The 57671-nt window shown below is 68.9% G+C and carries 47 protein-coding genes and 1 pseudogene (2 of these 48 cut by a window edge); 25 read left to right on the forward strand and 23 right to left on the reverse strand.

Features of this window, described 5'->3' with window-relative positions; genetic code table 11:
• Positions 1–213, forward strand: partial view of a hypothetical protein gene (locus tag K8625_RS27085; protein ID WP_223751062.1) — the 3' portion only. It extends 105 nt beyond the left edge of the window; only the last 213 of its 318 coding nucleotides appear in the window; its start codon lies beyond the left edge, outside the window; it ends in the stop codon at positions 211–213.
• An 83-nt stretch (positions 214–296) separates the two neighbouring features.
• Positions 297–1037 (forward strand): peptidoglycan-binding protein, encoded by a 741-nt coding sequence (locus K8625_RS27090; protein ID WP_223751063.1) that lies wholly within the window; start codon positions 297–299, stop codon positions 1035–1037.
• A 6-nt stretch (positions 1038–1043) separates the two neighbouring features.
• Here K8625_RS27090 and K8625_RS27095 read toward each other — a convergent pair whose 3' ends face one another.
• Complete coding sequence (locus tag K8625_RS27095) at positions 1044–1688, reverse strand: biotin transporter BioY (protein WP_223784323.1); 645 nt, start codon at positions 1686–1688, stop codon at positions 1044–1046.
• Positions 1689–2555: 867 nt separating this feature from the next.
• Here K8625_RS27095 and K8625_RS27100 point away from each other — a divergent pair.
• The 4 genes from K8625_RS27100 to K8625_RS27115 all read left to right on the forward strand — a co-directional run bounded on the left by K8625_RS27100 (position 2556) and on the right by K8625_RS27115 (position 6354).
• Positions 2556–4007 (forward strand): hypothetical protein, encoded by a 1452-nt coding sequence (locus K8625_RS27100; RefSeq protein ID WP_223784324.1) that lies wholly within the window; start codon positions 2556–2558, stop codon positions 4005–4007.
• Complete coding sequence (locus K8625_RS27105; RefSeq protein WP_223784325.1) at positions 4004–4384, forward strand: hypothetical protein; 381 nt, start codon at positions 4004–4006, stop codon at positions 4382–4384. The genes K8625_RS27100 and K8625_RS27105 overlap by 4 nt, the downstream gene beginning before the upstream one ends.
• A gap of 63 nt (positions 4385–4447) precedes the next feature.
• Positions 4448–5197 carry an RNA methyltransferase gene (locus K8625_RS27110; protein ID WP_223784326.1) on the forward strand — a complete coding sequence of 250 codons (750 nt, stop codon included), beginning with the start codon at positions 4448–4450 and terminating at the stop codon, positions 5195–5197.
• A gap of 119 nt (positions 5198–5316) precedes the next feature.
• Positions 5317–6354 (forward strand): hypothetical protein, encoded by a 1038-nt coding sequence (locus tag K8625_RS27115; protein WP_223784327.1) that lies wholly within the window; start codon positions 5317–5319, stop codon positions 6352–6354.
• Positions 6355–6410: 56 nt separating this feature from the next.
• On the opposite strand, the gene K8625_RS27120 is transcribed toward K8625_RS27115, so the two are convergent.
• Positions 6411–7307, reverse strand: coding sequence for an RluA family pseudouridine synthase (locus K8625_RS27120; RefSeq protein WP_223784328.1), 897 nt, complete (start codon positions 7305–7307; stop codon positions 6411–6413).
• Between the two features lie 175 nt (positions 7308–7482).
• Here K8625_RS27120 and K8625_RS27125 point away from each other — a divergent pair, with 175 nt between their 5' ends.
• The gene (locus tag K8625_RS27125; RefSeq protein ID WP_223784329.1) at positions 7483–8100 is read left to right on the forward strand and encodes a hypothetical protein; all 618 of its coding nucleotides are present in this window, start codon (positions 7483–7485) and stop codon (positions 8098–8100) included.
• A 73-nt stretch (positions 8101–8173) separates the two neighbouring features.
• On the forward strand, positions 8174–9070 hold the full coding sequence (locus tag K8625_RS27130; protein WP_223784330.1) for a type VI secretion system accessory protein TagJ: 897 nt from the start codon (positions 8174–8176) through the stop codon (positions 9068–9070).
• Positions 9071–9083: 13 nt separating this feature from the next.
• On the opposite strand, the gene K8625_RS27135 is transcribed toward K8625_RS27130, so the two are convergent.
• The 6 genes from K8625_RS27135 to K8625_RS27160 form a co-directional block, all read right to left on the reverse strand.
• Positions 9084–12047, reverse strand: coding sequence for a Vps62-related protein (locus K8625_RS27135; protein ID WP_223751072.1), 2964 nt, complete (start codon positions 12045–12047; stop codon positions 9084–9086).
• A 127-nt stretch (positions 12048–12174) separates the two neighbouring features.
• The gene (locus K8625_RS27140; protein ID WP_223784331.1) at positions 12175–15153 is read right to left on the reverse strand and encodes a Vps62-related protein; all 2979 of its coding nucleotides are present in this window, start codon (positions 15151–15153) and stop codon (positions 12175–12177) included.
• A gap of 169 nt (positions 15154–15322) precedes the next feature.
• On the reverse strand, positions 15323–16597 hold the full coding sequence (locus K8625_RS27145; protein WP_223751074.1) for an endonuclease/exonuclease/phosphatase family protein: 1275 nt from the start codon (positions 16595–16597) through the stop codon (positions 15323–15325).
• A gap of 230 nt (positions 16598–16827) precedes the next feature.
• Entirely contained in the window at positions 16828–17064 is a 237-nt protein-coding gene (locus K8625_RS27150; protein ID WP_223784332.1) for a hypothetical protein, read from the reverse strand.
• A gap of 141 nt (positions 17065–17205) precedes the next feature.
• Positions 17206–17994, reverse strand: coding sequence for a DUF4336 domain-containing protein (locus K8625_RS27155; RefSeq protein WP_223784333.1), 789 nt, complete (start codon positions 17992–17994; stop codon positions 17206–17208).
• Positions 17995–18037: 43 nt separating this feature from the next.
• Entirely contained in the window at positions 18038–18412 is a 375-nt protein-coding gene (locus K8625_RS27160) for a hypothetical protein (protein ID WP_223751077.1), read from the reverse strand.
• Positions 18413–18548: 136 nt separating this feature from the next.
• Between K8625_RS27160 and K8625_RS27165 the strand changes: the two genes are divergently transcribed.
• Positions 18549–19367: a hypothetical protein gene (locus K8625_RS27165; protein WP_223784334.1), complete on the forward strand. Its 819-nt coding sequence runs from the start codon at positions 18549–18551 to the stop codon at positions 19365–19367.
• Positions 19368–19369: 2 nt separating this feature from the next.
• On the opposite strand, the gene K8625_RS27170 is transcribed toward K8625_RS27165, so the two are convergent.
• The gene (locus K8625_RS27170) at positions 19370–20170 is read right to left on the reverse strand and encodes a hypothetical protein (protein ID WP_223784335.1); all 801 of its coding nucleotides are present in this window, start codon (positions 20168–20170) and stop codon (positions 19370–19372) included.
• 118 nt (positions 20171–20288) lie between these two features.
• On the opposite strand from K8625_RS27170, the gene K8625_RS27175 reads away from it, so the two are divergent.
• The 4 genes from K8625_RS27175 (at position 20289) to K8625_RS27190 (ending at position 25261) form a co-directional block, all read left to right on the forward strand.
• Positions 20289–21305: an AraC family transcriptional regulator gene (locus tag K8625_RS27175; RefSeq protein WP_223751080.1), complete on the forward strand. Its 1017-nt coding sequence runs from the start codon at positions 20289–20291 to the stop codon at positions 21303–21305.
• Positions 21306–21459: 154 nt separating this feature from the next.
• Complete coding sequence (locus K8625_RS27180; protein ID WP_223784336.1) at positions 21460–22281, forward strand: serine aminopeptidase domain-containing protein; 822 nt, start codon at positions 21460–21462, stop codon at positions 22279–22281.
• The gene (locus K8625_RS27185; protein ID WP_223751081.1) at positions 22278–23249 is read left to right on the forward strand and encodes a hypothetical protein; all 972 of its coding nucleotides are present in this window, start codon (positions 22278–22280) and stop codon (positions 23247–23249) included. Before K8625_RS27180 ends, K8625_RS27185 begins: the two co-directional genes overlap by 4 nt.
• A gap of 347 nt (positions 23250–23596) precedes the next feature.
• Positions 23597–25261, forward strand: a complete 1665-nt coding sequence (locus K8625_RS27190; protein ID WP_223784337.1) for a hypothetical protein — start codon at positions 23597–23599, stop codon at positions 25259–25261.
• Positions 25262–25324: 63 nt separating this feature from the next.
• Here K8625_RS27190 and xdhB read toward each other — a convergent pair whose 3' ends face one another.
• The 3 genes from xdhB to K8625_RS27205 form a co-directional block, all read right to left on the reverse strand.
• Positions 25325–29137, reverse strand: coding sequence for a xanthine dehydrogenase molybdopterin binding subunit (gene xdhB, locus K8625_RS27195; RefSeq protein WP_223784338.1), 3813 nt, complete (start codon positions 29135–29137; stop codon positions 25325–25327).
• 5 nt (positions 29138–29142) lie between these two features.
• Complete coding sequence (xdhC, locus tag K8625_RS27200; RefSeq protein ID WP_223784339.1) at positions 29143–29976, reverse strand: xanthine dehydrogenase accessory protein XdhC; 834 nt, start codon at positions 29974–29976, stop codon at positions 29143–29145.
• A 102-nt stretch (positions 29977–30078) separates the two neighbouring features.
• Positions 30079–30963, reverse strand: coding sequence for a LysR family transcriptional regulator (locus tag K8625_RS27205; protein WP_223784340.1), 885 nt, complete (start codon positions 30961–30963; stop codon positions 30079–30081).
• 256 nt (positions 30964–31219) lie between these two features.
• On the opposite strand from K8625_RS27205, the gene K8625_RS27210 reads away from it, so the two are divergent.
• Positions 31220–32341, forward strand: coding sequence for an MFS transporter (locus K8625_RS27210; RefSeq protein ID WP_223784341.1), 1122 nt, complete (start codon positions 31220–31222; stop codon positions 32339–32341).
• 15 nt (positions 32342–32356) lie between these two features.
• Here K8625_RS27210 and K8625_RS27215 read toward each other — a convergent pair whose 3' ends face one another.
• On the reverse strand, positions 32357–33676 hold the full coding sequence (locus K8625_RS27215; RefSeq protein WP_223751087.1) for a DUF418 domain-containing protein: 1320 nt from the start codon (positions 33674–33676) through the stop codon (positions 32357–32359).
• Positions 33677–33766: 90 nt separating this feature from the next.
• Positions 33767–34399: an endonuclease III gene (nth, locus tag K8625_RS27220; protein WP_223784342.1), complete on the reverse strand. Its 633-nt coding sequence runs from the start codon at positions 34397–34399 to the stop codon at positions 33767–33769.
• Positions 34400–34559: 160 nt separating this feature from the next.
• Here nth and K8625_RS27225 point away from each other — a divergent pair, with 160 nt between their 5' ends.
• On the forward strand, positions 34560–35378 hold the full coding sequence (locus K8625_RS27225) for a TIGR02269 family lipoprotein (protein WP_223784343.1): 819 nt from the start codon (positions 34560–34562) through the stop codon (positions 35376–35378).
• A gap of 2 nt (positions 35379–35380) precedes the next feature.
• Positions 35381–36133 carry a double-CXXCG motif protein gene (locus tag K8625_RS27230; protein WP_223784344.1) on the forward strand — a complete coding sequence of 251 codons (753 nt, stop codon included), beginning with the start codon at positions 35381–35383 and terminating at the stop codon, positions 36131–36133.
• Positions 36134–36161: 28 nt separating this feature from the next.
• On the opposite strand, the gene K8625_RS27235 is transcribed toward K8625_RS27230, so the two are convergent.
• Positions 36162–37037 carry a DUF1003 domain-containing protein gene (locus K8625_RS27235; RefSeq protein ID WP_223784345.1) on the reverse strand — a complete coding sequence of 292 codons (876 nt, stop codon included), beginning with the start codon at positions 37035–37037 and terminating at the stop codon, positions 36162–36164.
• A gap of 247 nt (positions 37038–37284) precedes the next feature.
• Here K8625_RS27235 and K8625_RS27240 point away from each other — a divergent pair, with 247 nt between their 5' ends.
• The gene (locus tag K8625_RS27240; RefSeq protein ID WP_223784346.1) at positions 37285–38577 is read left to right on the forward strand and encodes a serpin family protein; all 1293 of its coding nucleotides are present in this window, start codon (positions 37285–37287) and stop codon (positions 38575–38577) included.
• 178 nt (positions 38578–38755) lie between these two features.
• Here the strand turns inward: K8625_RS27240 and K8625_RS27245 are convergent, their stop codons facing one another.
• Positions 38756–40810, reverse strand: a complete 2055-nt coding sequence (locus tag K8625_RS27245; RefSeq protein WP_223784347.1) for a LamG domain-containing protein — start codon at positions 40808–40810, stop codon at positions 38756–38758.
• Positions 40811–41162: 352 nt separating this feature from the next.
• On the opposite strand from K8625_RS27245, the gene K8625_RS27250 reads away from it, so the two are divergent.
• Positions 41163–42068 (forward strand): type 1 glutamine amidotransferase domain-containing protein, encoded by a 906-nt coding sequence (locus K8625_RS27250; RefSeq protein ID WP_223784348.1) that lies wholly within the window; start codon positions 41163–41165, stop codon positions 42066–42068.
• A 34-nt stretch (positions 42069–42102) separates the two neighbouring features.
• The gene (locus K8625_RS27255) at positions 42103–42984 is read left to right on the forward strand and encodes a helix-turn-helix transcriptional regulator (RefSeq protein ID WP_223751092.1); all 882 of its coding nucleotides are present in this window, start codon (positions 42103–42105) and stop codon (positions 42982–42984) included.
• A gap of 16 nt (positions 42985–43000) precedes the next feature.
• On the opposite strand, the pseudogene K8625_RS27260 reads toward K8625_RS27255, so the two are convergent.
• From K8625_RS27260 to K8625_RS27280, 5 genes and pseudogenes are all read right to left on the reverse strand, one after another.
• Positions 43001–43393: pseudogene (locus K8625_RS27260) on the reverse strand (lectin ESA-2); the annotation flags it as partial.
• Between the two features lie 282 nt (positions 43394–43675).
• Entirely contained in the window at positions 43676–44308 is a 633-nt protein-coding gene (locus K8625_RS27265) for a hypothetical protein (RefSeq protein WP_223784349.1), read from the reverse strand.
• A 101-nt stretch (positions 44309–44409) separates the two neighbouring features.
• On the reverse strand, positions 44410–44805 hold the full coding sequence (locus tag K8625_RS27270) for a hypothetical protein (protein ID WP_223784350.1): 396 nt from the start codon (positions 44803–44805) through the stop codon (positions 44410–44412).
• A gap of 338 nt (positions 44806–45143) precedes the next feature.
• A complete protein-coding gene (locus K8625_RS27275) occupies positions 45144–46727 on the reverse strand; it encodes a DUF1570 domain-containing protein (protein ID WP_223784351.1) in 1584 nt (527 codons plus the stop codon).
• Positions 46728–46835: 108 nt separating this feature from the next.
• Positions 46836–47063, reverse strand: a complete 228-nt coding sequence (locus K8625_RS27280) for a hypothetical protein (protein WP_223784352.1) — start codon at positions 47061–47063, stop codon at positions 46836–46838.
• Positions 47064–47263: 200 nt separating this feature from the next.
• Here K8625_RS27280 and K8625_RS27285 point away from each other — a divergent pair, with 200 nt between their 5' ends.
• Positions 47264–48157 (forward strand): 1,4-dihydroxy-2-naphthoyl-CoA synthase, encoded by an 894-nt coding sequence (locus tag K8625_RS27285; RefSeq protein ID WP_046713424.1) that lies wholly within the window; start codon positions 47264–47266, stop codon positions 48155–48157.
• A 58-nt stretch (positions 48158–48215) separates the two neighbouring features.
• On the opposite strand, the gene K8625_RS27290 is transcribed toward K8625_RS27285, so the two are convergent.
• Positions 48216–48626, reverse strand: coding sequence for a VOC family protein (locus K8625_RS27290; protein ID WP_223784353.1), 411 nt, complete (start codon positions 48624–48626; stop codon positions 48216–48218).
• Between the two features lie 64 nt (positions 48627–48690).
• Here K8625_RS27290 and K8625_RS27295 point away from each other — a divergent pair, with 64 nt between their 5' ends.
• From K8625_RS27295 to K8625_RS27315, 5 genes are all read left to right on the forward strand, one after another.
• Positions 48691–49641 carry a hypothetical protein gene (locus K8625_RS27295; RefSeq protein ID WP_141330775.1) on the forward strand — a complete coding sequence of 317 codons (951 nt, stop codon included), beginning with the start codon at positions 48691–48693 and terminating at the stop codon, positions 49639–49641.
• Positions 49642–49795: 154 nt separating this feature from the next.
• Positions 49796–53113 (forward strand): C45 family autoproteolytic acyltransferase/hydolase, encoded by a 3318-nt coding sequence (locus tag K8625_RS27300; RefSeq protein WP_223784354.1) that lies wholly within the window; start codon positions 49796–49798, stop codon positions 53111–53113.
• A 535-nt stretch (positions 53114–53648) separates the two neighbouring features.
• Positions 53649–55853, forward strand: a complete 2205-nt coding sequence (locus tag K8625_RS27305; RefSeq protein ID WP_223751097.1) for a M13 family metallopeptidase — start codon at positions 53649–53651, stop codon at positions 55851–55853.
• A 148-nt stretch (positions 55854–56001) separates the two neighbouring features.
• Positions 56002–56214, forward strand: a complete 213-nt coding sequence (locus K8625_RS27310; protein ID WP_074956834.1) for a hypothetical protein — start codon at positions 56002–56004, stop codon at positions 56212–56214.
• Positions 56215–56280: 66 nt separating this feature from the next.
• The gene (locus tag K8625_RS27315; protein WP_223784355.1) at positions 56281–56670 is read left to right on the forward strand and encodes a hypothetical protein; all 390 of its coding nucleotides are present in this window, start codon (positions 56281–56283) and stop codon (positions 56668–56670) included.
• Positions 56671–56713: 43 nt separating this feature from the next.
• On the opposite strand, the gene K8625_RS27320 is transcribed toward K8625_RS27315, so the two are convergent.
• Positions 56714–57671, reverse strand: partial view of a fumarate hydratase gene (locus tag K8625_RS27320; RefSeq protein ID WP_141331257.1) — the 3' portion only. Its footprint extends 677 nt past the window's final position; the window shows 958 of its 1635 coding nt (coding positions 678–1635); its start codon lies beyond the right edge, outside the window — the gene reads right to left on this strand; the stop codon is at positions 56714–56716.

A 57671-nucleotide genomic window follows, 5' to 3' on the forward strand; every position in this document is an offset into this window, starting at 1 on the left:
GTGGGGCGTGAGGTGGGCAAGGCCGCGAAGGACGTGCGCGAGGGCACGCGCGAGGCGGCGAAGGACATGAAGACGGCCGCCGAGGAGGCCTCGCAGGGCTTCAAGGAAGGCATGGGCGGCGCCGGCGAGGCGGGTGAGGTGGAAGAGACTCCGGACGCGCGGGAACGTTCGCTGGAAGACCACGAGCTGCCCGCCGAAACGCCTGCTCGCTGACGTTGCGGGAGGCTCGGTGGCGTCATGGCTTCGCGGGGTGACAGGATGTGCCCCGCGGCCACGAGCTGGCGCGCGGGTGTCCCATGAGCGAAGTCGAGTTGGGCAAGGTGTTGCGCCGGGGTGAGGAGTCCTCCGGTGTGCGGCGCATCCAGGAATGGCTGACGTTGAGCGGGTTCGCGGTCGCCATCGACGGGGACTTCGGTCCGGCGACGGAGGCCGCGCTCAAGCGCTTCCAGGCGAAGGTGGGGCTGCCCGTCTCGGGCGTCGCGGATGCGGCGACGTTCGAGCGGCTGACGGGGCCGCTGCGCGCGGCGCTGGCCACGATTCCGCCGGCGGGGCGCACGTTGGGGGCGCTGACGGTGGCGTACGCGGCGCAGCACCTGCGGCAACTGCCGCGCGAGGTGGGCGGACGCAACCGGGGGCCGTGGGTGCGGCTGTACCTGGATGGGAACGAGGGTGCGTCCTTCTGCTGGTCCGCGGGGTTCGCGACCTTCTGTCTGAACCAGGCCGCGAGGACGCTGGGGACGCCGATGCCGCTGGAGCGCACGTTCTCCAGTGACCTGCTGGCGGCGCAGGGCAGGGCGCGCGAGCGCTTCGTGTCGAGCCTGAGCGCTCCGCCGGACCGCGCGCGAATCCGCCCGGGGAGTCTGTTCCTGCGAAGGCGCACGCCGGGAGACTGGTCCCACTCGGGCATCGTCACCGAGGTGGATGAGGAGACCTTCCAGACCATCGAGGCGAACACCAACGACGAAGGCGCGCACGAGGGCTACGAGGTCTGCGCGCGTACCCGGGGCTTCAAGAACGTGGACTTCGTCGTGGTGTGACGGATGTCAGACTTCGCGAGCGCGGGCGAACCGCCAGGCGAAGTGCGTGAGCACCCCGGCGATGAGCGCCTTGAGCAGCCCGCCGGGGAGGAAGGGCACGAAGCCCTTCTGGAAGGCCGTCGCGAGGTCGAGCGACTTCGCCACGCTCAGCCAGCACATCCCGATGACCAGGACGAGCAGCTGTCCCGCGAGGAACAGGGGCACCGCCGTCCACAGTCGCCGGTCGTAACCACGCCGGGCCGCGAGTCCCACGAGGAAGGCCGTGGGGATGAAGCCCACCAGATAGCCGCCCGTTGGCCCGAGCAGGGCGCCCCATCCGCTCGCGGCCTTGGCGAAGAAGGGCAGTCCCACCGCCCCCAGCAGGAGATAGGCGAGCTGTCCCAGCATCCCGCGTCGAGGCCCGAGCGCGGCGGCGGTGACGACGACGGCGAGCGTCTGCCCCGTGACGGGCACCGGTGAACCCGGCACCGAGATGGCGACCTGCGCGAACAACGCCGTGCAGAGCGCCGCGCCGAGGATGACCGCGACCTCGTGGGTTCGTGTCCGGACGAACATGTCCGTCAGGACGTGACGAGTCGGGACGTTGGCGCTCACCGTGGACCTGTCCACGAACTGCGCGCGGTGCGATGACCTGGAGGAGCGCGAAGACACGAACGGATGCTCGGCGAGGAGGCATCTCCACGCAAGGTGCCGATTCAGGCCCACGAAGGGCTCCGAGCGCTGTTCGCGAGCTTCGTGCTCCTCCGTTTCGACTGGAACGCTCAGGAGTTCATCCGTCCCTGCTACGCACAGCAGTCCGCGGGGCAGGTGACGCGTTCATTCCCGTCGCAGCTCCCGTCGCCGCACTGGTAGTAGAACGCCCCATCCGGAGGGACCTCGCGCGTCGGCGATGAGGACATGCGACACGAGCCACAATCTTGGGGACACATGTTGCTGTTCTCGCCCGCGTCGCAGATGCCATCTCCGCAAGAGGTCGGTGACAGCCAGCAATCGAACGAGCAGTTGCCGGGGTGCTCTCCCGACTCGCAGACGCCGTTGCCACAGATAGGACCAGACCAGCAGTCGCTCGGACATGTCGACGTATTCTCGTAGGGTGCGCAGTAGCCGTCTCCGCACAGTCCTGCGCAGTCCGCGGGACAGGTGGTGGGTTCGTTCCCATCACAGCTCCCGTCGCCGCACTGGTAGTAGAAGTCCGCCTTCGTAGAGCCAGGTCCGTCGGCCGTCGACGCGTCTGACTCCGGTGCCACTCCACCGCACGCCAGCAGGACCAGGGCGGCCACGACAGTGGCCGTCACTCCACTCCAATGCTTGCTCATAAAGCCTCCTGGGAAAGGAGCCGGACAGTATAGTCTTTGGAGTTCGTGGGAGGCGTACGGTCGCTCGGGCGCGGGCCTGGCGTATGGGTATCGACCCGACGAATGTCGCTTGGGCGACGCTCCCGAGGCGATGACCCCTTTGGCTCCAGGGGGCCTGCCTGACAGGCTCCGGATGGATTCAACCACGCGGAGGACATGCCCCATGGGGATGCAAGTCCGGCCCCTGCCGGAGGTGGACCCGTCGACGCCCGCTCCGAAGGGCTCGACGCCCGAGGTCGAGCAGACGCCCTCCGCCTCGATGTCGGCCGGCAGCCCCCTGCTCGCGGTGCTCGGGAGCTGGCGCGCGCGGCTGGCGCTGATGAGCGTCTGGGGCGTATTGCTCTTCGTGGCCTTCCAGCCCGGGCTGCTCTCCAGCGACTCGCTCGACATGCTGGCGCAGGGGCGTGCGGGTCGCTACTCGGATTGGCACTCTCCCTTCTTCTCGTTCGTGTTGGGGAAGTCCTTCGCGCTGACGGGGTCGACCTGGCCGGTGCTGGCCCTCCAGCTCCTGGTGCTGTCGCTGGGCCCTGTCCTCCTGCTCGGGCGTGTCTCCGGAAGACGCGGGCTGGGGGCGCTCGCGCTGCTCGTCGTGTACTGCCTGCTGCCGAGCACCTGGGCCGTCGGGGTGACGCTCTGGAAGGACGTGTTCAACGCGGTAATGCTGCTGGGGACGGTGGTGCTGCTCACCCGAGGGCGTCCGGGTTGGGCCTTCGCCTGCCTGGTCTTCGCGACCCTGACGCGGCACAACGCCATCGTCGCCAGTGTGTTGCTGGTGCCCATGGTGGTGGCGCGCGTCCCCGCGCTGATGAAGGAGCGGGCTCGCCCGTTCATCGCCGGTGGCATCCTGCTCGGAATCCTGGCGTGCGCCCCGGGCTTCGTCGAGCGAGCCATGGGCGCGCAGAAGTCGTGGATCGCCGGCGCGCTGCTGGTGTTCGACGTGGTGGGCGTCTACGTGCGCGAGCCCTCGGCGATGGATGGCTCGCCGCTCGTGGAGCGGTGGCAATGGACTCCGGAGCAGCTGGGCGGACTGTATGACCCCCGGTCCATCACTCCGCTTCTATGGGGAGAACCGGCGCGTGGCTCCATCTCCACGACGCAGGTGCTCGAAGCAAGGGATGCCCTGACACGCGAGTGGCTCCGGGTCGTGCGCACGCATCCAGGCGCGTATCTGCGGCATCGCTTGTCGACGTACTCCGCGAGCCTCGGCCTGGGAGACTCCTCCGACAGCTACTATCGGGACATCGGGAGCTTCCACCGCGTCATCGATCCCAACGACCTGGGCTTGACGCTGCGAACCCACACCGCGGTCCATCGGGCCCTGTCGGCGATGCGCGAGGAGTTCCCGTGGGGCGCGGCCAGTGGCGCACCGTGGCTGGCGTTGACGCTGGCGCTGGCGGTCGTGGGCTGGCGTCGTCGCGCGTTGGATGGTGGGTTGATGTTCTGCGTGGCCGCCTCGGGCGCCTGCTATGCGTTGGCGTATCTCCCCGTCAGCGTGAGCGCCGAGTACCGCTTCTATTACTGGACAGCCATCTCCGCGTTCGTCGCGAGCGCGCTGTGGCTGGCCCGGTCTTCCTCGGACAGCGTAAAGGCACCTGCGCTAGGGTCTCGCTCATGACATCGTCCTCTCTTCTCCAGAAGGCTGCACTCACCGCGGTCGTCGCCTGCGGTGTGGCCTGTGGCGAGTTCGACCCCGAATCGGCCCGGACCATCTCCCAGGGTGTCTACGGGCTCACCGAGTATGTCGACGACGTGTGCTCCTCTTCCTGCGACCCCGAGCCGCGGTCGATGGAGTTGAGCATTCGCACGCAGCCGGACCGTGAGCTGGTGACCTCGGTGAAGTCGGACGGCGACGGGTTCTACGAGGCCGAGCTGGCCTCGGGGGACTACGTCATCTGCACGAGCTTCGAGCGCTGCACGGACTTCAGCGTCGAGTCCGGGCAAGCCGTTCGTCTCGACTACGAGATGTCCGTGGGACCAGGCTGGAAGAAATAGACCTGGGAACGCGCCCGTGCGGATGTCCGCGACGGGTCCACACGTGGCGGGTAAGGTGGCCGCATGGCTCTCACCTCCCACCTGCGCGTCGTGCTGCACCAGACCCAGGGCCCGGACAACCTCGGCGCCGTGGCGCGCCTGGCCGCGAACTTCGGTGTGGCGGAGCTGGTACTCTCCGACCCCCAGCTCCAGGAGATGGACGGCGCGCGCCGCATGGCCGTGCACGCCGGCCACATCCTCGAGTCCGCGCGCATCTACCCCACGCTCCCCGAGGCCCTCGAGGACGTGGTCTTCGCCATGGGCACCACCTCGCGCCAGAACCTGCGCGGCATGTCGACCCTCTCCCCCGAGGACGCCGTGGCGCTGCTGTCGCTGCACGCGCAGCGGGGCAAGGTGGCCCTGGTGCTCGGCGGCGAGAAGCGCGGCATGTCCGACGAGGACCTGAGCCACTGCCAGCAGGCCCTGGTCATCCCCACCCGGCCCGAGCAGCCCTCCATGAACCTGGCCCAGGCGGCCGCCGTCCTGCTCTACCTCTGCGCGCGGGAGCAGGTGGAGCAGACCACGCCCGGCGCCGTGGAAGGTGCCCCGCTGCGGCTGGTGCAGGCCCTCCAGGCCTGGATGCGACAGGTCCTCCTGAAGGTGGGCTTCCTCAACATGCAGGCCCCGGACGCGCTGCTCGCGGAGATGATGCACTCGCTCACCCGCGCGGCGCTGTCCCGGCGCGAGGTGGAGATGTGGCTCACCGCCTTCAAGCACCTCTCCCGCAGCGTCGGGCTCCCGAAGCTCGATTCAGATTCCAAGAAGGAGAGTTGAGCCCACGTCTGTGAATGCGGTGGGCCGGGCCTCGTCGGAAGCGGCCCGGGGGTACTGGAAAACCCCCTGAAGGGCGCCTAGAAGCACGCCCCTCATTCACGACGAGGCACACCCACCGTATGAATCGAAAGAACGCGCTCGGCACCCTGCTCGCGCTGGGACTGCTGACCACCCTGACCGCTCACGCCGAGGTGGTGTTCGCCCAGGCCAACCTCCTGCTCAACAAGAACCAGCTCTCCGCGGTGAACTACCGGGGCAAGGGGCTGTCGCTTCCGGTGGGCACGAAGGTGCAGGTCCTCGAGCGGGATGACGACGAGGTCCGCTGCCGCGTGGTCGACTCCGGCGCCGAGTTCCGGTTCGTCTCGCACAAGAGCCTGGGCAAGACGGCGCTGGCGCTGTTCCCCGGCTTCTTCTCCGCCAAGGACCCCGCGGCGCGCATCGCGGCGCTCACGCCCGAGGAGCAGAAGCAGGTCAAGGCGGGCACGCTCGCCAAGGGCATGTCGCGGGACGCGGTGCTGCTGACGGTGGGCCCGCCGCCGCCGCACCGGACGCTGTCGCTCGAGAGCACGAAGTGGACCTACTGGAGCTCGAAGTTCTCCACCTTCGAGGTCATCTTCGACGCGGACGGCAAGGTCGTCTCGTACGGCGGTGAGCCCGAGCCCGCGCCGGCCGCCGAGCCGGCTCCCGCGCCGGCGCCGAAGTTCTTCCACGCGACGGCGAACTTCCACTTCCAGGACGACACGGTGTCGTGGGTGAACTACCTCAAGGGCCCCATCCTCCCGTTCAACACGAAGGTGGAGGTGCTGGACAAGGGCAACTCGAAGGTGAAGTTCAAGGTCGTGGAGACGGGCAAGGAGTTCGTGTTCGAGAACGACTCGCGCTCCGGCGCGGACACGTGGGCGCTGTTCCAGGCCTCGTTCGCCGCCGAGGACCAGGCCGGCAAGCTCGCCGAGCTGTCGCCGGAGGACCGCAAGAAGGTCTCCGCGTCGGAGGTGGTGATTGGGATGTCGCGCGCCGCCGTGCGCATGGCCTGGGGCCCGCCGCCTCCGCACGAGACGGCGTCCTTCAACTCCACCACCTGGACCTACTGGAAGTCGTCGCTCGCCAAGGTGCGCGTGACGTTCGACCAGGACGACAAGGTCAAGTCCATCGACTAGCGGTCCGCAGTCACGACGGCTGTCCTGGTGGAGTCTCGTCCCGGGACAGCCGCGCATCACCCGCCGAGCCGCAGCGCGGGCGGCAACGGCGCCTGGAACTGGAGTCGCTCGCCCGAGCCCGGATGCGTGAAGGCGAGGGACTCGGCGTGCAGCAGGTATCCTCCGTCTCCGGGCAGGCCCGGGTGCTCCGCGTGCGGAAGTCCCCCCGCGACGAAGAGCGGGTCTCCCACGAGCGGGTGGCCGATGAAGGCCAGGTGGATACGGATCTGCTCCGAGCGCCCCGTGTGGATGTCGACCTCGAAGAGCGTGTCCTCCTCGCGTCGCTCCAGCACCCTCGCCGTGCTGTGTGAGGGCTTCCCCGTCGCACAGGCGCCGTGCACCTCTCCCAGTCTGGGGTGCGGCACCAGCCCGATGGGCGCGCGGATGTCGTAGGTCTCCTCGACGGCGAGGCCTTGCGCGAGCGCGCGATAGCGCTTGTTCACGCGGCCCTCGCGCCAGTCGCTCGACAGGCGCACCGCGGCGTCGCGCGTCCGGGTGAAGAGCACCAGGCCCGACGTCGTGCGTCCCAGCCGGTGCATGGGGACCGCCTCGGGCCAGCGCTCCTGGACGCGGGAGAGCAGGGTGTTCTTGAGGAACCCGCCTGAGGGCAGCGTCGGCAGTCCGCTCGGCTTCACCACGATGACCAGCTCCGCGTCCTCGTGCACCACGTCGAACGACTGTGGCGCGTCCGGCTCCTCCCAGGGCGGGCGGTGCCAGCACAGCCACTGCCCCGCCTTCAGCGGCTCCGAGCCATCCGCGACGCGGTCATCGAGGCGCACCTCGCCGCGCTCGAAGCGCCGGCGCCACTCCTCCTCCGTCGAGTGCCGGTACTTGTTCGTGAGGTGGGCGAGCGCGCTGCGGCCGGGCTGACGCCCGAGCTTCTCGCGGTACACATAGCCATCGTTGAGCAGCACCCGGGCACCCTATACCGCGCGAGCCCGAGGCGGGAGCCGCTCGTCCCAGGGAGCCGGGTGGGCGAGGGGCCGGACGTGGCCCGAAAATCCGCGGGAAATCCCCGCTGTAACCATGTGGGCGCTTCTGGCGAAGAAGGGGTGTCTGTCCCTCATTGCGCTCGGAAGGAAGTGACCCGTGAACATGCTGAGCAAGGTGGAGAATCGCTCGTCGGTGCGGCAGCAGCAGGGCCCGAAGACGGATGACGCGCAGCGCGCGGACGAAGCACGCAAGCGGGCCGAGGCGGAGGTTCGCGCGGCGAACGCGGCGAAGGAGGCGGAGAAGCAGGCCCGTCGCCAGGCGGAGGCCGCCCAGAAGGCCGAAGCGGAGGCCTCCCGCGCGCGTGAGGAGGCGGAGAAGAAGGCGAAGGCGCCGGGACAGACGCCCGAGCAGCAGGAGCTGTCGAGGCAGGCCCTGAAGGAAGCCCAGGCCGCGGAGAAGGCCGCCGAGGCGACGCTGACCGACGCGAAGAAGCAGCTCCAGGCCGCCTCCGCCAAGACGACCGAGGCCACGCGCCGCGCCGAGGAGGCCAAGAAGAAGGCGAACGACGCGGCCGAGCGCGCCGGGCAGACGCCGCCGTACGGCAAGCAGCAGGCGATGACCCACGAGATGTCCACCTTCGAGGACGCTCCGCCGAACCAGGAGATGGAGAAGATGATGGGCCGCACGCAGCCCGCGAGCGGCATGCAGTCCATGCCCGCCTCGGACCTTCCCATGATGAAGCCCTCGGAGGGCATGCGCTCGATGAGCGTCTGAGTCCGGCTCCCGCATTCCCACGCCCTCGACGCGCACGCTATGGTCGCCGCGCGGCGAACGGGGGACATGAGCCATGGCGCAGATCGAGCAGCACCTCGCGAAGGGTGACTTCCAGGCGGCACTCCAGTTGATCGACGCGGAGCTGTCCTCCGCGCCATCCGCGGACCGGTGGCTGATGGCGTTCAACGTGCGAGTGCGCCTGGAGGACTTCGACGGAGCCCTGCGCGCCCTCGACGCCCTGGTGAAGCTGGACCCCGATGTCTCCGATGGCGTGACCTTCCTGGGCCACTGCGCCAACCTGGAGCGCCTGCACTCCCTGCGCAGGAAGGACCCCACCCTGGCCAACGAGCGAGGCGCGCTGCAGGCGCCGCAGCCGTTCTCCCGCGCCTACCTCCAGGCCGCCGTCTCCCACGCGAAGGGCGACTTCTCCGACGCGGCCCGCGTCCTGAAGGACATCGCGGGCGCCGCACCCAAGGTCCCTGGAACGCTGACACGCACCAACGGCGCCCGCGTCCGCTTCACCGATATGATCGACTCAGATGACCTGACGGGACCGCACCTGCCATGCTTCCAGGCCGGCACCGTGCTGGACATCCCCTACAACGAGCTCGCCTCCATCCAGTTCGAGCGGCCGCGCAGCTCCATGGATGCCGTGTGGGTCCCCGCCGTCTTCCAGACGCTCACGGGGCAGCAGTTCGAGACCCGCGTGCCCTCGCGGTATCCGGGCTCCGGTCTGCACGGCAACGCCGCCGTGCGCCTGGGAGAGATGACCCTCTGGGAGCACGAGCCCCACGGTTATGCCGTGGCGTTCGGCCAGCGGGACTTCAACCTCGCGCACGAGGACGGCGGCCTCGGCCTGGTGGGGCTCCTCCAGGTGGCTCGCATCGACTTCGACGCGGGGCGCCGGCCCACGGCCGAAGAGCCTCGGCCGAAGGAGAAGAAGTCCTTCTGGTCGAAGCTCTTCGGGTGAGCCGGCGCGCTGGCTACTCCATTGTCATGGCGCTCGGGTGCGCGAAGCCCTTCTTCAGCGGAGCGGTGGGGCCTCCGTTGAGGATGCACTCGCCGGAGCGCTCCGAGACGATGTTGTCGCAGCCCGCCTTGTCATTGCCCCAGTCCGACGTGATGTTGAGCCACGCCAGCGAGCCGGTGAAAGTCCCCATCGGCTGCCAGTGGAAGATGACCGGCCGGTCCCACGCGTTCCAGCTCACGCCATGGCCCGTCATGTCATCCAGCGTGCCGTTGTTGGGGAGGTACTCGTACGTGTGCTTGCCCGGGGTTGCGTAGAGCGCGTGGGAGCCCTGCGCCGCGTAGGCCGTGGGACGGAAGCCCGACAGCGCCATGTCCTTGTGCCCGAACTCGAAGAGCCCGCCGTGCGAGTGCTGGCTCATGTAGACATACGCGGGCCGCCCGTCGATGAACCGCACGGTGAGGTGCTCCCAGTCCCCCACGTGGTTGCCGAAGGTGGACTTGCCCACGCCCAGACAGCCGCCTCCGGTGTCGTAGCCGATGCAGACCTCCTTGCCCGCGTTGTACGGGTAGAACGTCCAGTAGATGAGGTCGGTGACGTTCGTGGGCATCCCCAGCGACGTGCGGCGGACCTTCTGGATGTAGACGGGCACGTGCGTCTGGTCCGGCCGCTGACCGTCGAGGAACGCGGGGTCCGTACACGACGGGCACCCGAGCGACTGGTTCGTCTTCAGGTGGGTCCCGGTGTCGTGCACGTTCGCGAGGAAGAACTCCACCGAGGAGGGCATGTAGTACTCCCCCGGGTGGAGGTAGATGCGCGGCGCGTACTGGAACGCGGCCAGCTCGTCGACCAGCCCGCCTTGCAGCTCCGGATTGGCGAGCATGCTCTTGTTGAGCGCCCAGAAGCGCGAGGCGTCCGCGCCGCCGTAGCCTCCCTGGCCCACCATGACGGGGACCGTCAGCGCGCGATGGTCCACGCCGCCCGTCTGGAAGACGGAGCCGTCATTGTGTCCCCCCGAGCCCTGGTCGTTCCAGATCCAGCTCGAGGTGCCCGGAAGGACATACTCCGAGCGGACGCAGCGGATGAGGTCGGTGGAAGGCTTGTCGTAACCCAGCTGGGCCACTGAACCCAGACACGTGTAGCCCGGGGGCGCCACGGGGTGCCAGAAGCCGACGTCGTGGCTGCCGCCCGTGCCACGGTCATTCCAGACGAACGTGTAGTCGACCGGACGCGCCAGCACGTCCCCCTCGCCCTTGACCACGAAGGTCATCCTCGGCGCCGGGTTGTGGTCCGGCATGGCGACATCGCCCAGGGAGTAGTAGCCGGGCAGCTGGCTGAGGTTGGGACGCCAGACGGAGACGTCGTTGTCCGCGTGGGTCCCGAAGTCGTCGTAGATCCAATCGAACCCACTGGTCGCCTGGACCCAGAGCCGGAGCGGGGCTCGCAGGCGCGCCTTGTCGGAGCGGAGCGTGAACTCCCCCGCGCGTCCCACCAGCGTCGTCGCGGCGACCAGCTTGTACGTGCCGGGGTTGAGGTAATACGAGATGCGCGCGACAGGGCCCCCGTCCCGGTTGTTGACCTCCGCGAGCACCCGGTTGCTGGTGTCCAGCAGGTAGAGATAGGGGCCGACGTTGGCCTCCAGCTCGAACGTCACGACGTCCGGCGCTCCGGTGTAGTCGACGATGAACTGGCGGTTGTCGAGGCTGCTCGGGAACTGGCCGCCGGACGGCGTCCAGCGTCCGTGCAGGGTGTTGTGGTCATTCCGCTCGGTGGTGGACTCGACGATGATGCTGGACGTCTGCGCCTGGAACGGCTGTCCGGCGAGGTCCGTGTCCTGGGTGAGCACGAGCCGTTCGCCCTGGAAGCCGCCGTGCCAGAACAGGGTGACGCGGTAGCCCTCGGGCACGCGGATGGAGCGCAGCGTGTCGTTGCCGAGGGTCAACTGGCTCAGGTCGTAGCGGCCCGCGAGCAGCGTCTGCTGCGCTCCCTGGAAGCCATTGCCCGTGTAGAGGATGACCGGCGCCTCCACCTTGAGGCTCGACGCCTTCAAGTCGATCGCCTGGCCCGTCAGGTCCGTGTCCGACGTGAGGGTGGCCGGTGTGCCCTTGAAGGCCCGGTCCGGATAGAGCGTGAGCAGCCAGCCTCGCGGCACGCGCACCGAGTGGATGGCGTCCTCGCCCACCGACAGCTCGGCGGCGTCGTAGAACCCGGGCTGGAGCGTCTGGGGCAGGGCGGTGGACGTGCTCGCGGGGTAGACGCCGACCGTGGGCGTCCACGCCGTCGCGGCGCCAGCGTAGAACAGGGGGAGGCTTCCGCCGTCGAACCCGTTGGAGTCCGCGGGGCCGATCCAGCCGCAGTAGCCACCGCCCCGCAGCGCGACGACCTGGTCTCCCCAGGAGTAGACGCTCGCGCCGTGCTGGGCGTAGCCCTTCACCGCGAAGGCCTCGGTGGCCACCTTGAACGCGGTGCCCCGGAGGTCGATGTTGGCCCGGCCCGAGTCCGCCCAATCGCAGGACATCGCGTTGGCGAACGGCATGGAGGTGACGGGCTGGCCACCATGGAAGACCTGTCCGGTGGAGGTCGCGAAGGTCGTGTCCGTCGTGTCCACGTGCAGGGTGTGCGGATTGATGCGCAGCCTCGAGTAGACGGTGCGAACCGTGGTGCCAGGGGTCGCGCCTCCCGCGGTGTACTGGGCGAAGTTGGCGAGCTGTCCCTTCTCACGCGGCGTGAGGTACTCACGCGGCGTCCCCGCCATGTCATGGCACCAGGCCATCCACGGCCGCGCGGGGTCTCCCATGAAGTGCAGGGCGTACTCGCCATCTCCCGCGGTGGGACGGGCCGCGCGAATCTCCTGACAGGACTTTTCCCTCACGGGCCCCAGCGGCTGCTCCACCACCTGCAGCGCGTCCAGCTCCCCGGGCCCTGGCTCCTCCGGGGTCACCTCGTCGGGTGACACCGGCTGACAACCGATACAGAGCACGACGAGGGCGCTCCACCGCTTCCATCCAAGACGCCGAGGCATTCTTGCAAGACCGTCCTTTCATCCAAGGAGTGATGTCTCCTTCGACGAAAGGACGGCGGGGTGGAGCGCGTGTTATTTCCGGCGACTATTGCATCGACAGGTTGCCCGGCTGGGTGAACGGTCGGGCCATGGGGGCCTTGGGGCCCGGGTTGAGGATGCAGTCGCTCACGTAGATCAGGTTCGGGTTGCCGCAGCCGGCCTTGTCATTGCCCCAGTCCACGGTGAGGTTGAACCGCTCCAGCCCGGGCGTGGTGTACGTCCCCGCCGGCTGCCAGGGGAAGATGACGGCGTTGCTCCATCCGTCCCAGGCGAGGCCTGGCCCCGTGTCATCGTGGTAGTACTCGCTGAAGTTGGCCTGGGCGTAGGTGTATCGGCCAGGGGCCGGATACAGGCCATGGGAGCCCTGGGCCGCGTAGACCTCGGGGTGGAGGTCCACCAGCGCCAGGTCCTTGCTGGCGAAGTGGGTGGGCGGACGTCCCGCGCGCTGGCTCATGGCCAGCTGGGTCGGTCGGCCGTCGACGAACCGCAGGGTGAGGTGCTCCCAATCCCCCACGTGGTTGTCGAAGGTCGTGTATTGCATGCAGGTGCGAAGGAGGTGATGCCACTGTGTGCAGATGGGCTTGCCACGGTTGTAGGGATAGAACAGCCAATAGACGACGTCCGTGGTGTTGGTAGGCAGGCCCGCCTGGGTGCGCGGGATGATCTGCGCGTAGACGGGGACGCTGTGCTGGTCCGGGCGCTTGCCCTGGAGGAACGGCAGGTTCGTGCACTCGGGGCAGGCGAGCGCGTCACGGGTCCTCAGCCGCGTGCCGTCGTCCACCATGTTCGGCACGAAGTCATTCATCCCGGCGGGAAAGTACGTCTCGTTCGGGTGGAGCCGGATGCGCGGGGCGTAGCGGAGCACCGTGAGGTCGTCGACGAAGCCGCCCTGCAGCTCCGGGTTGGCGAGCGCGCTGTTGTTGAGGGCCCAGAACCGCGAGCCATCCGGACCGTCGTAGTTCCCCTGGCCGACGAAGGTGGACGTCGCCAGCGTGCGGTGGTCCCTGGGGTCCGCCTGCCACAGCGCGATGTCTCCACTCGCCTTGCCGGAGCCCTTGTCGTTCCAGACCCAGCTGGCGCCCGCGGGCAGCACGTACTCATCCTTGACGCAGCGGATGCGGTCCGTGGGAGGCGCGTTGTAGCCCAGCTCCACGACGGAACCCAGACAGGTGTAGCCAGGGGGAGGCACGGGTTGCCAGAAGGCGGCATCGTGGTTGCCTCCCGTGCCGCCGTCCTCCCAGATCCGGTTGTAATAGAGCGGCTTGGCGAGCAGGTCTCCCTCGCCGGAGACCGCGAACGTCATCCGCGGTGCCTGTCCATGGCCGGGCATGGCGATGTCGCCCAGCGAGTAGTAGCCGGGGTGCTGGCCGAGGTCGGGACGCCAGACGGAGACATCGTCATGGGAGCCCGTGCCGCTGTCGTCGTAGGCCCACGTGAAGGTGTTCACCGTCCTCACCCAGAGCTTCTGGGGATAGCTCAGGCGCGCCTTGTCGGAGCGGACCGTGAAGTCCGCCGTCCGCCCCGCCTGGGCGGTGGCGGCCACCAGCTTGTACGTGCCCGGGCTCAGGAAGTACGCGAGGCGCGCGCGGCCGTCTCCCAGCGTCTCCCCGCCCTCCAGGAGCACCTGCCCGTTGGCATCCAGGAGGTAGAGGTAGGGGTCGACGCCGGCCTCCAGCTCGAAGCTCACGACATCGGGGCGGCCCGTGTAGTCGACGGTGAAGGCGCGGTTGCGAGTGCTGCCCTTGTCCTGTCCTCCCGAGGAGAGCCAGCGGCCGTGGACGATGTTGTTGTGCCGGGCGGTGGTGGACTCGACGATGATGCTGGAGGTCTGCGCGTCGAACTCGTGGCCCGAGAGGTCGGTGTTCTCGGTGAGGATGAGCCGCCCGCCCTGGAAGCCGCCATGCCAGTAGAGCGTGACCTGGAATCCCTCCGGCACCTCGATTGAGCGCAGGGCGTCGTTGCCGATGGTGAGCTGCGACAGATCGTAGCGGCCGGCGCGAAGCGTCTGACGGGCGCCTTGATAGCCGTGGCCGGCGTGGAGCGTGACCTCGGCCTTCACCTCGATGCCGCGGGCCTGGCGGTACCATGGGTTGCCGACGATTTCGGCGTCGCCGCCGAGGAAGTGCCTGGTGCCGGTGAAGCCCGGGCCGGCATGGAGCACGACGCTCCAGCCTCGTGGGACATGGACGGCGCCGAGGCCCTGGGGGCCCAGGTTCAGGTCCTGGGTGAGGTAGTAGCCGGGCTGCAGCGGCTTCGCGGTGGCCTCCGAGCCGTCCACGGGATAGACGCGGGCGACGGGCGTCCAGGGGCTGTCGGCCAGGGTGTAGAACAGGGGCAGCTTCCCGCCGGTGAGCCCGTCGGCGTTGAGCGGGGCGTTCGAGCCGCAGTAACCGCCGCCCTTCAGCGAGACGACCTGGTCGGCGAAGCTGTAGACCTGGGAGCCGACCTGTCCCCAGCCGGTGACGACGAACGCCTCCGGGGCGACCCGGAACGGCGTGCCTCGCAGGTCGATGTTGGCCCGGCCGGAGTCAGCCCAATCGCAGGACATCGCCGTGGCGAAGGGCATGGAGGTGACGGGCAGGCCGGCGTGAGCAAGCTCACCGGTGCTGGTCGCGAAGGTCGTGTCGGAGGTGTCCACCTCCAGGGTGTAGGGATTGATGCGGAGCCTGGAGTACCGGCTGCGCACGGTGGTGCCCGGTGAGGCGACGCCCGCGGTGTATTGGGAGAAGTTGGAGAAGAGGGTGCGCTCCTGGAGGGGCAGGTACTCCTTGGGTACTCCTGTCATCCCGTGGCAGTAGACGCGCCACGGCCAGGCCGGGTCCCCCAGCACATACAGCGTGTACTCCCCATCCGGAGCCGAGGGCCGGGCCTGCTGGATGTCCAGACATGACTCCTCCCTGGGGGAGGCGAGCTCCCGCTGGAGGGAGGCGAGGCTGAGCTCCGCCCCTTCTTCCAGGACTTCACCCTGACAGCCCATCGCGAGTGTTGTGAGGCACCCCAGCAGCTTCCTGCCAATCCGACCCATTGCTTTGACCTCTCCCAGCGTGAATTCCGCGAGCAGGAGACGGGATGGGGGCCTGGGTTGTTATTTTCGTTGGGGACTTCCTGAATTTTCGGGCCGCGGTGTCCTTGATGATGAGTGACGGTGAGGGCGGACTCGAACCCCGAGGTTCGAATCCGCCGTCCCGAAACCCTCACGTCGCCTTCGTGGGTGCCGGCTTCCCATTCTGGCCCTTCGCCGGGCGCGGCGTGTAGTGCGCCACGACGGGCTGGTGGTCCGAGGACTCCGTGCTCCGGTCCACCTCGAAGAGGACAGGCTCCAGCTCCGGGCTCGCGTAGAAGTTGTCGAAGCGCTTGCCCGTGGCCGGCACCACGCCGGACTCGTCCGGCAGGGACGTGAGCGTCGCGCTGTCCGCGATGTCCTGCAATCGCAGCCAGTGCTCGCTGCCGCGCTGCACCTTGCCCGAGCGCAGCTCCGCGCAGGCCTGCTTCGGCGTCATCATCGCTCCGCCGGGCAGGCGCACCCGCGTCACGGCCGCGTGGGCAATCGTCTCCGGCAGCCCCTGCTCCAACACGTGCAGCTCGTGCCGCAGGCGCGGGTCCGAGATGTTGCCCACGCCCTTGTCGCCCACGCTCGTGTTCGGCTCGCCGTAGCGCACGGCGTACTCCTCCACCGTGTCCGTGTCGTCGTACGTCCTCAGGTGCGCCATCAGCCAGGAGCCGCCCGTCTTGATGGCGGTGTTGGCGTTGAAGTCACCCAGCGCCACCGCGTGGGGGGCCTCCCGGTGACGCACCAGCAGGTTCAGCTGGCGCATGTTGTGCGCGTTGATGCCGGAGTCCCCCAGCGTGTGGTGCACGTTGTAGAGGACGACGGGCAGCCCCGCGACCTCCAGCCGGACCATGAGCGCGCCCCGGTCCTCGGGAATCTCGCACGGGTCCCCGCCTCGTCGCTGGATGGCGGCGGCGCGCTCGGCGTCGGAGATGACGTAGGTGAAGTGGGCCGCGTCCGCGAGCGGATGCCGGGTGAGGAAGGCCTTGCCGTTGACCAGCCGAGTGCCGTGGAGCCCGTCGCTGCCGTGGTACGCCAGGTGGAAGCCGTAGCGCGCCGCCAGCAGCACGGAGATGGGGACGTTGGCCTCCTGCAGGCCGATGACGTCGGGCATGCGGCCCTCGGCCTCCAACTCGTCGAAGTACGCCAGCAGCGCGGCGCGGCGCTGGCCCCCGAGCAGGATGTTGTACGTCATCACCGTGAGCCCCGGGCCCGTGGCGGGGCGGGGCTCGGGGTGACGGACGATGATGGCGCGCCCGTCGCCGAGCTGGCGCTCCGTGGCGGGCAGCTTGAGGGCATCGAGCGTCGGCAGGACGAGCGTCGAGTCCCTCCGCGGATGCGGCTCATCAATCGGGGTGGCCATCCGGCCGAGCAGGGGGCCCACGCCGGGCAGGTGCTCCAGGACCTCGGGCACCTTCATACGGCCTCCCGGGATGCGCGCGGGGCGCGGGGCAGCGAGTCGAGCTGGCGAGCGACGGTATCCACCAATCCTCCTGAGTGCCCCTCAAGTTCGGTGCGGATCCTCCGACTGGCCAGGGGCAAGCCCCCCCGAAACGCGGGGTTGTCTTCCTCGCCGGGACGGAGAGCAGGCGGGCAGGAGGGCACCACCTTCCTTCTCGGGACTCGGGGCAGGGGACCGGGGACAGGTCCTCAGCAGCAGGTGCGGCGACACGAGCGCAGGCGCGACGTGCACACCGCCTGGCAATCGGCCTCGCCCTCGCAGGCGTCCCAGCAGGTGCCGAAGGTCCCGTCGCAGTCATCGCAGCACGCGGCCGCGAGCCGCTCCATCTGCTCCACCTCGACCCGCGGAGGCGCGTCCTCGGCCGCCACGGCGGCTCCGGCCCCACAGCAGACTCCGACGAACAGCGCCACGAGCATCGTTCTCATGTGTCCCCCCACGGCCTGGGCTCGACCCGGACCGTCGTTGTCCCACGGCGACGGCGGGTCGACCCCTGAGGAGACGGCGCTTGTCCGATATCTTCGGTCGCCTCGTACCGCGGGGCAGGTGTGCGGCGTCCGGGCGACGGCTCAACGCACCCAGGCGAAGGCGCGCTCCAACCGGGGCAGGGCATCGTCTAGATAGCTGCGCCCATGTCCCACGACGACGCGCTGGGGCCTCCACGCGAGCATCCGCTGGTAGCAGGCGCGCGCGGCGGCCTTGCGTCCCCAGGCCGTGAGCTGGACCTCCCTGGGCGTCTGTCCCGGCCACATCGCCCCGCCGAGCGTGAGCATCCAGCGGAAGCGCGGCTGGACGCGCTCGTGCTCCAGCGCGATGACCATGTCCGCGACGAGCAAGGTCGACGAGTCCCGATGGAAGAATACGACCTCTTCGATGAAGCGGCTGCCTCGGAAGATGAGCTGGTCCAGGTCCCCCGCCCAGACCCCCGGCGCGCCGTCGGCGAGGTCCGCGTCGAACGGCGCCTCGAGCTTCTGCGAGCGCGCGCGCTCACGCACTCCCGGAGACGCCCAGGCCGTCGCGGCGGGGTAGCGCGCCTTCCACGCGGCGATGGAGACGTAGTGCAGCCGGTTGGGTGAGACCAGGTGCTCGACGGGGCCGAGCGCGTCGACCTCCGCGAACAGCTCGGGCGTGGGCGCGATGGGGGACCACAGCCACAGTCCCCCCGAGCGCAGGCGGATGATGACCATGCGCGTGGGGAAGGGCAGGGTGATGGGCCCCACCTTCATCTCGATGACGGGCCCGTCCACGCACCAGAGCCCCTCCGCCACCGGCTTGAGCGTGCACAGCGGCACATAGGGTCGGAGGCCGTGGGACCACTCATCCTGTTCGTCGGCGTGCTCGCGGCTCCCAGCGCTCATGGCCGCGAAGCCTACCGTCCGGGGCCAGGGCCGTCGAAGGTGCTCAGCGCGAGCGCACCGTGCACGAGGTCTTGATGAAGTCCACGTCGTCGTAATACGCGCAGGTGAAGTACACGTTGACGTCGGGCCTGTCGGCGCAGTCCCGGCGCCCCGTCTGCGAGATAAGGTCCGCGTCCAGGTTCACGCACTCGCAGCTGTGGCAGCTTGCCTCCTTCTTCAGACACACGTGGCTCGTCGTCGCGGTGACGATGGTGCCGCAGTACTCCGTGGCGCGCTTGCAGCGCGTGTCCCCACACTCGACGGTCTCCGGGAAGGACGTGTTGCCGCCGTCCTCCTTCCCATCGTCCCCCTTCGAGTCACTCCCACAGCCCACCACCAGCATGGAGAGAAGCACCAGGTACTTCGCCATCGCCTTCATGTCGTCCTCCCGAGGAGTCACAGGGGGCACGAGCGCCCCCGCCTGAAGGGAGGAGACAGGCCGCGCGACACCGTTGCAGGAAATCGACAGCGCCCCATGCGCTCGGAGGCCATACCGCGCCATCGGAATATTCGTTATGTTCCAGACAATGACGCGGTGGCGACTGCTGGTGATGTGTCTCTTCGGGGTGACGGCGTGCGCGACGACACCGACGACCCCTGCGGCGCCTCCCTCGTGCGAGCCGGGGGCGTTGCTGCCCTGCGCGGAGTGGGGGCGGAAGCTCCTGCGCGAGGGCGACCGCTATCGCGCCACGGAGGCCTTCGCCAAGGCGTGTGAGGAAGGCGACCTGTCCGCGTGCATGACGGAGGGCGAGCTGCGCAAGGAGGCCGGTGACTACAACGGCGCCGAGCGTCCGCTGCGCAAGGTCTACGACACGGGCCAGGAGTCCGCCGCCATCGCGCTGGCGGAGGTGCACGAGGCCCGTGGCGGCCCCAGGGACCTCCAGCTCGCGTCGGACTTCCGACACGAGGCCCTCGCGCTGAACAAGCCGGCCACGGAGGTGGTCTTCGCCCTGCGCGTGACGACCGAGGCGGGCGCCGCGACGGAGCTGTCCTTCAACCTGCAGCCCATGGCCTTCCACCACCGGCGCCTGGGCTTCGGGTTCAACACCGTGCTGGGCCCTCCCGACCTGTTCGAGCTCAACGGCTTCGGTGGTTACCAGCACTACGTGTCGCCCTGGCTCATCCCCTACGCGCGGTTGATGATGGGGGCCCGCTCGGTGGCCGGGGGCAGCGCACTGAACGTCGGCGGCGAGGCCGGGGCCAAGGTCGCCTGGGAGGACATCGGCCACATCAACATGGCCGCGGGCGTCTCCATGGCCAGCGGTGGCTACTTCTCCGTGGGCCTGGGCCTCAATGGCATCATCGTCCTGGCGATCCTGCTGCAGATCCGCTGAGCTCACTTCGTGGGCATCCCCAGCACGTAGGAGATGGCCACCTTGCCCGGCGCCTTCACCTCGCCGACCTCCCAGGTGTAGCCCTCCTTCGCGAGGGACTCGGTCATCGCGGCGAGCTCACGCGGATGGTGCACCCGCAGCGCGGACACCAGCCCGTCCCAGAAGATGAGCAGCGGCGCCACCGGCACCCCGTACGTGAGCAGCAGGCGCAGCGGCGTCATGGGCCGCACCAGCGGGGTGAAGAGCAGCACCAGCACCGGCACCAGCAGCATGGACAGCACCCCGACCGGCGTGCGGCGCACCGTCTCGAACGCCGCGATGGCAACACCTCGTGCCTGTGCATCCGCCAGCACCTGCCGGGCTTCTTCGGGACGGAAGTGGTGGAGCGCGTTGAACAGCGTCCGCATGCCGCGCAGGTCCGAGGGCACCTGGAGCGCGTCCACCGAGCGCTCCAGGTAGGTGACACCCTCGCCGCGCGCCCGCTCGGCGGCCTCCGCGTTGGGATACTTGTCCGACAGGAGCACGCGCGCTTCCACGCCGTGCTTCTCCGCCAGCAGGCGCTTGAGTCGGGGCAGCGGTCCGCGTCCCCCCGAGCCCAGATCCAAGAGCGCGTCGCTCCCAGAGGCCTTCAAGCCTCGCGCGAGCACCTCCGTGGCGCCGTCGAAGAGGCCCAGGCGCGAGCTGACGGTGTGCAGGTAGTCGGTCGCCAGGTCCCTCAGGGCGCGGGGGAACCAGTCCTGGTCGATGAACTCGAAGAGGTGCAGCCGGGGCACGCAGGCGCGAGCGGTGACGGTGTCGTTCATGCGCCAAGGGTGCCGTCCCGAGCGCCCGGCCGCAGTGACAGCCCGCGCCAGAACGGCTTGCCGCGCGCGCCAGCCGGCGACTACCGTCCGCCGTGTGCCGAAGCCGTCCTCCAGTGGCGTGCCGTCACTCTCCGCCCGACTGGCGCGCCAGGCCCTGCGCATCGCGAGTCGGATGGGGCTGCCCGTGGAGACGCTGCTGCGGCGCGCGGTGGGCCTGAGCCTGGAGGACCTGGACGACCCGGAGCTGCGCGTCCCCTACGCGGTCCTCGACGACCTGCTGGAAGAGATGGAGTCCCTGTCCGGCGACGCCAACCTGGGGCTGCACCTCGCCCGCGTGGACATGGTGGACCTGGACGACCCTGCCACCTTCGTGGTGCTCACCAGCGCCACGCTGCGCGACTCGATGGAGCGCGGCGTCCGCTACCAGCGCGTGTGGGGCGACGGCGAGCGCTTCCGGATGGAGGACACCGCGCGCGGCGTGCGCATGCGCTTCACGCCCGTGGGCGCGTGGCGGCCCGCGCACCGGCACCTGGTGGAGGCCGCGCTGAGCCAGTTCGTCACCGGCGTGCGCGCCTTCACCGGCGAGGACGTGCACCCGCTGCGCGTGCGCTTCGCCCACCCGGCGCCCCAGGACGTGTCCGAGCACCAGGCCCTGTTCCAGGCGCCGCTGGAGTTCGACGCGCCCTTCAGCGACATCGAGTTCTCCCACGAGGACGCCAGCCGCCCCTTCGTCCACGCGGACACGCTGCTGCACGCCATGTTCGAGCGGCTGGCCCAGCGCGCCCTGGAGAAGCTCCCGGCGCTGAGCACCACGGCGGACCGCGTGCGCGAGCAGGTGCGGCAGGCCCTCTCGGGTGGGGACGCGTCCTTCCAGGCCGTGGCCCGGGCGCTGCGCGTGCCTCCGCGCACCCTCCAGCGTCGTCTGGCCGAGGAGGGCCACTCGTACGCGGGCATCGTCGACACCCTGCGACGTGAGCTGTCCGGCATCTACCTGCGACGTCGCATGTCCATCGCGGAGGTCTCCTTCCTGCTGGGCTACGCCGAGCCCGCCGCCTTCCACCGCGCCTTCAAGCGCTGGTGGGGCCAGAGCCCCGAGCGCTTCCGCCGCGAGCAACAGGACTCCTCTTCTTCCTGATTTGCACGTGTTACGGCGTGTCAACGGGTCGGCCGAGACTGCGCGCGACATGTCTGGGAATGCTGGAGCGGGCGGGCGGACAAGGACCGTTTGACTCGCTTGGCGGCGCGTTCCTAGCATCCGGGGATATCGCAGCGGGGGACTCTCCACTCACATGCCGGCTTTGACTGAGTCACCTGGGTTCCTGACCCAGGGGGAGGACTCGCTCTATTACGTCCACCATCGGGCCCGGGCGGAGCGTCGCGCGGCGGTGTTGCTCGCGGGGCCGTTGGGATTGGAGCGCGCGCATGGCTACGTGGTGTGGGTGAGGTGGGCCCGCTACCTGGCGGAGCGGGGCGTGGAGGTGCTGCGATTGGACTACCGGGGCTCGGGGGAGAGCACGGGCCGCTTCGATGAGATGACCTTCCCGCGCTGGGAGGAGGACGTGCGCACGGGCCTGGAGCACCTGCGCGCGGCGAGCCCCGGGGTGCCGGTGTTCGTGCATGGCTTGCGGCTGGGGGCGCTGCTGGCGGCGCGGGTGTTCCGGACGGACGCGGTGAATGGGTTGTTGATGTGGGAGCCGCCGGAGTCGGGGCGGGCGCACCTGATGGAGGTGCTGCGGCGCAAGGTGGCGGCGGACAACCTGGAGGGGACGGGGGGACAGGCGCGCTCGCGTGAGGACTACGTGGCGCGGATGGAGGCGGGGCAGGTGGTGGAGGTGGAGGGGCTGCCCTGGTCGCGGGCGCTGTGGCGCAGCGCGGAGGGCTATGAGCTGGCATTGCCGGAGGCGCACGAGGCGCGGCCCTGGCGGGTGGTGCACCTGGATGGCAGGCCGGCGGAGCGGTTCGTCGCGCCGGGGCGGAGCGGCTCGGTGCGTGCGCCGCGGCCGTTCTTCTGGACCACCAGCAACCGGCTGCTGCCGGAGCTGACGGAGCTGTACGCGGATGGCATGGGCTTCATCGCGGGCGGCGGGGCGCGCGCGGAGGTGCGGTCATGAGGGAGCTGGTGCAGTTGGACGTGAAGGGGCATCGGCTCTGGGGGACGTACCATCCGCCCGCTCCGGGGACTCGGCGCTCGGTGGGGGTGCTGTTCCTGAATCCGGGGCATGTGCCGCGCTCGGGGCATGGCGGGCTGTCGGTGCTCGCGGCGGACCGGCTCGCGTCGAAGGGCTTCGCGTGCTTCCGCGTCGACCTGCCGGGGTTGGGGGACTCGGCGGGGGAGCTGCCGGAGACGACGGCGGAGCTGTACCAGCACGTGTGTCAGGGCGGCTTCGTGGAGGTGGCGAGCGCGGTGCGAGAGGAATTGCAGCGTCGGTTCGGCTTGCGCGGCCTGTTGATGGGGGGGCTGTGTGGGGCGGCGACGACGGCGCTCTACCTGGCGGACCAGGAGCCCGAGGGCGTGCCGGGGCTGTTCATGTTCGAGCCGGAGTTCTACCTGTCCGAGCAGGAGGCGAGCGCGGTGGGGGAGGGGGACGTGACGGAGGCGGCTCCGGGGCGGCTCAAGCGGGTGACGTCGAAGCTGTTCTCGTACTGGGGATGGATGCGGATGCTCACGCGCGAGAACGAGTACGCGCGGCTGTTCAAGTACGTGCCGTTCCCGCGTCAGAAGTTGTTGGACCTGTTGATGGACTGGGATTCGTTGCCGGCGGTGGCGAACGTGCCGTTGGTGCGAGCGTGGCAGCGCGTGGTGCGGCGCGGGCAGCCGGTGTTGGTGATGACGGCGGAGGGCAAGCTGCGCGACGTGTTCTTCGACCGCATCCACCGCTCGGCGCTGGCGGACCTGCCGCATCCGAACCTGTCGCGCGTCCGACTGCGGGGCACCAATCACATCTTCACGACGGGGGGCGCCATCGAGGCGTGCGTGGCGGAACTGGCCCGCTGGGCGAGCGCGAGCTTTCCCGAGTCCGCCGCGGTGCCCGAGGGTGTTGACGCCGCGCGTCCGGGGCTGGAGCGGGTGGCTGGCTGAGATTGTCAGGCCATTTCCTGACGTCGGACAGGTGACCCGCGGATGAGTGGTCCGTGACCCTCGCGCGGTGGTTCTTTCACTGTGCAAGGAGTGGAAGGCGAGAGGTCTCCTATTACTTCAAGGTGATGGACGCCGCTGACGAGTGGTCCTTCGAGACCGATTGTCGGTACACCAACAGCCGGTGGCTCTGCCTCGCGTACTCTGCTCCGCGTCTGGCTGGAGGTGGACGCTTCTGTCCGCCTCGGCGACGCCGAGAGGGACGTCGATTTGAGCGAGGGGTGGCCCCTGCGCCATGCTCTCGCTTCGCCGTGGCGGGATGCGCCGCCAGGGTGAACGGGGGACATGCAATGAAAGACAACGAGCTGCTCGAGGCGCGCGCGGAGCCGACGTCCCCTCCTGCTCCGGGAGGGCTGCGCGGCTGGTGGTCGAGGTGGCGCGCGGAGCGACGTGCGCCGAAGCGCGCCGCCCCGAAGAAGCCTGGGGTGGTCCGTCGCGGCTGGACGCAGCACGTGGCGGGTGTCGTGGACGTGGCGCTGGTCGTCCTCGCGCTCGCCATCGTCGCCGTGGCGGGTCAGCACGCCGCGGCGACGGCCCCGGACGTCCCGGGCGGGTGGCGGCTGCCGGTGTTCCTCATCCTGTTGCCGTTCGGTTTGACCTATACGTCGTTGCTCTCGGCGCGCTCGCGGCTGACGCGGACCCGGTTCGAATTGGCGCATCCACCGGGCAACTACAGCCCGACGGACCAGCGCATCCTCTTGAGCGTCCAGAAGTCGTGGAGCTACGAGCGGCTGCTCTTCCGGGCCGCGCTGGGCAAGGTGGGACTCCACGCTCAAATCTATGGGCTGGTCACCACGCTGACGCTGGGGCTCACCTACCTCATCTGTTTCCCGCTCCCGAAGCCGACAGCGGATGGGTACACGATGGTGCCGCTGGTGGCCGTGGCCGCCGCGTCCGCCGCGACGGTGTCGTTCGCCATCCACTTCGGGCGCATCGTCGTGCGGCTGGCGAGCCAGGACTTCAACGCGCGGATGTACTCGTGGGCGACCCGTTCGATGTTGCTCTCGCTGTGCGCGACCGTGGTGGCGGCCATGTTCCTGACGCCCAAGGCGGGCTCCGAGGCGCCGCTGGTGCAGTGGTTCGACCGGGCGGTGCTCTTGGGCGCCACGGTGGCGGCGCTCGGGGACCAGGTGCTCGAGTTCGTCGTGGCCAAGGCCGCATCGCTGTTCGGCATCGCGGTGCGAAACCCCGCGGGCGTGGCGGACCTGGAGGAGATCGCCGGGCTCACCCGGGACGACGTGGCGCGGCTCGCGGAGGAGGGCATCGAGTCGACGCATGGGCTGGCCTATGTGCCCACGGCGCGGCTGTTCTTCTCGACCAATCACAGCCTCCAGCGACTGGTGGACTGGCAGGACCAGGCGCTGCTGCTCCAGTGGGTGGGGAGCGCGCGGGCGAAGTCGCTCGCGGACCGGCTGATGGTGCGCGGCGCCATCGACCTGTGGGGCACGGTGGTGGCCCTTGACGCGGCTCCGGATGACGCACGTCGTGCCGCCCTGGCGCAGGCGCTGGGGATGGACGAGTCGCAGGTGTCGTCCATCGTGAAGCTGGTCGAGCACGACCAGGTGGTGCGGCGGCTCCACGCACACTACGTGTCCACCGCGTGGGTGAACCCGGGGACGGAGCCCGTACCGGTGCTCAACGTGTCGTTGATGAACGGCGTGGGGCCCGAGGACCTGGAGCGCATCGTCGCGAACGCGCTGGTGCAGCGGCCAGGGCTCAACGAGGCGGACGAGGCCCGGGTGCGCGCCGTCGTCGAGCAGGCGCTCCAGTCCGCCGCGGACAGCCGTCCAGGGCTCTTCGCGCGGCCGGAGTTCGGGCAGGTGATGACGGAGTGTCTGAAGGATGCGCTCGCGCAGCAGCCGCCCTCAGCGCCGGTGGACCTGGAGGCGCTCGCGCGGGTCATTCAGGAGTCGGTGCGCACGGCTCCGGCGGACGTGCCGCCGACCCGGAGCTGAGCCCTCGTTCGCTCGACGCTCTGCTGTGGCCGCTCCAGGTTGGACATTGTCTTCAGCTGCCCATCATGCGGCGGCGCGTCCGTCCTCCGCCTTGCCTCGAGACAGGCGCTTCTGGATGGCCAGGAACAGGGCCTCGTGCGTCGCGGGGGCGGCGAGCTCCACGTCACCCCCTGGCTGGCCGAACGCGCCCACGGCGTCGCGCAAAGCCTCGCGCACCGACAGCGCGAGCATCAGCGGCGGCTCGCCCACGGCCTTGCTGCCGTGGATGGTGTTGTGCTGCGTCGCCCGCTCCAGCAGCTTCACCCGGAAGTCCACGGGCGCGTCGCTGAACGCCGGCACCGGGTACGTGCTGGCCGAGTGCGTGAGCAGCCGGCCCTTCGCGTCCCACCGCAGGTCCTCGCCCGTGAGCCACCCCAGGCCCTGCACGAAGCCGCCCTCAATCTGTCCCCGGTCCACGCCCGGGTTGAGCGAGTCGCCCACGTCCTCGAGCACGTCCACCCGGAGCACGCGCTTCATGCCCGTGAGGCCGTCCACCTCCACCTCCGTCACCGCCGCGCCATACGCGAAGTAGAGGAACGGCTTTCCCTTGCCCTTCGCCTTGTCGTAGCCGATGCCCGGCGTCCGGTAGTACCCCGTCACCGACAGGCCCACGCGCGCCAGATACGCCGCGTCCACCACGGCCGCGAACGCCGCCGACACCTCGGGCGCGCCCTTCACGCCCACGCGGCCGCCCTCGAACACCAGCGACTCCGGCGCCACCCCGCGCCCGTGCTTCTCCGACAGGAACTTCGCCGCCACCGGAGCCAGCCGCTCGCGGATGCTCACACACGCCTCGCGCACCGCCGCGCCGTTCAAGTCCGAGCCGCTCGACGCCGCCGTCGCGGACGTGTTGGGCACCTTGTCCGTCACCGTCTTCGCCAGCCGGATGGCGTCCGCGGGCAGGCCCAGCTCACGCATGGCCACGCCCTGAATCTTCGTGTGCAGGCCCTGGCCCATCTCCGTGCCGCCGTGCGACACCATCACCGAGCCATCCCGATACACGTGCACCAGCGCGCCCGCTTGATTCAGGAACGTCGCGGTGAACGAGATGCCGAACTTCATCGGCGTCATCGCGAGCCCCCGCTTGATGTTCGTTGAACTCGCGTTGAACGCGTCCACCTCCGCGCGCCGACGCGACAGCTCCGAGGACTCCTTCAGCTCACGCCACAGCCCCGGCAGCCGCTCGTCCTCCAGCTCCTGTCCGTAGTGCGTGGTGTTCGTCTCACCCGTGCCCCGGTAGAAGTTGCGCTCGCGCACGTCCTCCGCGGACAGACCCACCGCGCGCGCCACCCTCGCGAGGACCTCCTCGCCCACCAGCATGCCCTGCGGACCGCCGAAGCCCCGGAACGCCGTGTTGGAGACCAGGTGTGTCTTCGCCACCCGCCCCGTGTAGCTCGTGGCCGGGATGTAATAGGCGTTGTCCAGGTGGAAGAGGGCGCGGTCCGTAATCGACTCGGACAAATCCAGCGACCAGCCGCCGTTCGATACCAGCACGGCCTTCAGCGCCAGCAGCTTGCCCTGCTCGTCGAAGCCCACCTCGTACGTGGCATGGAACGGGTGCCGCTTGCCCGTCACCACCATGTCCACGTCCCGGTCCAACATCCATCGCACCGGTCGGCCCGTGTGCCACGACGCCAGCGCCACCAGCGCCGCGGGCGCGTTGCCTTGCGTCTCCTTGCCACCGAAGCCGCCGCCCATGCGCGGCGACTGCACCACCACGCGGCTGCGCGGCAGGTGCAGTACGTGCGAAATCACCGCCTGCACCTCGGACGGGTGCTGTGTGGAGGACACCACCGTGATGTCCCCATCGTCGCCCTTCTCGGCGTAGGCCGCGTGCGTCTCCAGGTAGAAGTGCTCCTGGCCGCCAATCGACACGGTGCCGGACAGCCTGCGAGGGCTCGCCGCGAGCGCCGCGTCCACGTCACCCCGGCGGATGATGTGCGGCTCCGTGTGGTAGCTGCCCTGGGCGATGGCGTCCTCCACCGTGAGGACCGCGGGCAGGGGCTCGTACTCGACCACCACCTGACGCGCGGCCTCGCGGCATGCGTCCACCGACTCGCCCACCACGAGCGCGACAATCTGCCCGTGGAACAGCACCTCGTCCCTGGCGAGCAGCGGCTCGTCGTGGCGGATGGGCCCGGTGTCGTTCATCCCCGGGATGTCCTCGGCGAGCAGCACCGTCACCACGCCGGGCAGGGCCCGGGCGGCCGTCGCGTCCCTGCGCAGGATTCGCGCGTGCGCATGCGGCGAGCACACCGGCCACACCTCCAGCATCGGCCTCGACTGCGCCACGTCGTCCACGTACTTCGCCGCGCCCGTGACATGGCCCAGCGCGCTCTCGTGGCGCAGGACGCGCGTGGCGTCCGTGGGCACCTCGCCGTCACTCCCGACGAAGCCCGGCGCCGCGTCCAGCGAGGGGCTGCGCTCACCCGTGAAGAACTTCTCGAACAGGCTCACGATGAGCCCGCGTCGGTACTCCGCGCTCCCGCGCAAGTCGCTGATGGGGGACAGCTCCGCGCCGAGCACCGGCAGCACCTGGTCCACGGTCTCCCGCGTCCACGGCTTGCCGACCAGCAGCTCCTCGGTGCGACGCGCGCGAATCGGAGTCGCCGCGACGCCGCCGTAGCCCAGCCGCGCCGACCGCACCACGCCGCCCGAGTCCACGTCCACGCAGAAGCCCGACGCGACGATGCTGATGTCCAGCTCGCGCCGCTTGGACACCTTGAAGGAATCCGAACGCCGCGTCAGCCCGCTGTCCGCCGAAGGGCCGTGGGGGATGACGATGGCGCGCACCACCTCGTCCGCATGGAGCGCCGTCTTGCGGTACGCGAGGAAGAACTCCGACAGCGCCACCGTCCGCTTGCCGCGCACCGACGCCAGCACCAGCCGCGCATCCAGCGCGAGCAGCACGGGCGCCAGGTCGCCGATGGGCGACGCCGTCACCAGATTCCCGGAGAGCGTGGCCCGCTGGCGGATCTGCCGCGAGGCGAAGACGTTGAGCATCTTCGTCACCTCGGGCAGCGCCGTGCCGAGCGCGTCCTCCAGGTCGACGAGCGTCGCCGCTCCGCCCACGTGCCATCCATCCGCTTCCCGACGGACGTCGCGCAGGCCCTCCACCGCCTCGGTGGAGATGAGGAAGGGGTAGCGCCTGGACTTCTTGGTGATGTCCACGCCCAGCTCGGTGGCGCCCGCGACGAGCATCGCCTCCGGGTGCGCGGCCTTCAGCGCGAGCAGCTCCTCCCACGACGTGGGCCGCAGGAACTTCTGTCCCTTCGCCTCGTAGCTCACGGACGACAGGGCCGCCGCGGGACCACCGAGCGGCGTGCCGGGAATCGCGCTCAACCCCACCGCGGCGTCGCGCGCGGCGAGCGCGTCCATCATCGCGTCGCGGATGGGGCGGTAACCGGTACAGCGGCAGATGTTCCCACACAGCTGGTCCGCCACCGCCTCCGGGCTACAGACGGCCGGACGCGAGTACGCCTCCGCCATCGACACGACGAAGCCCGGCGTGCAGAAGCCACATTGCGAGCCGTAGTGCTTCACCATGGCCTGCTGCACGGGGTGGGGCTTCTCCCTCGAGCCCACGCCCTCCACCGTGACGATTTCACGGCCGGCCACCATGGGGACCAGGGTGATGCAGGCGTTGAACGCGCGCAGGTTGCGGTTCCCCTGGGCGTCGCGGTCCACCATGGCCACCGTGCACGCGCCACAGTCGCCCTCGGCGCAGCCCTGCTTCGTCCCCGTGGCGCCCTTGGCGCGCAGGAAGTCGAGCAGCGTGGTGTTGGGGGACACGTCGTCGACGCGGACGACGCTCCCGTTGAGCCGGAACTCGAACATGGTGCTCATTCTCCAGACGAAACCCCGCGCAGGCGGGGCGGCTCCGAGACGGACGGCTCGGGGCGGGTTTCGACGAAAGGCTGGTGGTGGAGCTGGAGCAGGCCCGCGGCGATGCTCACCGCGACCTCCTGGGGCGACTTGCCGCCCAGCTCCAACCCCATGGGGCACTGCACCCGGCTCAAGAGGCTCGCGGGCACGCCGCGCGCCTCCAGGCGCTGCCGGAACCGCGCCCACTTGGTCTTGCTGCCGATGAGGCCCAGGTAGCGCGCGGGCTTCTCCAGCGCGGCGGCGACGATGTCCTGGTCCAGGTCATGTCGGTGCGTCATCACCGCGACATAGGTGCGCCGGGCGTCCCACGTGGCGCGGGCGAAGAAGTCCTCCCACGGCTCGTCGTGGCGCGTCACGGAAGGAGGGATGCGCTCGCCCTGGAGCCACTCGGAGCGCTCGTCCACCAGGTGCACCCGGAAGGGGGTGCCCTCCAGGATGCGACACACCGCCTGGCCCACGTGGCCGGCGCCGAACAGGTACAGCCGAGGCCCGTGGTTGACGGGCTCCACGAAGACGTCCACCACGCCTCCACAACACTGGCCGAGCTTCGCGCCCAGCGGGTAGCGGTACGTGCGGGACTCGCCGCGCTCCAGGCACCCGCGCGCGTCGGCGAGCACCAGCTGCTCCAGGTGTCCGCCGCCCACGGTGCCGTGGAACACGCCGTCCCCGCGCACCAGCAGCTTCGCGCCGGGCTCGGCGGGGGTGCTTCCCTGACACATTGTTACGGTGGCCACGGCGAAGGGCGCACCCTCGCGCGCCCACTCGCCCAACTGGCGGACCCAATCCCACATGGTCCCCCAGACTCTGCCACACCCTGTGTCCGGTGGGGATGGGTCTGCGTGCATCCTGTGTGGAATGGATGGCGGCCCGGCGGGCGGGCGGGCCCGGAAGTCTCAGGTCTCGAACAGGTGCGCCGCCATGAAGTCCACGAACACCCGCAGCTTGGGGGACAGGTAGCGGCTGGAGGGCCACAGCACCCGGAACGTGCCCTGGTGGTGGAGGTGGCTGTCGAGCACCTTCACCAGGGTGCCCTGCGCGAACTGCCGGCGCAGGGCGAAGTCCGGCAGGCAGGTGATGCCCAGGCCCTGCTCTGCCAGGTGGATGAGCGGCTCGATGGTGCTCGCCACCACCGTGGTGGGCAGCTCGACTTCCTTCTTGCGCCCCTTGCGGAACGGCCAGCGCTCCAGCTTGCCGGTGGTGGCGAAGCGGTGGTGCAGACACGCGTGCTGCTTCAGGTCCTCGGGCCTGCGGGGTGTGCCCCGGCGCGCGAGATAGTCCGGCGAGGCGACGAGGACCAGCCGGAACGTCCCCAGCACCCGCGCCATCAGCCGCGAGTCGCTGATGCTTCCGCCGCGCACCACGCCATCGAAGCCCTCGTCGATGACGTCGACGAGCCGGTCCGAGAAGTCCAGGTCCAGCTCGATGTCCGGATATGCGCGCATGAACGCGCTCAGGGTCGGCATCATCAACATGCCCACCAGGGGCATGCTGATGCGCAGCTTGCCGCGCGGAGCCTCCTGCGTGCGCGCGAGCTCCAGCTCCGCGGCCTCGACTTCACAGAAGATGCGCCGGCAGCGCTCCAGGAAGAGCGAGCCCTCCGGCGTCAGGGTGATGGTGCGTGTCGAGCGGTGGAAGAGCCTGACCGAGAGCCGCTCCTCCAGCCGCGACACCGCCTTGCCGATGGCCGACGACGACACCCCGAGCTGTCGTCCCGCCACGGTGAAGCTGCGCGCCTCCGCCGCCTGAACGAAGGCCTGCAGTGAGCCGAGACTGTCCATCCACCGCGCTCCGATTCCGGACATCCATGTCCGATGTGTTCCGAACTCTAGCGTGATGGTCCGCGAGCCCGCCCGAAATTACCTTGCCCGCCAACACCTCACGGTCGACGCCCACGGGCCCACCTCGCCTCTTCGGCACGAGGGCCTCCGTGTATCGACCTCATCCCCACAGGCCATGACCACCTCCTCGCTTCCTGTCGATGCCACCCCGCGGACCGAACCCGCGCTCCCTCTCGGAGGGCTCCTCGCGCTGGCGATGGCGGCCTTCATCACCGTGCTCACCGAGGCGCTCCCCGCGGGGCTGCTGCCCCGGATGAGCGTGGACCTGGGCGTCTCCGAGTCCCTGGCCGGACAGCTCGTCACGCTGTACGCGCTCGGCACGTTGCTGACGGCGATTCCCCTCACGGCGGCGACGCAGGGGTGGCGCCGCAGGCCGTTGCTCCTCGGCGCCATCCTGGGCTTCGCCGTCGTCAACACCGTCACGGCGGTGTCGTCCAGCTTCGCGGTGACGCTGGCGGCGCGCTTCCTGGCGGGGGTGTTCGCGGGGCTGCTCTGGGCGCTCGTCGCCAGCTACGCGGCGCGCATGGTGTCCGAGCGACAGAAGGGCCGGGCGATGGCCATCGCGATGGTGGGCATCCCGCTGGCGCTGTCCCTGGGGATTCCGGCGGGCACGTTCCTGGGCGCGGCCGTCGGCTGGCGCGTCACCTTCGGAATCATGAGTGGCCTGACGCTGGTGCTCGTGGGCTGGGTGCTCGCGCGCGTGCCGGACTTCCCCGGGCAGCCCGAGGACCAGCGGCTGTCGCTCGCCCGCGTGGTCCTGATGCCCGGCATCCGCCCCGTGCTGTTCGTCACGCTGGCGTTCGTGCTCGCGCACAACGTGCTCTACACGTACATCGCCCCGTTCCTGGGGGCGATGGGGATGGCGGGGGACATCGACGTGGTGCTGCTCGTCTTCGGCGTGGCGGCGCTCGCCTCCATCTGGGGCGTGGGCGTGCTCATCGACCGGTGGCTGCGGGAGCTGGTGCTCCTGAGCACGGCGCTCTTCATCGGGGTGGCGGTGGCGCTCACGGTGTCGAGCGGGCTTCCCGCCGTGGTCCACGCGGGCGTCGCCGTCTGGGGGCTGGCCTATGGCGGCGTGGCCACGCTCTTCCAGACGGCCTCGGCGAAGACGGCCGGGGAGGCCTCCGACGTCGCGCAGTCCATGGTCGTCACGGTGTGGAACATCGCCATCGCGGGAGGAGGGCTTGTGGGCGGCGTGCTGCTCGACACGCTGGGGACGCGCTCGTTCCCGTGGATGCTGATGCTCCTCCTGGTGCCCACGCTGCTCGTGGCCTGGAGGGCGCGGGAGCACGGCTTCCCACCCGTGCCCCGGCGCTGAATCACGGCGCGCGGCTCAGGTCGCCATCGCCGCGCCGGATGCCCCGGCGCTCTTGCGCATCGGCTGGGCCTTGCCGTACGTCAGCGAGCGCCACACCCACTCCATGGGCCCGAAGCGGAAGCGCGACAGCCACAGGTGGCTGAAGACGATCTGCACGGCGAAGACGCCCAGGCAGTAGAGGATGCACAGGCTGGGCGCCAGCTTCCCGAACAGCCCCAGGCCGTAGCCGTAGAACACGAGCACGCTGATGACGGACTGGCTCAGGTAGTTCGTCAGGGCCATGCGACCCACGGGCGCCAGCACCGACAAGATGCGCTGGAAGGTCGAGCGCTGGAAGAGCAGGGTGATGGCCAGCACGTACGTCGCCGCGAAGCCAATCTCCCCCATCGTCCGGATGGGGGTCAGCGCGAACGGCAGCCACGCGGGCAGCGCGTCCGGGTCCAGGATCTTCCGGATGACCAGCTGCTGCACCACGGCGCCCACGCCTCCGCCCACCACACCCATCGCCAGCGCTCCGTAGAGCAGCCGGCGGAAGAGTGGCAGGTGCTGGGCGGCGTCATGGAAGAGGCGCCGGCGGCCCACGTAGAAGCCCAGGAGGAAGCGGCCCATGAGCCCCACCGAGTGGAGGACCATGATGTGCAGGAACTCGACCCGGTGGAACGTCGCGCCCGCCTTGACGACATCCCACCAGCTGCCGTCCGTGAAGCTGGGGAACAGGGCGACCTTCAGCGCCGCCGAACGTTCGCTCTGCGCCTTCGCCAGCGCGGCGGCGGCCTCGGGGGTGGCGGCGAGCAGCTGCGGGAGCTTGAGGACGAAGGTGGTGAGCAGCGGGCCCACCACCAGCAGCGCTATCGCCCATCCCAGAATCGTGCGGTCGTCCCGCTTCCGGAACAACAACAGCCAGAAGCCGAGCAACGCGTAGTTGCTCAGGATGTCTCCGTACCAGATGAGGTACAGGTGGCTGAGCCCCAGGGCCAGCATCACCACGAGCCGGCGGATGTAGAGCCGGGTGATGTCCGAGCCCCGGGCGTCCGCGCGCCCCATCTGCACCGCGAAGCCCAGGCCGAACAGGAACGAGAAGATGGTGATGAACCGGCCGCCCACCAGGATGCCGAAGGCCGGCATGATGATGCGGTCGATGAGCGAGCCTTGGGTGAACTGCGCCTCGAGCTGCTCCTTGGGGAGGAACGCCCGACCGCTGAACCACATGAAGGTGTTGGAGATGAACACGCCGCAGAGCGCGAAGCCTCGCAGCGTGTCGAGCAACGCCAGGCGCTCGCCTGAGTCTACCGGGCGGGCGTCGGTGGGGGTGGCCGACGAAGGAGCAGGGGTCATGTCTTGCGTAGATACGCTCGAACCCCCGTTTCATTGTCTGTATTCCGTGCTTGCGGCGGATACGGCGCTGACCCGGCAAGCCGGGTGGGCCTATACGCCGATGCGTGGGCAGATGTCCTTCACGATGCACGTCTCACATCTGGGATTCTTGGCCGTGCAGGTGTAGCGGCCGTGCAGGACGGTGGCGGGGCCGAAGAAGGTCCAGGTGTCCTGGGGGACGAGCTTCATCAGGTCCTGCTCAATCGCCTCGGGCTTGTCGTGCTTCGTCAGGCCCAGGCGCTGGCTGACGCGGGCGACGTGGGTGTCGACGATGATGCCGGAGGGGATGTCGAACGCGGTGTTGAGCACCACGTTGGCCGTCTTCCGGGCCACGCCGGGGAGCTTCACCAACTCTTCCACGGTGCGGGGTACCTCGCCGCCGAACTGCTCCAGGAGCGCCCGGCTCATGGCCTGCACGGATTTGGTCTTCTGCTTGTAGAAGCCGGTGGGCTTGAGGTCCTCCTCCAGTTGGGCGGTGTCCGCGTCGGCGAAGGCCTGGGGGCCGGGGTACTTGGGGAAGACGGTGGCGGTGACGCGGTTGACGCGCTCGTCGGTGCACTGGGCCGCGAGGATGGTGGCGACGAGCAGCTCGAAGGGGGTGGACCAGTCAAGCTCGTAGCGTGCGTCGGGGTGCTGCTCGCGCAGGCGCTCGAGGAGGAGGGTGGCTTTCTCGGCGGGTTTCATGGGGTGTGTGAGCGCCACCCTACCTGAGGCATCTGACATCCGGGGCTTGGATTCGCGTTTTCCCCAACGGCACCTTCTCCGTTGCGCGCGTCGACCGAGTCCTTCTGCGCCCCGGCTCGCATTGGCCGCACCGGACACCACGCCCGGTGTCCTGTGCGTCATGGCGCTCGTGTGGCAGCTTTCCCCGCTTCGCAGCGTGGGCTCATGCTGCGGGAACACCATTGTCCGGGAGCAGTCCATGACAGTGCGTAGGTGGTGGGCCGTGCTGTTTTTCCTGCTGGTCAGCTGCGCGTCGGCACCTGCCGTCCGCGCGGAGGTCGAGGGGCTGCCGCTCGAGGATGACTCCGCGGCGGACTGCCGGACGGCCGCGGAAGACGACGGGGATGAGGGGTGTGTCACCACCGCGTGTGACGGTGGCGTGTGTGGACTCTACCGTTGCGAGGACGTTGCATCCGCTGCAGTGGCGTTCCGTACGGGCGCGCCAACCGCGCCGATGGCGGGTGTAGGTAACGCGCCCCAGAGATACTGGGGCGCGCCTCAGGTGCTGCCCGGCCGCGAGCCGGTGCTCGTCTTCCGGAAGGAGCGCCCCGAGGAGCTTCCGAGCCAGAAGGCCCTCCGCAAGGCTCGCCAGGAGTGGGAACAGGCGACGAAGGAGAAGCACCACATCTTTCCGCGGGCGTTCGAGTCCTACTTCGCGAGCCGCCGCATCAACATCCACGAGTGGACCCTTGCTGTCGACGTGAAGCGGCACAAGGAAATCCACGGCGGCGCATATGGCGCCCCATGGAACGCGGACTGGCGCCAATTCATCGAGCGCGTGGAGGGAGAGGTGGCGAAGAAGAGCGACACCACGCCGGAAGAAGTCCGCAGGAGGCTATTCGACTTCGCGGGGCTGATGATCCAGAAGTATCGTCTGGTTGGAATGCCCATGTCGTACTGGCAGCAGCTCACTGCGAACATGCAATTGTCGAAGGACTAGAGATGCGCTTCTTCCGACTCGACCCTATCGATGATGCGGCGGCCACCCAGTGGCGATGGTCGCTGGACGCGAAGCGTCGTTGGGGGCTTCCCGGAACGGAGTGTCCCCGGTGCCACGCCGGGCCGATGACCATCGCGCTCAACTACCCGAGCGTCGATTTGTCCGGACTTCCCGAGGAGAGGGCGTACCGAAAGGCCCGGTTCGTGCCTTGGGAAGAGTATGCGCCGCTGAGGGACCGAGTCCTGCCGCTCCTCCCACCCGGCGCTGTCGTACGCCCCGGGATGGGAATGGGGCCGTTGGAGGGGCGAGTCCGCGGCCGTCCGGCGCCCCTGTCGATGGATGCTCCGTGGAATCTGTACGCCCAACCCACTGGCGTGGAGCGGCTCCTCTCGGCGAACCTACGCGGCATCAAGCCCGTGCCGACGGCGACGAAGACTCCTCGCGACGTGCCGCCGCTGCTCGAGTTCGAGCTTCAGGTGGGCGGCGACTACGTCCCCGAGTGTCGTCCGCTGCCGATGGGCGAGTCGTGCCCGGTGTGTGGTACCCAGCCACGGTCGGCCCCATCGATTGATGAGGAATGGCTCGATGCCGATTCGATGCCGGTAGCGGATGTCTTCCGGTTTCGCTGGAACCCCGCCGTGACTCTCGCGAGCGAGCGCTTCGTCGAAGTGCTTCGCGGCCTGGGTGACACAGGCATCCGAGTGGCGGAAGTGGTGGTGGGCAGGCCAGCAGGGGCTGGCGTCGTCTCGACTTGAGCTTCAGTCTGGCCTTCTCCGAGCCGCCTCAGCCGTTGAAGGAGCGCGGGGGGATGGGGGCTGGGGTGGAGCGCCCGCGCTCCACGGCGTCCAGGCGGGCCATGGTCTGCGCGTACAGGTGGTCCAGCTTGGTGTGTAGGTGCGTCACTTCCAGGCCTGCGCGGATGTTGGCCTCGTACTCGACGTCCGAGCGGATGCGGTCCTTGGCGGCCTGGCGGCTCTGGCTGATGAGGACGAAGCAGGACAGGAAGATGGCCTCCAGGCTGACCACCATGGTGAGCAGGCCGAAGGGGAACGGGTCGAAGGCGTGGAAGCCGGGGATGAAGTCCAGGTTGATGGAGATCCACACCGCGAACCAGGCGGCGTGCAGGAGCATGAAGGTGAAGGTGCCGCTGAATGCGGAGAGGCCATCCGCGAGCCGCTGGATGGTGGTGAGCCGCTCTTCCACGGTCTCGTTGGGGCTGAGGGTGGGGCGGCTGTGGAGCATCTTGTCCGCCTCTCGCAGGCGCCGGCCGATGGCGGTGAGGACGTCCATGGCGCTGGAGGGGTGGCGTTGGAAGAGCAGTTGGAGGTCAGCGCGGTCGACCTTGAGGGCGTGGGTGTCCTGGATGGCGCGGGCGTCGGCGCTGCGCGGGTCTCCGTCGAGCAGGGACAGCTCGCCGAAGAAGTCACCGCGGCGGGCGGTCTCGAAGACGATGACCTGGCCGGTGGTGTCCTCGACCGATATCTGCACCTCGCCGGCGCTGACGATGTAGATGGCGCCGCCGGGGTCTCCGCGGGAGAAGACCTTCTCTCCGGCGGAGAGGCGGACCTCTTCGAGCTGGGCGGCGAGCAGCTCGCGCTCCTCGTCGTCGAGGGCGGCGAAGAGGGGGACTTCCTTGAGCAGGGCGACGTCGGCGGGCATGACGCGGAGGTCCTCGCGGAAGGGATGCGCCCCGTACGCTGGCACCTTCCGGGCCCGCCGCCCAGCGCCCCCGTGTCACGGGGGCGTCGAGCCGGGCCGCCGGAGGTGAAAAGGTGGGGCGGGTCCTCGGAAATCCGAGGGAAGGCAGGAAGGGGACAAGGCCAAACATCTGAAGTTCCAGGCCCGTGACTTGTGCATGGCGCTTGCTTTCGGAGGCGGACCTTCTTTCTCCCGAAAGGTCTGGCTCATGGCTTCATCGACGTCGCTGAAAGCGTGCATGTTCGCGGTGGTGTGGGGACTGGCGGGCTGCCATTCCGACGAGCAAGCCCCGGCCGAGCGGGAGCCGCCTCCACCGGGGGCGCTCGTCGCCTCGGAGAAGGAGCGGGTGAGGTCTCCCTCCGTCTCCGACGCGGACTTCGCGGCGCTGGTCGCCGGCAACACCGACTTCGGCGTGGCGCTCTACCGTCGGCTCGCCGAGCCTGGAGAGAACGCCGCCGTGTCTCCCCTCAGCATCACACGGGCCTTCAGCCTGGTGTACGCCGGAGCACGCGGCGAAACCCAGGCGCAGATGGCTCGGACGCTGGGCTTCACGCTGCCCGCGGAGCAGCTGCACCCGGCGCTCAATCGGCTGGACCTGGCGCTCCAGGAGCAGGTGGGGCAGGCGCATGGCGACAAGGGGCCGGCGCCGACGTTCCGCGCGGTGAATGCCCTCTGGGGACAGCAGGGCTATCGCTTCGAGCCCGCCTACCTCGACGTGCTCGCCGAGCACCACGGCGCGGGCTTGCGCACGGTGGACTTCGCCGCGGACCCGGACGGCGTACGCCGCGCCATCAACGACTGGGTCTCCGGCGTGACGGCTGACCGCATCCAGGACCTGATTCCCCAGGGAGAGGTGCGCGCCGACACGCGACTGGTCCTGGCCAATGCCCTCCATTTCAAAGGGGCCTGGCGTACGCCGTTCCCTGCCCAGGCTACGAGCCCGAAGACCTTCCATGGCCTGACGGGTGGCACGACGCAGGTCCCGATGATGCACACCTCGTGGTCGTTCCCCTTCGCGCGTGGAGAGGGCTATGACGCCATCGCGCTTCCCTATGTGGGCCGCGCGTTTCGCATGCTCGTCATCGTCCCCGACGCGGGTCGCTTCCAGGAGGTGGAGCAGCGCCTGTCCGCCGCGTTCCTGGACACCGTGCGAGCGAACCTGAGCGAGCGGCACATGCTGCTGCGCTTTCCTCGCTTCGAGGTGAGGCAGTCGGCCGCCCTGGTGGATGCGCTGCGCTCCCTGGGAATGGAGGATGCCTTCTCCGAGCGCGCGGACCTGTCTGGCATCACGGGTGAGGAGCGACTGCTGCTCAGTGGCGCGCAACATCAGGCCTTCGTCGCCGTGGACGAGGCGGGCACCGAGGCCGCCGCCGCGACCGCCGTCGAGATCGGGCCCGTGTCGCTTCCTCCTGAAGTCCACGTGGACCGCCCGTTCGTGTTCGTCATCGAGGAGGTGGCGACGAGGAGCGTGCTCTTCCTGGGTCGGGTCGTGAGCCCCTGAGGCGACGAGGCGCACCGGTTCGACCCATCCGATGACACATGACGGGCTCCGGGATGAAGCTCCGGAGCCCGTATCGGGGCGTGAATGGATGAGCGTGAACGCCCGCCGCCAGACACGTCAGAAGCGCTCATGTGTGCCAATCCCTGCCCCGAATCTTCTCGGGATGCAAGGTGCAAGGTCAGCAGCAGTTGCTTGGCTTCCGCGCGATGACGGCGATGAGGACGGCGATGTTGATGAGCAGTTGTGCCAGCACGACGGCCAGGTAGGCGCCCCCGGACGTGAAGAGGCCCACGACCATGAGGATGAGCGACGCGCAGTTGAGGGCGATGGAGACCCAGTTCCCCATCAGCATGTCACCCAAAACCTTGCCGAGTGTCCCTGCGACGTAGAGTGCCTTGATGACCTTGATGACGGTGCTGCCACTGGTCGCGCCCTTGGCCGCCTCGCCGATGGCCTTGAGCAGGGGCGTGCTCTCGCCGACGACCTTGCTCAAGGAGGAGACGGCTCGGCTCGCGGAGAAGCCCAGGCCCACGACGGTCAGGAACAGGCAGAGGGACGTCGCGGCGACGGAGACGACCCAGCCGATGCACTCCGTGTCGACGGCCAATTCCATCCGTCCGCACTCGACGGGGCCCTTGGCGGTGTGGTGGTAGAAGACATACGCGGCGCCCTCCACCTTGCCGGCGATGGCGCCCACCGGCATGCCTCCGGGGCCGTTGCCCTTCGACAGTCCAAGATAGAGATTGTTCCGGAACAGCGAGCGCAGGCGATCCTTCAGCGCCCCGGGAACCGAGGCGAGCACCGGCTCGTAGGCGGCGATGATGGCTTGGATCTGGTCGGGCGAGAGCGGGCTGTTCGCGGGGTAGGGCACCTCGTCGCGGGACCAGCGCACAGCGGGTTCGAGCCGCGCGGACGAAGGCTCCACCGCCAGCTGGGTCGAGGTGGTCCCGGGAGGAGGCGTGGACTCCGACGGAGGGGTGCTCACCGTGGCGGGGAAGGCCGTGTTGAGGAGCACCGGCGGATTCCCTGTCACCTGGTTGGTGAGCATGATGCTGCTCCAGGCGTAGTACGCGACGCAGCCCTCCGCGTCCGCGGGCGATTGCGACATGTACTGCTGGACCTCGTTGGCGGAGATGGCGCGGGACCAGAGCGCGGCCGCCTGGAGGTATCCCTGGAGGTCGCTGAGGGTGGACCCGGCGGTGTCCGGGCTGTACGTCGCGCCGAACAGCCACACCGGGTTCGCCAACACCGGCAGGGTGCACGGGATGGTCAGGTCATGCGAGCCGTCGAGGTAGATGAGGACCGTGGAGTTGCTGTACGTGGCCGCCAGGTGATGCCAGGTGCCCGGGGGCAAATGGATGCTGTTCCCCCAGCCGCTGGAGCCTCCCGCCGTATCCAGCTTGAACTCGAGGTTGAAGCCTCCACCATTCCACTGCACGCCCAGGGAGCAGCCGTAGCCGCTGTCCCGGTCCCTGCATGAGAACAGGGTTCGGGACGACTCCTGGAAGTCGGAGGGCGCGTCGAGGTTGAACCAGCCCTGCACGCTGAAGGGGGCTCCGTCCGCCGCCACCGTGAGCGCGTCGCGGGGCGAGGGCTGGACACCCGTGTTGATCAGTCGCAGCGCCGGGGCGACCATCAACACCTGGGCGCCGCCCTGGAAGGTGGCCGCGTTGTGATGATTGCCGGAGACGTCGTTGCTCGAGCCGTCGACGAAGCTGTAACACGCGGCGAGGTGGGTGCTCGGCGAGGGGATGTCCCACGTGGGGAGGCGCTCGCCCTCGGGCAGCGCCGTGGACCAGAACGCGACGTTGATGAACTGCGCGTCCACCGTGCTCCCCAGGCTGAACGGGGCGTTGGTCGTGGTGGGGCCGGAGATGAAGCCCTCGATGACCGGCGTGCCATTCGCCCACAAGGTGTAGCTGCCCTGGGTGGTTCCCTGCGACTCGAAGACCAGCAGGAGGTACTGCCATTGGCCTGGCAGCAGTTCGATCTCCGCGCACTGTGGCGTGTTCATCCCAGGGAGCTGCAGGGTGGGGAGCAGCCCATGCAGTCCGATGGAATAGGAGGTGCCGGACCGCAGCAACACCCCGTCATAAGCGGGCGCTCGGGGGTTCAACCAGAAGCCGATGGAGTAGGAACTGCTCCCGCTCAGGTCGATGGGGCTCGACGTTCCGAGTTGGATGCTCTGTCCGAAGTGGACGTCCGCGGCGCCGTACTGGTAGGTGGGTCTCATGGCGCGGAGCGCATAGCAATGGGTGCGCCAGCTCGGCCCATCGAGGAGCTCGCCCGGTGAGGTCCTGGTTCGGGGGCGGGTGAGCCGACCTGGCGCGTCCGGTCGCAACGCAGTTGCGTCTCGCCGGGCCGCATTCGCGCACGAGGGCGAGAGGTATTCGAGACCCACCGGGCTCGTCTGCCGCTGGAGGCGCGTCAGACCTCCTCGAAACTTGCTCCCGTGACCAATAGATCACCTCTTCCGAGGCAAAGTCCCCGCCGGATGGAGCTCACAGCTGATTGGCGCGTTCGTTCAAGCCCGGGTGACCTGGCCTCCCTATCCTGGTGATGACGCTGTCACCAGGAGGGCTTGCATGGATGTGTTTCGTTTGTCTCGCGCGGGGCGGCTCGTGCTCGTCGCGCTGACGAGTCTGGTGGGTTGCTGGGGTTGTGCTTCATCTCCGACCCGGGCCGTGGTCTTTCCCTCGGAGCCCCTTGCTCCGGCGGAGGTCCGTGCTCCGGGCGCCGTGCTCATGGTCCTCTCGGCGGCCTCCGAGCAGAAGCTCGCGGATGGGAGTGTTCGTCAGACGGGCGTCTTCCTGAACGAGTTCTACGAACCCTACAAGGTGCTCGTCGACGCGGGATATCAGGTCGTGCTCGCGACTCCCGGTGGCCGTGTTCCTTCGTTCGACCCGGAGGGGATGGATCCGAAGTACTGGAAGGAGCACCCCGAGGCGCTCGAGGCGGCCAAGGCGATGGTGACTCGGCTGGAGGCGCCGGTCTCCCTCTCCGACGTCCGGGGCCGTGCGAAGGAATTCCAGGCGCTCCTCGTGCCAGGAGGGCAGGGCGTCATGGTGGACCTGCTCCACGATGCGGAGCTGCACGGGCTGTTGATCGACTTCGGCGCCTCGGGTCGGCCCGTGGGACTCGTCTGCCACGCCCCGGCGCTGCTCTCGCGACTGCCTCCGGATGCGAGCCCCTTCGCGGGGCGACGCGTCACCTCGGTGTCGGGATTCGAGGAGTGGTACATCGAGACCTTCGTCATGGGGGCGCGCGCGGAGGTTCGTGGCATTGGCGACCAGCTCGATGACGCGGGCTACCTCCATGAGACGGCTTTCCCCGGCCGCTCGCGGGCCGTGCGCGATTGCAACCTGGTGACGAGCCAGAACCCGTTCTCCGGGGCGGACTTCAATGCGAGCTTCCTGGCGGCGCTCGGTGATTGGCGCAACGGGGGCCGTTGTGCGCAAGAATCCGGCGGGACGGAGAAGGCCACCCGCTGACGAGGGCTCGCGGACCATGGAGGACCAAGGCGTCATGACGAGCCCGGCCTTGCGCCGGGTGCTCGAGGCCACGGTGGCCCGTTCCTACCCGGAGATCGCCACCGGTGGGCGCGACAAGGTCGCCATCCTCCAGGCCGTCCTGGACGCGCATGGCTGGCGCCCGGTGCTGGAACTGGGACTCACGCTTCGGACCCTGTCCGCACATCCGGTCCTGCGTGCGCTCGGGGCCGGGGCGACTCCCTGGCACACCATGGAGCGGTGGCAGACGCTCGAGCGGTTCCTGCACTCGCGTCACCGCACCCGGTTCGTCGAGCGCGACGTGAGCCTCACGCGGATGACCCTCCAGCACGTGGCCATTGATGGGGGCAGGATTCGCGCGGTCAATGACCTGTTCATCTGGGGCGTGCTGATCGCCGTCTTGGAGTCCGCGGGCTTCACGGGGCTCACCGTGTCGCTCGCGTCGACGGAAGGACGCTCCGTCGTCATCCATGGAGGGCGGGGCCCCAAGGTGCTACCGGCGAAGACCGATGTGGCGACCTTCGCCTGGAAGTCACCGCGGGACGTTCCTGTTCGCGAGAGTCCAGCTCCAGGCGAGGAGTCGCGGTCGGTCCGGGACCGGCTCCAGAAGCTGATGAGCGTGGACCTGCTGCATCCATGGACCTTGGAGGAGTGCGCGCAGCGACTCATCCTCTCCCGCCGAGGACTTCAGCGAGCCCTGCAGGAGGAGGGGACGACGTTCTCCGCCACCCTGCAGCGCACGCGGGTCGAGGCCGCGCATGCGCTGCTCGGTGAGCCGGAGCTCACCTTGACGGATGTGGCGTTCTGCACGGGCTTCGCCGACCAGGCCCATTTCTCGCGGACGTTCCGCAAGTTCAACGAGGTCCCGCCATCCGCGCTGCGAGGGCTCCTGCGATAGCTGGCGGTCAGCCCTGGTCGCCGCGGAAGCCGATGGGCCCTTCGCCGTTGTAGGTCATGGTCCCCGTGAGGGATTGGCCGCCGTTGGGCGAGGTCAGGTCCAGGTTGATGACGTTCTGCCCCTGGCGCGAGCCGAGGACGAAGGTGCCGCCTGGATTCCACGGGGCGGTCGGCCCGCCCCACTGGTTCTCGACGGCGTAGTTGTTCGGACTGGTGAGGGTGGCGCGGAAGCCGATGGGGCCCTCTCCGCTGTAGGTCATGGAGCCCGTCAGCGTCTTTCCTCCATCACTGGAGGAGACCTTCATGGCGACGACGTTCTGCTTCTCCCGACCACCAATCGTCCACGTGCCACCCGGATTCCAAGGAGCCGACGAGCCGCCCCATTGGTTCTGCACCTTGTATGAAGACATACCTGGCACTCCTGTGTTTGTGGGTTGAGGGCCCAAAGACAGGCTTTGTCCAACGTCAATCCGGGTGGAAGGCGCCTGGAGTCGTCTCTGGGGTGCGCGGAGGATAAACAGACCGAATTCGAAGGCGATGTGGAAATCGCTGAGTGTGGAGCGCTGAGCACTGGGTCTGCGATTGGGACTAGCCCTCCAGTCCCGGGTCTCTGAGTGGAACGCGGCACAAGCCTTGGAAGCCCGAGTACCTTCCCAAGAAGGGACAAGCCGCCGTGTCAGCTGGCGTGTCTCCTACTCCGAACCGAAGACCTGCGCGAGATAGTGCTTCGAGAACGCCGTCCAGTCAGGACTGTCGAAGAACGCTGCCTCGACCCAGTGGTGGATGAAATGCATGGCAAAGCCGCGCTGCAAATAGTCCTCGACGCCCACGGGCAGCGGCCGGATCTCTCCGACTCCGTCGAGCGGCACGAAATGCAGCCGGTCGAGGACCCGGCCCGATTCCATTTCGAGGCAGACCGCGAACTCGCACTCGCAGTAATCGAAGGGCGCGAGGCGGTCGAGCAACTCACGCGCCTCCGGAAAGGAGCCGTACGGGTCGAGGAGTTCCGCTCCACGTCGGCCGTCGATGCCGTCGACGCATGTGGAAACAGGGAGCACGTTCGCCTCTCCCCCAACGATGTCGAGCTCGCGGTCGAGGTACGCGATTGCGGCGCCTTGTTGCAGGCGCCATCGGATCTGCATGGAATCCGCCTGCTCGTAGAAGCGCTCGAGTGCAGCGGGCAGTGTCAGGGTCTGCCGTACGCGGGCGAGATCGGCGCCATTGTGGCCATACGACAGCACGCACCGACCCGCTTTCGCCACCGAGGAGGCCGCGAGGGGCGCGATGCAAGCATGATATCGGTCCGAGACCGGATTGTCGCTCATCGATGTCTGAAGCTCGACGGCCGAGCCCTTCCGAGACAGTGATTGTGCCAACAGGGGCTTGATTCAAGAGCGTGCGGAGTCGCCCTTGGCGGCTGTGTGTCTCAAGCGGAGCCGCGGAGCTGCTCCACGTAGGCCTGGGCGGCGGAGGCCTCCACGCCATGCAGTCGCGCCATGTCGCGCGCGATGGCGGAGGGGTCATCTCCCATGCGCAGATGCATGCGGATGTTGTGCTCGAAGGGCTGGAGGATTCGCAGCGCGTCCGCGCCTCGCGCTTCCTTGACGACGGGCGCCGCGCGCCGCCGCGAGCGGCCCATCTCCGCGCGGGCCTGCACGTAGGTGACGATGTTGGACAGCAGGTAGTACCAGGTCATGAAGAAGGAAATCGTGCCCCACCAGCCCAGGGTGACGTTGCGCAGCGTGTGGTGCCAGAACGCCCTGCCCAGGCATGCCCGGCACAGGTCGGCGGCCGTCGTATGGGAGCGCCGCGCGAACAACATGCCTACGTTGTGGTGCAGCTCAACAAAGACCGTCGTCTCGGACCGGGAGCAGTGGTCGCAGCGCATGGCGGCGCACCCTAATAGGTTCCTCGCCCGCGTTCGAGCACACGGATTCAATCCCGAAAACCCGGGCGACCCGCGCAACTCCAATGGACATGGGTGAAACCTGGAACATGGGGCCGGCGGGGCCCTCACCCGGCGTCCCGGTTTCAGTGGGTCCTCCACCATCGGGGGGCTGCCTCCGCGCTGAGGTCGGGGTTCTCCTTGCTGGCGGACCTGGACCTGACCTTGGAGATGGACGCGTGAGCGACCTGAACGATCCACCCCGGGGCGACTGGTCACGGAGTCGGGGTTGCAATGACTGGCTGCAGGGACACCGGACACGAATCCCGGCCGAATCCCGCAAGCCGCCGCCGCAGTTCCTCTTCAAGCTTGGGATTCTTGTGCTCCTGCATGAGGTCGATGGCTCGTTGCTCGGCTTGAATGGCCTGGGCACAAGCTCCCGTGCCTGCTGAAGCCACGGCATACGTATCCAGGATGGCCGGATTCCATGGAGCCAACATGACGGCGCGTTGGGCGAGCGGCAGGGCCTCTGAGAATCGGCTCTGCGTGACATAGAGCCACGCCAGTCCATTGGCCGCCCTCGGGCTCCGCGGGGCCAACTCAAGGGCTCTTTTGTACGCCTCTTCCCGCCGCTTCATCTGGGTGTCATCACGACGCAGTACCGATGCGAGTAGCAGCCACGCTTCAGGCGCCTCTGGATGGTATTGGACCAGCGTATCGGCAAGCGCCGTACGCTCTGCCTCCGGCACCTCCTGGATCTTCGCGGTGAGCGCCAGGAGACTCTTTGGATCCAGCCGGAGCGCCTCCTCCAGTTCGCTCCTGGAAAGCTCGAGTCGCCGCTGCTGTTGCTCCGGCGTGGACATGCCCGCGGCGATCAGCGCCAGACGTGCCCGAGCAGCGTGCACCTCGGCATCGTCCAACTGACGCTCGGTAAAGGCAGTGGCCATTCGTGGCAGTTGCACGGTGAGTTCATGGTACGTCCCACGCCGGGCATACTCGAACAGCATCGTATCCGCGTGAGAGGAGAGCAGCTCCGGAAAAACACTGCGCACAGCCTCGTCGGGGTCTGTCCCCTGGGCCAGTAGGGTCTGGAAGTCCACGAACTCACGAGGGCGGGTGTTGTAGAGCCAGTGCACGACGAGCCAGCTTCCCCAGTACATGCTGGCGGCTTCCCAGTCCGCGAAATCCTCACCCGCCTTGGTCCATGCGATGACGTCCCGCGTAGACCAGTCCTCCAGCTCGCCTCGGTGCACTCTCTCCAGAAGCGTCTTCATCCCTGAGAGAGCTGTCAGGTTCGGGGCCCCCAGCACCGCCTGCGTTCCGTCCGCGGACACCTTCAGTGTTTCCAGGAACTCGGCCAGCCCCTCCGCCAGCCAGCGCGGCTGTCGAACAAGGAAGTACGTGCTCAGGTGGTGCGTCAACTCATGCTTCAGCGTGGACGACGTGATGTCCGAGCGTCCGTTGAAGCGACGTTCCCACGAATCCGGGGGACCATGCAGGACGACGAGTGCCTCATCCTCCTGGAGGAGGAAGAAGGCATCGACACGACGCGGAAAGAGCTTCTCGAAAGTGGAATCATCCGCGAGCACAACAACCGAGAGCTTCGGCATCTCCCGGCGCACCGCAGTGGGCCAGGCCGCGGTAAGGATGGCGGCGCGCGTACGCTCCAGATACTCCATGGCCTTGCGTGACTGCTCTGGCGGCAAGTCTGTCTGCAGAATGAAGTTGTCACTCTCCAGCTCTCCCCAGGCCGGACCACCTTTGTCCGGACACTGGGCGAATCGAAGACCCGCCGTACAGGCAACCGTGGACACGGCGTGCACTGCAAGCACGACTAGAGCCAAAAAACGTCGATTCATGACGCCCCCCGCCAAAGCCAGCCTGATTCCAGGCAACAATGACTTCCGGACTATAGCAGGGGGATACTCCTTGAGCGGGTGGGACGGCGGGGACAGGCAGAGGGGGCGCTAACGCAGCAGCGTGCGCACGTCGCGCGCGGAGCGGGGCGCCGGCGGCGTGGCCGTGGCAGCGGGTATGGCGATGGCCAGGTGCCCGTCCTGGGGCAACGGCTGCGAGTCCAGGCCGCGGCGCAGGATGTCCTTGAGGCCCTGGTAGCGCAGGTTGCCAAAGTGCAGCGCCCGGCGGCACGCGGCCTCGGCCCGCTCTCGCGGGAAGCCCTCCAGGTGCACCACCATGGCCCGCACGCAGTGCAGTTGGTTGCAGTCATACGTCGGTCATGGACCTGTCTGCTCTGAGCCGGGCCTCACGGAGCATTGCTCGTCCGGACGTTGAATCCACGGAGTGGCTGGGGCGACGGTGTGCTCCACGATGGACGCTCCCGGCGGGCCGGCGTAGGGTCCGCGCCGGTTCCACCCTTTCTCCCGAGTGAGCACCCATGGTCTCGGCCATCTTCAATCCGGCCCGCTGGAAGCCCGTCGAGGGCCCCAAGTTCAAGGACATCACCTTCCACCGCGCGGTGGACCAGGGCACCGTCCGCATCGCGTTCAACCGCCCCGAGGTGCGCAACGCCTTCCGCCCCCGCACCGTCGACGAGCTGTCCCGCGCCCTCGAGGCCACCCGCTTCATGACCGACGTCGGCTGCGTCCTCATCACCGGCAACGGCCCGTCCCCCAAGGACGGCGGCTGGGCCTTCTGCTCCGGCGGTGACCAGCGCATCCGCGGCAAGGACGGCTACAAGTACGAAGGCGAAGAGGGCGAGTCCGACCCCGCCCGCCTCGGCCGCCTCCACATCCTCGAGGTCCAGCGGCAGATCCGCTTCCTCCCCAAGGCCGTCATCGCCGTCGTCCCCGGCTGGGCCGTCGGCGGCGGGCACAGCCTCCATGTCGTCTGCGACATGACCATCGCCAGCCAGGAACACGCCGTCTTCAAGCAGACCGACGCGGACGTCGCCAGCTTCGACGGCGGCTACGGCTCCGCGCTGCTCGCCCGACAGATCGGCCAGAAGCGCGCCCGGGAGATCTTCTTCGTCGGCGCCAACTACTCCGCCCAGGAGGCCTTCCAGATGGGCATGGTCAACGCCGTGGTCCCCCACGAGAAGCTCGAGGACTTCGCCCTCGAGTGGGCCGCGGAGATCAACACCAAGAGCCCCACCGCCATCAAGATGCTCAAGTACGCCTTCAACCTGCCCGATGACGGAATGGTCGGCCAGCAGCTCTTCGCCGGCGAGGCCACCCGCCTGGCCTACGGCACCGACGAAGCCCAGGAAGGCCGCGACGCCTTCGTCCAGAAGCGCAAGCGCGACTTCAAGCGCTTCCCCTGGTCCTACTGACTCCTCGCGCCTCGACCCGCTTCGGTGTCTCCCGGAGCGGGTCGCGCGCGTTCCCTGCCTACGCCGTGACGACCACCGAATCGGCCGAGCGCTTCGAGGGACCGTGGAACACGGCCTCGATGTTGTTCCCATCCGGGTCCAGCATGAACGCCGCGTAGTACCCCGGGTGGTACGGCCGCTCACCCGGCGCGCCGTTGTCCTTCCCGCCCGCCGCCAGCGCCGCTTCGTAGATGCGGTGCACCGTCTCGCGGTCCTTCGCTTGGAAGGCCAGGTGCACGCTGGAGGTCTTCGTCGCGCCCGGGTCCACCGGCGACACGAACAGCTCGTCCGCGAAGAAGTGCCCCGGCCCGTGCGCGCCGATGGGGATGCCCAGCACTCCCAGGATGGCCTGATAGAACCGCCGACTTGCCTCCAGGTCACGGGTGCGCAGGTGCACGTGGTCGAACATCCGGCCGCGATGGAATTCCATGGTTGCTCTCCGCCGATTTGTGCACCCCTAATGGGGTACGCGTGTGAGGAGGCGCGAGGCTGCCATGAAACCCCACTTCCTGACGTTCTTCTGTGAGCTGGCACCGGGCCCGCTCGGCGAACTGTTCGACACTGAAGGCGTCCTCGAGGACCTGCGCGAGATGCGCGCGGGCGTGAGCCTGGGGCTCGTGGACCTGACCGGCGAGCGCGCCCAGGTGGTCCGCCGCCTCAACCGCGAGGGCATCCCCGTCACCGCGTGGCTCCTGCTCCCTCCCGAGCAGGGCTACTGGTTCCACGCCGGCAACATCGTGCAGGCCCGCGCGCGCTACGAGGCCTTCCGCACCTGGTCCGCCCAGCACGACCTCAAGTGGGCGAGCGTGGGCCTGGACATCGAGCCCGACATCGAGGAGCTGCGCCGCTGGGCCCGCGCGCCCCTGAGAAGCCTCCCGGGAATGCTGTCGCGCCTCATCCTGCGCGGAGGCCGCTCGCGCGACGCCAAGGCCGGCTACCGCGCGCTCGTCGAGCGCATCCGCGCGGATGGCCACAAGGTGGACACGTACCAGTTCCCCTTCATCGTCGACGAGCGCCAGGCGCGCTCCTCCGTCCTGCGCCGCGTGGCGGGCATGCTCGACGTGCCCACGGACCGCGAGGTGCTGATGCTCTACACCAGCTTCGTGCGCCCCCAGGGCCCCGCGCTGCTGTGGAGCTACGCGCCCGGCTCCACCTCCATCGCCGTGGGCAGCACGGGCGGCGGCGTGGAGCTGCCGGGGCTGCTCGCGTCAGCTCCGCTGGATTGGACCGAGCTGTCGAGAGACCTGCGACTGGCGGTGCGGTGGACGCACGACCTGCACGTGTTCAGCCTGGAGGGCTGCGTGAAGCAGGGCTTCCTGCCCCGGCTGCGCGACTTCAACTGGGACGCGCCCGTGGAGCCGCCCTGGGTGGACTCCCGGCGCGTGGACGCCGTGCGCCGGGCCGCGCGCAGCGTGCTCGGCGTGTCGGGCCGCCTGCTGCGCTGAAGCGAGCAGGGCAGCGCACATCCGGCGGGCGGGAAGGCGCCTCGCGTCAATGTGAGGCGGCGGACGGGAAGGGTTGACGCTCGGGGCGCACGGCAGTGTCATGCGCCCCGACTCCCCGAGCTTCAAGCCCCCGCAGGCTCGGGATGGGAACGCCATGACCGACTCCTGTCCGACGACGAAGCTCCTCGGCGCGCTCGTGCTCTCCACGAGCCTGCTCACGGCCGCCCCCGCCGTGGCCGCCGCGCCCGTCAACTCCACGACCGTCCCCAACGGAGGCTTCGAGACCGCGGGCGGCGCCTCGTCCGTGCCCGCGTTCTGGACGGCCCGGGGCTCGGGCAAGGTGTCCTCGAGCGGCGCGAGCAAGGCGGAGGGCTCGCGCGGCCTGCTCATCGAGAGCCCGCAGGGCGGCGGAGAGACCACCGTCGAGTCCGGCGAGCTGAAGCTCCAGGTCGGCCAGCTCTACCGGCTGAGCGCGTGGGTTCGCACCCAGGGCGTCCAGGCGGACCCGCTCGCGCGTTATCCCACGCCCCACGGCGCGTGCGTCTCGATGAAGAGCTTCCCCTTCACCAACTGCACGCCCGCCACCAGCGCGGACGCGGGGGGCCGCGCCTCCGTCGTCTTCTTCGCCACCCAGGCCACGGACCGCGTGCAGCTCCACCTGGGCCGCAACGGCAAGGCCACCGGCTCCGTCTGGTACGACGACGTGCGCGTCGAGCCCGTGGAGGACATCAACGCGTACGTGCCGCTGGAGTCCGTGAGATGGGCGGGCAAGGGCTTCCGCTACGACGACGGCGGGTGGATCTACGTCCACATCGAGGGCGACCCGTACGAGCGCGGCCACCAGTTCGGTGAGCTCGTGCCGCAGGAGATCGTCCGCTACATGGAGAAGCTCGGCGTCCAGAAGGACAAGGCCGACCCGGCGAAGGGCTGGAGCCACCAGCGGCTGCTCGCGGACTCGCTCTTCCTGCGCAAGTTCGACCCCGAGTACCTGGAGGAGATGAAGGGCATCGCCGACGGCGCGAACAAGGCCGGGGCGAAGTTCAAGGACCGCCCGCTGGACCTCACCGACATCGTCACGCTCAACACCGCCGTGGACGCGGGCCAGCTCGAGGAGGCCAACCGCGCCACCTCCACCTCGCTGTCCGGCCGCACCTTCCTCAAGGCCGAGGACGAGGCCGAGCGCGGAGGGAAGGGTGACCACTGCTCGTCCTTCGTCGCCACGAAGTCCGCCACCAAGGATGGCCGCGCCATCATGGGGCAGATCTTCATGTGGAACGGCTACACCGGCGTCCACTGGGACGTGGTGCTGGACGTGCAGCCCACGCGTGGCCACCGCTTCGTGATGCAGACCTTCCCCGGCGGCATCCACAGCGGCGCGGACTGGTTCATCAACGCAGCCGGCATCGTCATCGGCGAGACGACGGTGGGCCAGACGCCGTTCGACCCGAACGGCACGCCGCAGAGCAACCGCATCCGCAAGGCCGCGCAGTACGCGTCCTCCATCGACGACGTCGCGCGCATCATGAAGGACCAGAACAACGGCCTGTACACCAACGACTGGACGCTCGCGGACACGAAGACGGACGAGGGCGCGTGCCTGTTGCTCGGCACGAAGAAGACGCGTCTGTGGCGCACCGGCAGCAAGGGCAACGCCGCCGACACGCCGGGCAACCTCAAGGACTTCATCTGGGCGAACAACAACAACCGTGACCTGGAGGTCCGCAAGGAGTCCGTCTCCAACCCGGACAACGCCCCCGCGGACCTGGCCTTCAACACGTGGAACCGCGACATCGCCTTCTGGGAGTACTACCAGCAGCATGGCAAGAAGGGCTTCGACCTGGACTCGGCCATCCGCATGCTGGCCTCCAGCCCCATCAACCGGCCCCACGCGTGCGATGGGAAGATCACCACGTCCGAGATGGCCGAGAAGATGATGTTCCTGGCCCACTACGGGAAGACGACGCTGCGCGAGAAGATGATCGGCAGCCGCTTCATGCCGGACCTGCCCGGCGCCACGCCGCACCTGTCCCTGGGCTACACGACGTTCAGCCCGCTCTACGTCTCCGCCAAGCTCAAGCAGGCGCAGAAGACGTGGAAGGCGCCCGAGGAGCCGCAGGCCCTCAAGCGTGACTTCTCCCGCGTGAAGGACGCCGTCGGCTTCGACGAAAAGCTCCTGTGGTCCAACACGCTCTTCCCCGCGACGGATGGCGAGAACTGGCTGGTCAGCGGCACCGCCGCGTACTGGAAGCTGCTCAAGGACGTCTCCGGGCAGGAAGGCAAGCAGGACAAGGCGTTCGAGGCGCAGCGGGACGTGCTCGCGGACCTCAATGACCGCTTCCTCTTCACCACCTCGCGCGAGGCGGATGTCGCGCCGGCCACCGCGAAGACGGAGTACGGGCGCTACGGCACGTACCTGGTGCCTCGGGTCAAGGGCACCTTCGCGCTGCACCAGCTCCGCCTGCTCGTGGGCAACGAGGGCTTCAGCAAGGTGATGAACGCCGTGCACGCGAAGTACGCGAACAAGGACATCACCACCGCGGACTTCAAGCGTCTGGCGCAGGAGGCATCGGGCAAGGACGTGAGCGCCTTCGTCGGTCAGTGGCTGGAGCGCACGGGCCTGCCGCAGCCTCGCTTCAAGGCGAGCGCGGCGCAGGTGAAGGACGGCTACGAGGTGACGCTGAAGGTGGAGCAGCCGGGCCCCAAGCCCTGGCACTTCGTCACGCTGGTGGAGGTGCGCACCGCGAAGGGCTCCACGCTGGAGCGCATCGAGGTGAAGGCCGCCGCGAACGAGACCTTCGTCCTGAAGACGGCGGAGGCGCCGGTGCGCGTGGTGTTCAACGCGGGCAACGACGTGCCCGTGGTGCGTGAGCGCTTCCAGGTGCTGGGCAACCAGACGGACGCGTGGGAGCGGCTGCTGCTGGTGCACGGCACCGCGCGGCAGACGGAGTCCATGCGCACGCTGGCGCTGGGCTACCGCGAGGTGCTCGCGGATGTGTTCACCGAGCGGCTGGTCCCCATCGCTCCGGACGCCGAGGTGACGGACGCGCAGCTCGCGGACCGGGACCTGGTCCTCTTCGGTGGAGCGGAGGACAACGCGCTGCTCGCCCGGCTGGCCTCGGAGAAGAAGCTCCCGGTGGAACTGGGGCGGCGCTTCTTCCGATGGCAGGGGAAGACCTATGGCCGCCCGGATGACGGCATCGCGATGGCGCTGCCCAACCCGTGGAACCCGAAGCGCGCACTGTACCTCTACGTCGCCAACAGCGGCCTCCAGCTGTGGCAGATGACGCGGACCTATCAGCGCAACCTGCAGGGCTGGGCCGTGTTCCGCGGTGGGGACGTGGCCTCGAAGGGCTTCCACGACCTGGATGCCCTGTCCCAGGACGTCGCGGTGACGCCGGCTCCTGCCGCGCCCGCGACGCCGGCGCCCGCGACTCCCGCGCCCGTGCCGGCTCCGGTGATGGGGCAGCGCTGACGCATCGACCCCGAGGCGAGCCCTGGTGGAGGGCTCGTCGTCATGGGGGCGGTGGGCAGCGAACCCTGGTCGCCGTGGTGGACCGAGGGGCGAGCTCACCGGAAAGGCTCGGAGGGCGTCGAGACCAGGTGCGCCGTGGCGGACAAGGCGGCGAACCCTCCTGACGGGTTAGGGTCCGGGGCCGTCGGTGCCTGGTGCTTGTCCTCGAGGCGGACCGCCACGGGGGCAGGCGCCGTCGTGGAGGGGCGCTCTGGACGCCGTGGATGCGTCGACGGGCTCAGGTCGGCGCGTCCCGACGCGTCGCCTCACGGGAGCACTGTCCGCGCGCGGGCTCTCACGCTCGGAGCGACCCGCGAGGGGCTCGCTGGTCTGCTCTCACGGAGACCTGCGGGAGAGCCAGGAAAGAGGGGAATGGCCCGGATGGCACGACCCGAGGAATAGGGTGGCCGCCCGTGTGTTTTTCCCGCCTGCCTGGATGGACGCCGGCCCTTCGGGTCCGGCAGATTCCGGCGTCCCCCAATTCTCTCGGAGCCTCATGAGCCCCAAGAAGTTCATTGCCCACCGAGCCTGGGCCAGCAGCGCCCTCGGCACCCTCCTTCTGACTGGCTGCGCCAGCGCGCCCCAGCCCGCGCCCACCGCCGAGACGCCTCCGGCCGTCGAGGCCGCGCCCGCCGCCGAAGCGCCTCCCGTGGCCGAGGCCCCCGCCGCCGCTCCCGCGGCACCCGCCGCCGTGGCCGAGGCTCCCGCCGCGGCGCCCGTCGTCGAGGAGGTCTCCGAGGAGGCCGTGCGCCGGCTGGGCGTGGAGCTGAAGAACCTGGATCGCGCCGTCCGGCCGCAGGACGACTTCTACCAGTTCGTCAACGGCACCTGGCTGAAGACCACGCCCATCCCCGCGGACCGCGCTCGCTACGGCACGTTCATCGAGCTGGCGGACAAGTCCGAGCTGGCGATGCGCGCCATCATCGAGGAGGCCGCCGCCGCGAAGAAGCGCCCCGCGGGCTCCACGCCGCAGAAGGTGGGCGACCTCTACAACAGCTTCATGGACACCGAGCGCATCGAGAAGCTGGGCCTCAAGCCCATCGCCTCGGAGCTCTCGCGCGTCAAGGCGCTCAAGAGCAAGGCGGGCCTGCCGGAGCTGTTCGCGGAGATGCAGCGCAACGGCCTGCAGACGCCGTTCGTCATGTACGTGGGCCAGGACCAGAAGCAGGCCACGCGCTACATCGCTCAGGTCAGCCAGAGCGGCCTGGGGCTGCCGGACCGCGACTACTACACGAAGACGGAGCAGCGCTTCGTCGACATCCGCGCCGCGTACCTGACGTACATCGAGAAGCTGCTCACGCTGGCGGGTGAGAAGGACGCGAAGAAGGCGGCCGAGGACATCTTCGCGCTCGAGGCGAAGCTGGCCGAGAAGAGCTGGGACCGGGTGAAGAACCGGGACCGCGAGGCCACCTACAACCTGAAGACGGTCCAGGAGCTGGACGCGCTGACGCCCGGCTTCTCGTGGGCGCGCTTCCTGAAGGCCACCGGCGCGCAGAAGACGCCCGGCGTCATCGTCCGTCAGCCCGACTTCCTCCAGGCGCTGTCGCAGACGGTGGAGGCCACGCCGCTGCCCGTGCTCAAGCAGTACCTGACGTACAAGGTGCTGTCCGGCCGCGCGCCGATGCTGTCGTCGGCCTTCGAGCAGGCGTCCTTCGAGTTCTACGGCAAGACGCTGCAGGGCCTGCAGGAGAACCGTCCGCGTTGGAAGCGCGCGGTGACGGCGGTGGAGGGCTCGCTGGGCGAGGCCGTGGGCCAGCTCTACGTGGAGCGGCACTTCTCGCCGGCCTCCAAGCAGCGGATGCAGGAGCTGGTGGCGAACCTGCGCGAGGCGTTCCGTCAGGGCATCGACGGGCTGGACTGGATGAGCGCCGAGACGAAGGCGCAGGCCCAGGCGAAGCTGTCCAAGTTCAACGTGAAGATCGGCTACCCGGACAAGTGGCGTGACTACTCGCGCCTGAAGATCGTCCCCGGGGAGCTGGTGGCCAACGTGCGCCGCAGCGAGGTGTTCGACCACGCGTACATGGTGAGCAAGCTGGGCAAGCCCATCGACCGTCAGGAGTGGGGCATGACGCCGCAGACGGTGAATGCCTACTACAGCTCCACGATGAACGAGATCGTCTTCCCGGCCGCCATCCTCCAGCCGCCGTTCTTCAACCCGGATGCGGACGACGCGACGAACTACGGCGCCATCGGCGCGGTCATCGGCCACGAGTTCAGCCACGGCTTCGACGACCAGGGCAGCCGCTCGGATGGTGACGGCAACCTGCGCAACTGGTGGACGGAGCAGGACCAGGCGGGCTTCAAGCAGCGCACGGCGGTGCTGGTGGAGCAGTACTCGGGCTTCAGCCCGCTGGAGGCCATGAAGGTCAACGGCGAGCTGACGCTGGGCGAGAACATCGGCGACCTGAGCGGCCTGGCGGTGGCGTACAAGGCCTACACGCTGTCGCTGCAGGGCAAGGAGGCGCCCTCCATCGCCGGCTTCACGGGGCCGCAGCGCTTCTTCCTCGGCTGGGGGCAGATCTGGCGCGGGCTGTACCGCGACGATGCGATGCGCCAGATGCTGTTGACGGATCCGCACTCGCCGCCGCAGTACCGCGTCAACGGCGTGCTGCGGAACATGACGGAGTTCTACGAGGCGTTCGGCGTGAAGGAAGGCGACGCCGCGTACCTCGCTCCCGAGAAGCGCGTGAAGATCTGGTAGTGCGCTCCCATGCCCCACGGTCCGACCTGGACGGTGGGGCGTGGACGTCTGGCTTCCCTGGCCCCTCCCCGGAGGGCCATGGGGGCCGGGTGGACAGGGGCTCGCGGATGTTTAGGCTGGGGGACTCCTGTCCCCGAGGTCTCGCTCCGTGAGCCCCATCCTGCTTCGGCTCGTCTGTGGTCTGTTGTTCTCCGCGCTGGTGTTGGGCGCCGTGGTGCGCCCCCCGGAGAACCTCACGCAAGGGCTGGGCATGTTGCTGCCCGCCAGCATGCTGCTGGGCGTGGCCCTCAAGGGCCCCCGGCGCAACCTCATCCCCAAGAAGAAGGCCGCGCCGGTGTCGCCCTCGCTGCCGGACGTCTGAGGTTCGCCTCTCCCCGACGGCTTCATCCGCTAGGATCGTCCCGGAAGGACTCAGCGGAGGCACGACATGGGGCTTCGCGATGCGATTGAGCAGCAGTTGGCGCTCGTGGAGGAAGAGCCGCGCAACATCGTCCGACTCCAGCGTGCCGCTGAATTGCTTCAGCGGGCGGGAGATGCGCGGGAGGCCGCGGAGATGTTCTCCCGAATCGCGCGGGAGTACCTGCGCGACGGCTTCCATCTCAAGGCCGTGGCGCTGCTGAAGCAGGTGCTGACGCTGGAGCCGAGGGCCGCCTCATCTCGGGAGCTGCTCGCGGAGGCGTGTGCGCAGGGCGGCTCGACGCAAGAGGCCCATGCCGTCTACAGCGCCCTGCTGGAGGAGTATCGCTGGGCAGGGCGGGCGGAGGACATCGCGCGTGTCCTCCAGGCCATGGCGGCCGTGGGCGTCGTCGAGCGGTGACGGAGGCTCGCGGCGCGAGCCCTCCGTCGGTACATCGCGTCCGTCAGCCCTTCTTCGCCGTGGGCTTGTTGATGTTGGCGAAGAAGTCGTTGCCCTTGTCATCCACCACGATGAACGCCGGGAAGTCGACGACCTCGATCTTCCACACGGCCTCCATGCCCAGCTCCTCGTACTCGAGGACCTCCACCTTCGTGATGCAGTCCTTGGCCAGTCGCGCCGCGGGACCACCGATGGAGCCCAGGTAGAAGCCGCCGTGCTTCTTGCACGCGTCCGTCACGGCCTGCGAGCGGTTGCCCTTCGCCAGCATCACGAAGCTGCCACCCTCCGCCTGGAACTGGTCCACGTACGCGTCCATGCGACCCGCCGTCGTCGGACCGAACGAACCGGACGCGTAGCCCTCCGGCGTCTTCGCCGGACCCGCGTAGTACACCATGCGGTCCTTCAGGTACTGCGGCATGCCCTCGCCCCGGTCCAACCGCTCCTTGAGCTTCGCGTGCGCGATGTCGCGCGCCACCACCATCGGCCCCGACAACGACAGGCGCGTCTTGATGGGGTAGCGCGACAGCTCCGCGCGCAGCTCGCTCATCGGCCGGTTCAGGTCCAGCTTCACCACCTCGCCGCCCAGGTCCGACTCCGTCGTCTCCGGCAGGTACTTCGCCGGGTCCGCCTCCAGCTGCTCCAGGTAGACGCCGTCCCGGGTGATCTTCCCGAGGATCTGCCGGTCTGCCGAGCACGACACCGCGATGGCCACCGGGCACGACGCCCCGTGACGTGGCAGACGGATGACCCGCACGTCGTGGCAGAAGTACTTGCCGCCGAACTGCGCGCCGATGCCCATGCGCTGCGTCAGCTCCAGCACCTTCTGCTCCAGCTCCACGTCGCGGAAGCCCCGGCCCAGCGCGTTGCCCTCCGTGGGCAGCGTGTCCAGGTACCGCGCGGAGGCGTACTTCGCCGTCTTCAGCGCGAACTCCGCGGACGTGCCGCCCACCACGATGGCCAGG

The organism is Myxococcus sp. AS-1-15 (assembly GCF_020037055.1).
GTDB lineage: Bacteria > Myxococcota > Myxococcia > Myxococcales > Myxococcaceae > Myxococcus > Myxococcus fulvus.

Coding starts and splice junctions, on each gene's coding strand:
- K8625_RS27090 (WP_223751063.1), top strand. CDS start 297: ATGAGCGAAGTCGAGTTGGGCAAGGTGTTGCGCCGGGGTGAGGAGTCC.
- K8625_RS27100 (WP_223784324.1), top strand. CDS start 2,556: ATGGGGATGCAAGTCCGGCCCCTGCCGGAGGTGGACCCGTCGACGCCC.
- K8625_RS27105 (WP_223784325.1), top strand. CDS start 4,004: ATGACATCGTCCTCTCTTCTCCAGAAGGCTGCACTCACCGCGGTCGTC.
- K8625_RS27110 (WP_223784326.1), top strand. CDS start 4,448: ATGGCTCTCACCTCCCACCTGCGCGTCGTGCTGCACCAGACCCAGGGC.
- K8625_RS27115 (WP_223784327.1), top strand. CDS start 5,317: ATGAATCGAAAGAACGCGCTCGGCACCCTGCTCGCGCTGGGACTGCTG.
- K8625_RS27130 (WP_223784330.1), top strand. CDS start 8,174: ATGGCGCAGATCGAGCAGCACCTCGCGAAGGGTGACTTCCAGGCGGCA.
- K8625_RS27140 (WP_223784331.1), bottom strand. CDS start 15,153: ATGGGTCGGATTGGCAGGAAGCTGCTGGGGTGCCTCACAACACTCGCG.
- K8625_RS27145 (WP_223751074.1), bottom strand. CDS start 16,597: ATGAAGGTGCCCGAGGTCCTGGAGCACCTGCCCGGCGTGGGCCCCCTG.
- K8625_RS27150 (WP_223784332.1), bottom strand. CDS start 17,064: ATGAGAACGATGCTCGTGGCGCTGTTCGTCGGAGTCTGCTGTGGGGCC.
- K8625_RS27155 (WP_223784333.1), bottom strand. CDS start 17,994: ATGAGCGCTGGGAGCCGCGAGCACGCCGACGAACAGGATGAGTGGTCC.
- K8625_RS27160 (WP_223751077.1), bottom strand. CDS start 18,412: ATGAAGGCGATGGCGAAGTACCTGGTGCTTCTCTCCATGCTGGTGGTG.
- K8625_RS27165 (WP_223784334.1), top strand. CDS start 18,549: ATGTTCCAGACAATGACGCGGTGGCGACTGCTGGTGATGTGTCTCTTC.
- K8625_RS27170 (WP_223784335.1), bottom strand. CDS start 20,170: ATGAACGACACCGTCACCGCTCGCGCCTGCGTGCCCCGGCTGCACCTC.
- K8625_RS27180 (WP_223784336.1), top strand. CDS start 21,460: ATGCCGGCTTTGACTGAGTCACCTGGGTTCCTGACCCAGGGGGAGGAC.
- K8625_RS27185 (WP_223751081.1), top strand. CDS start 22,278: ATGAGGGAGCTGGTGCAGTTGGACGTGAAGGGGCATCGGCTCTGGGGG.
- K8625_RS27190 (WP_223784337.1), top strand. CDS start 23,597: ATGAAAGACAACGAGCTGCTCGAGGCGCGCGCGGAGCCGACGTCCCCT.
- xdhB (WP_223784338.1), bottom strand. CDS start 29,137: ATGTTCGAGTTCCGGCTCAACGGGAGCGTCGTCCGCGTCGACGACGTG.
- xdhC (WP_223784339.1), bottom strand. CDS start 29,976: ATGTGGGATTGGGTCCGCCAGTTGGGCGAGTGGGCGCGCGAGGGTGCG.
- K8625_RS27205 (WP_223784340.1), bottom strand. CDS start 30,963: ATGGACAGTCTCGGCTCACTGCAGGCCTTCGTTCAGGCGGCGGAGGCG.
- K8625_RS27210 (WP_223784341.1), top strand. CDS start 31,220: ATGGCGGCCTTCATCACCGTGCTCACCGAGGCGCTCCCCGCGGGGCTG.
- K8625_RS27215 (WP_223751087.1), bottom strand. CDS start 33,676: ATGACCCCTGCTCCTTCGTCGGCCACCCCCACCGACGCCCGCCCGGTA.
- nth (WP_223784342.1), bottom strand. CDS start 34,399: ATGAAACCCGCCGAGAAAGCCACCCTCCTCCTCGAGCGCCTGCGCGAG.
- K8625_RS27225 (WP_223784343.1), top strand. CDS start 34,560: ATGGCGCTCGTGTGGCAGCTTTCCCCGCTTCGCAGCGTGGGCTCATGC.
- K8625_RS27230 (WP_223784344.1), top strand. CDS start 35,381: ATGCGCTTCTTCCGACTCGACCCTATCGATGATGCGGCGGCCACCCAG.
- K8625_RS27235 (WP_223784345.1), bottom strand. CDS start 37,037: ATGCCCGCCGACGTCGCCCTGCTCAAGGAAGTCCCCCTCTTCGCCGCC.
- K8625_RS27240 (WP_223784346.1), top strand. CDS start 37,285: ATGGCTTCATCGACGTCGCTGAAAGCGTGCATGTTCGCGGTGGTGTGG.
- K8625_RS27245 (WP_223784347.1), bottom strand. CDS start 40,810: ATGAGACCCACCTACCAGTACGGCGCCGCGGACGTCCACTTCGGACAG.
- K8625_RS27250 (WP_223784348.1), top strand. CDS start 41,163: ATGGATGTGTTTCGTTTGTCTCGCGCGGGGCGGCTCGTGCTCGTCGCG.
- K8625_RS27255 (WP_223751092.1), top strand. CDS start 42,103: ATGACGAGCCCGGCCTTGCGCCGGGTGCTCGAGGCCACGGTGGCCCGT.
- K8625_RS27265 (WP_223784349.1), bottom strand. CDS start 44,308: ATGAGCGACAATCCGGTCTCGGACCGATATCATGCTTGCATCGCGCCC.
- K8625_RS27270 (WP_223784350.1), bottom strand. CDS start 44,805: ATGTTGTTCGCGCGGCGCTCCCATACGACGGCCGCCGACCTGTGCCGG.
- K8625_RS27275 (WP_223784351.1), bottom strand. CDS start 46,727: ATGAATCGACGTTTTTTGGCTCTAGTCGTGCTTGCAGTGCACGCCGTG.
- K8625_RS27280 (WP_223784352.1), bottom strand. CDS start 47,063: ATGGTGGTGCACCTGGAGGGCTTCCCGCGAGAGCGGGCCGAGGCCGCG.
- K8625_RS27285 (WP_046713424.1), top strand. CDS start 47,264: ATGGTCTCGGCCATCTTCAATCCGGCCCGCTGGAAGCCCGTCGAGGGC.
- K8625_RS27290 (WP_223784353.1), bottom strand. CDS start 48,626: ATGGAATTCCATCGCGGCCGGATGTTCGACCACGTGCACCTGCGCACC.
- K8625_RS27295 (WP_141330775.1), top strand. CDS start 48,691: ATGAAACCCCACTTCCTGACGTTCTTCTGTGAGCTGGCACCGGGCCCG.
- K8625_RS27300 (WP_223784354.1), top strand. CDS start 49,796: ATGACCGACTCCTGTCCGACGACGAAGCTCCTCGGCGCGCTCGTGCTC.
- K8625_RS27305 (WP_223751097.1), top strand. CDS start 53,649: ATGAGCCCCAAGAAGTTCATTGCCCACCGAGCCTGGGCCAGCAGCGCC.
- K8625_RS27315 (WP_223784355.1), top strand. CDS start 56,281: ATGGGGCTTCGCGATGCGATTGAGCAGCAGTTGGCGCTCGTGGAGGAA.